This is a genomic window from Vibrio sp. H11 (assembly GCF_004804295.1).
Classification (GTDB): Bacteria; Pseudomonadota; Gammaproteobacteria; order Enterobacterales; family Vibrionaceae; genus Vibrio; species Vibrio ostreae.
Map to the genome: position 1 here is coordinate 115,343 of NZ_SSHN01000009.1, position 57,671 is coordinate 173,013.

Below are 57,671 nucleotides of genomic sequence, written 5' to 3' on the forward strand. Positions count from 1 at the left end.
GGCGCGTTATTCGTAAAGGGAAACCGAAATGGCGCCGTCGCTATTTCGATCCGACCACAGGTAAAGAAGTGGGCCAGAAAGACGAATGGCTCGACTACAAAAGCTTGGCACAACTGCCGGACAGCATACAAAACATTCGCAAGAAACGTGTCGTGCAACGTGAAGAGCAGATCCTCCACTACCGCTCGCAGACCGAGATGTCGACCTCCCATTTTATGAGCGGTTATGAAGCGACACGAGAGAGCATACTCATTGATTTGCGTACCTTGACCCGCTTGATGGATAAAGGCTCCAACCGTATCTATCAGCTAAACAACGGTCAGGTAAGCCGTGAGTCGGTTGAGAAACGTCATCTCATCAATCTGATCGTCAAAGAGCGTAACTATAAAGACAAGCCGCGCTATTATCGCTGGAAAATCGTGTTAAACCGAAGCAAAATCGTCGATATTGAAACCATCGAGCTCAGTTAGCATCACAGCATACCTGCTCAGCGAACACGGTTTAGCGGGCAAGAGAGGCAATCATAGTGACTCGCCTGTGATCAACAGAGTTATCCGCTCTTCACGGCTTTAAGGGATAACGTCAGCCAGAACTCCGCCATCGCTTCATCACCATGCAGCGATGGACAAGTGGCGGTAATTTTTACCGCCTGATTCACTCGCTGACCCGTGGCCAGCGTTTCGTCCAGCATGGCGTCAATCAAAGGACCATCGTCGCAGCGAAAGCAGACATCGGCTTCAGGCCTTTTAAGAAATTTCGCCTCGACTTCTTTAAACGCAAGTGACACCGTCACTTTTCGTTGCTGCGCTTTATACATAGCAAGAAAGCCCCCCGCCACATCTGCGCCAACGGCCAACACGCCAAAATACATGCTGTTGAGATGATTGCGATTGCGCCGTTTAAGCGGGATACGGACTATGACTGAGTTATCGTCAAGCGTGAGCAGTTTCGGCCGGCAATACCAGATGAGCGGCACTTTCATAAAGCCGAAATAGTTAAGGTAAAGATTCGCTTTGGTGAGAGCAGAGAACATAGGACTGACCTTACTAGTTGTGGTTATAATTATCGTGACAACTTCAGTTGTCAGACCAGTTCACTTTAGCGCTGCATTATTGTCAATCTGTATGGTTAAAAAACAAGAAGCCAGCCGTATTTGGCTGGCCTCGTTGCGCATCCTTATCAGATCTCAGGTCGCGTTTCAGAAGTTAAAAATCGCTTCGGCCTGGGTATTTTCAACCAGGTAATTTTGTAGCTTGAGGTGGGTTTCCAGTGCTGTCGTGACAATCAGTACCGGTTTTTTAGCCTGCAGGGCCGCTTTAAACACAATGTCAGCCAGCAGGGTTACAGATTCGCTGTCCGGATTGTACAGGTACGACAGTGCCGCATTGTCCTTATCAAGCCCCAAAGTAAACTGAGTCAAGGATTCCCAGTCAATCACTACGCCATCGAAATATTGCAGCAAACGCTCAGCGACCATAACACTGGATGGCACACTGCAGCTGTAAAGCACTTTAAGGCCGTTCAGGCCGCGCGGCAGCCCCTGCTCAGCCAGACGGTCAATGATAGTCGCTGCATCACTTAAAGTACGAACAAAAGGCACGACAATTTCAATATCCAGCCCCTGGTTGCGCAGCTGCTTGATCACCTGACATTCCAGTGCAAACGCCGGTGCATACGCTTGAGATGCGTAGCGGGAAACACCGCGCACACCCATTGCCGGATTCACTTCATCGGTTTCCAGGCTTCCGCCAAGCAGCGCCTGATAGCCGTGGCTATCTGCCGAACTCAGACACACGTGCAGCGACTGATGATGAGGCTGAACCGCCGCGCCGATTTTTTCCACCAGAGTGTCGACAAAATGTTCGGCAATACTTTTACCGCCCAGCATGGCTTCCAGTGAACTTTTTTCCAGTTCAGACAAACTATCAGTGCCCGTGACCAGAGCCGGATGATAAAAGACGCTCTCGGCAATGAGCTCAGATAAAGAGACAAACAGATAAGAGCTTGGTGCCTGTTCGGTTGCTTTTGGCAAGGTATTTCCCAGAGCCAACTGCTCATGGATGGTTACGTTGTGTTCTAAACTCATTACTGCTCCGTTTATCATTATGTTGTACATGTCGAAAATACCTAGAGAGCCGCAGAAAAACAAGCCCACAACTCAATATTTATTGATTATTTTTGCATAAATTTTCACTTTACAGGAAATAGAACACCTCTTATCGCTTAACAGTTTATTATGCCCCCTAAATTCGTTATCTTTACTACCTCGCAATAAGAGGACAGGCTATCCTATGCCATTACAAACTGATGAATTAAGAACCCAAGCGCTGGGTCCGATGCCTACTCCGGCAGAACTTAGCCAAGCCCACCCGATTACGGATGAGGTTGCAGAGCGAATTGCCAACTCCCGTGGCCAAATTGAACGCATTCTTTCCGGAGAAGATGATCGCCTGCTGGTGATTGTCGGACCTTGCTCTGTACACGACACTGAAGCGGCGCTGGACTATGCACAACGCCTGAGTGCCATTCAGGGTCAGTACGCGAACGAACTGTTTATCGTGATGCGTACCTATTTCGAGAAACCACGTACGGTTGTCGGCTGGAAAGGCCTGATTACCGATCCAAACCTGGACGGCTCTTACGCACTGGAAACCGGTCTGAATAAAGCACGCCAACTGCTGCTGAATATCAATAAACTGGGCCTGGCCACAGCCACTGAGTTTCTGGATATGATCACCGGCCAGTACATTGCTGATCTGATTAGCTGGGGCGCGATCGGTGCCCGTACCACTGAATCCCAGATCCACCGTGAGATGGCTTCTGCATTATCGTGCCCGGTCGGTTTTAAAAATGGTACCAATGGTAATGTGAAAATCGCCATTGATGCGATCCGTGCCTCTCAGGCCTCACATTACTTCTACTCGCCGGATAAAAACGGCCGTATGACCGTATATCGCACCAGCGGTAACCCATATGGGCACGTGATTCTGCGCGGTGGCGACAATGGTACCAACTATGATGCGGCCTCTGTAAATGAAGCATGTGCAGCTCTGGCTCAATTTGATCTGCCACAACGTCTGGTGGTTGATTTCAGCCACGCTAACTGTGAAAAGCAGCACCGCAAGCAGCTTGATGTCGCCAAAGACATCTGTCAGCAGATTGAATCCGGCAGCCACAAAGTGGCCGGCGTCATGGCAGAAAGCTTCATTGTGGAAGGCAACCAGCCAATGGACGATCTGGACAACCTGACCTATGGTCAATCTATCACCGACCCATGCTTAAGCTGGCAAGACACCACCAGCATGCTTGATATGCTGGCTCAATCTATTAAAGTGCGCCGTGCTGGCTGATCAGCCGCATCGGTTAATTTATTAAGGAAAAACTAACATGCCTTCTTTCGATATTGTTTCAGAAATCGATACTGTTGAACTGCGTAACGCGGTCGATAACTCAAACCGAGAGCTTGCGACCCGCTTTGACTTTCGTAACGTTGACGCCAGTTTTGAACTGAAGGATGAAACAGTAAAACTGGGCGCTGAAGGTGATTTCCAGCTGCAACAGCTGATGGATATTCTGCGTAGCAACTTGGCTAAACGCGGCGTAGACCCACGTTCAATGGAAGTGAAAGAGTCTGTTCATTCTGGTAAGAACTGGTACAAAGATGTCCTGTTCAAACAAGGGATCGAGACTGACCTGGCGAAAAAAGTGGTGAAACTGATCAAAGACGCCAAACTGAAAGTTCAAGCGTCGATTCAAGGTGATAAAGTTCGTGTCACCGGTAAAAAGCGTGATGATTTGCAAGCGGTTATGGCGCTGCTGCGAGGGAGTGATCTGGACCACCCGTTCCAGTTTAATAACTTCCGTGACTAACTCACTGACCAATAAAAATCCAGCCTCAACGCTGGATTTTTTATTACAGATAACTCGTAATCACCCAACTCATCCGGTTACCCAAACTGCTTCTCTATCGCCACCGCATTAACGCAATAGCGCAATCCGCTTGGTGGCGGACCATCCGGAAAAACATGCCCCAGATGCGCATCACAACTGTTGCAACGCACTTCTACCCTTGGCGTCGCTAGTTGAGTGTCGATATGATACGAAATCGCATTCTTGGTCGCCGGTTGTGAAAACGATGGCCATCCGCTGTGAGAATCAAACTTTGTTGCTGAATCGAACAGTAAAGTCTGACAACACACGCAATGGTAGATCCCGGGCTCAAACTGCACACACATGTCTGAAGAAAACGGACGCTCCGTGCCATGATCTCTGGTCACGTAGTACTGCTCTTCCGTCAACTCAGCCTGCCACTGCTGCGGAGTTTTCTCAACCCGGTGTGAAGGCGCCAGATTCCCCTGCTGCGCTAATTCCACCACATCCTTCCAATTCAGCATATTTCCCCCTCGGTTAGCCTTTTGCACCAACCGTGTGAACAGTGAATTTGTCAGACTGCCTAAAAATCTCATCAGTCCGTCTTAAAAAAATAGCCCATCATCGATGAGCTATCACACATTGTTGCGCTACGCACACGTAAAAAATAAACAGTACCTAGCGAAACAGCATCTAGCGCTTCAAAGCCCGATCTCTTCCGATAAGGCTTTAATCTGCTCCAGATCCATGCGACGCACGCGGATCATCTGATCAATCTCACTGACGCGCGAATTGGCCTCATCCTGCTTATCACATGAGTCAGACTTAGCATCCCAGGAAGCCCCTTCAAGATACGCATCGCAATCATTTTTAAGCGTTTTAATTTTCGGCACTAAATCATCACGCTCTTTTTGCAGCGATTCCAGTTCCTGTTTGATTTTTAACTCTTTTTGGAACAACTCACGCGAACGTTCAAACATCGTTGCCTGCATATCTGCCTGACGATTTAACTTGTCGTTCTTCTCATCCGCTTTAGCCAGATCTTGCTTGCGGTTAGACAATTCAGCTTCCAGCGAAGCATTGACTTTTTCCAGCTCGGTCACTTCTCTCTGTAATTTGGTGAGCTCTGCTTTGTTCTGTTCACGCTGATCGTCCAGCGCAGCCTGTAACTTCTCCTGCCACTCTTGGTTGAGTTTTTCAGTACTGTCCTCTACCTGAACTTTCTGATCTGCACCGTCTTGCTGCGCCTGTTTATACTGAGTTTCCAGCGCCTGATAGGTGGTTTCCCATTTGGAAGCGGTCACCGAAGAGCCGACCAAACCGCCTAAAGCCAGACCCAGTGCCGCGGCAATACCGATATAGAGATAACTGCGTTTATCGCGCTCTTCAATCACGACCACATCGTCGTTGTCGTCTGAATGTTTTTGGTTCAAGTTTTACTCCTAAATCCCATCAGCGAATGAGTTCAGTCACCACGACCGAGATCGTATAAATTACCAAAGCGGCGACCAGTGTCACGACGATGCCTTTTTGCGCTTTTTCGCTGGTACCATAGCGAATCAGAAAAAAAGCTAAGGCAATCAATACTCCGATTGTGATCAGTCTGATCATAACTCACCCCTTTATCTATATCTCTTTATACCACTTATAGCGTATCAAAGGTCAGAGAAAAGTTTAATCCGGCACATCTTGACCAAGAATGACGCATTCCATTGAATTTGTAGATGACATCACACTTTGTTTTGGCTAATATTCTCGGGCAAATTATCTAACCATATAGATAATTGTTCCAATGAAGACTGCAGGAGAGAGGTTGTTAACCTATTTTTAACAAATAGGCCAGACATACCCGCCGAAGAAGTAAATCTTTCAGGTGCTTTATTCTTCCCCAAGAAGAATAGCGAGGACTGTAGTTGGAGGAACCTCTGGAGAGAACCGTTCAATCGGTCGCCGAAGGAGCAAGTTCTGCTTATCCACTAAGCAGAGTGAAACTCTCAGGCAAAAGGACAGAGGAGTGAAAGGTTATCCGGGACAGCCTGTCTGTTACTGGCTATTCGCATTTTGATCAATGAGATCCGCCCTTTCTCTCTTCTCCTTAGATTTTGTTTATTAAGGGGAAAATATGACCAACCTTCTTTCATTATTACAAACTATTGATAGCTTCGTATGGGGCCCACCTCTACTTATTCTGCTGGTCGGAACCGGTATTTATTTCACTTTTCGTTTGGGCCTGTTGCAATTCCGTCATCTTCCGACCGCACTGAAAATGGTATTCAGCCGTGATAAATCTGAGTCCGCGCAAGGCGATGTGTCCAGTTTCGCTGCGTTATGTACGGCTCTATCGGCCACAATCGGTACAGGTAATATTGTGGGTGTGGCAACCGCAATCAAACTCGGTGGCCCGGGCGCCCTGTTCTGGATGTGGCTCGCTGCTCTGTTCGGCATGGCGACTAAATATGCTGAATGCCTTCTGGCGGTAAAATACCGTAAAACCGATGCCAACGGTCAGATGATTGGCGGCCCGATGTATTATCTGCAATACGGTGTAGGTTCAAAAGTACTGGCGGTCCTGTTTGCGGTATTCGCACTGGGTGTGGCGTGCTTTGGTATTGGTACGTTCCCGCAAGTTAATGCAATTCTGGACGCTACTGAAATTTCATTTGGCGCATCCCGTGAAGCCTCTGCTATCGTTCTAACCCTGCTGGTGGCCTTTGTTACCATTGGTGGTATTCAGTCGATTTCCCGCGTTGCCGGCAAAGTCGTACCAGCTATGGCAGTATTTTATGTCATCGCCTGTCTGAGTGTGATTGTCACCAACGCCGATCAGCTGTTAAGCGCTCTGCAACTGGTACTGACTTCCGCATTCAGCTCATCAGCAGCGACCGGCGGTTTCCTGGGCGCAAGCATCATGCTGGCCATTCAGTCCGGTATTGCGCGTGGCGTCTTCTCCAACGAATCTGGCCTTGGCAGCGCACCGATGGCAGCGGCGGCAGCCAAAACCAACTCTTGTGTAAAACAGGGCCTGATCTCGATGACCGGTACTTTCTTCGATACCATCATCATCTGTACCATGACCGGCCTGGCTCTGATCCTGACAGGTGCGTGGCAAAGTGATTTCTCTGGTGCCGCCATGACCACACACGCCTTTGCCGTGGGCCTGAACTCAGAAACCATCGGCCCGATGCTGGTGTCGATTGGTCTGATGTTCTTTGCGTTCACGACGATTCTGGGCTGGAACTACTACGGTGAGCGCTGTGTCGTCTTCCTGTTTGGCACCAAGGCAGTACTGCCATACAAGGTGGTGTTTATCGCTCTGGTCGCATCAGGCGCATTCCTGAAACTGGATATGATCTGGGTGATTGCCGATATCGTAAACGGACTGATGGCGATTCCAAACCTGATCGGTCTGATTGCACTGCGCCACGTCGTGGTTGAAGAAACCAAAGTATTCTTTGCCCGACATACCCGCTCTGAACAAACATCACTCGCCTCACAGCAATCATAATCGGGCTGCGGCATCGTAGAGATGCGATTGCAGCGATCAAAAAAGCGCTCGTTTGAGCGCTTTTTTGTATCTGACTCAGACCTAAATTATGCTGCATCTTTTTCCAGCAATAACTTTACGCCAAGTGCCACCAACACCAAACCGGTCGTGCCTTCCATCCAGCGCATAAAAGAGGCATTTTTAAGTAAGTTCTTGGCTGAACTTAACGCGCCCGCCAAACCGCATTGCCACACCATCGCAATCACAAAGTGAATGGCTGCCATCAACAGAGATTGCAGTAACGGCGAGTATTCCGGATTGATAAACTGAGGCAAAAACGCAAGATAGAACACCGCGGTTTTCGGATTCAGTACATTGGACAGAAAGCCCTCACGCAGCGAGCGTTTCACACTCAGTTCGGTGTGTGACAGCGTCGCCACATTCATGCCCTGCCCGGTTTTCAGCAAGGTACGCAAGCTAGAGATACCGAGCCAAATCAGGTACGCCGCACCAATCATTTTCATAATGTGAAACAGTTCAGCCGACTGAGTCAGGATCGCAGAGATGCCAATCGCGGAAAACGTCGCGTGCACAAACAAGCCGGCACAAATCCCCAAACTGGTGACACAACCATCAACCATACCGGCGCGGGAGGTATTACGAATCACCAATGCCGTATCCAGGCCCGGAGTTAAAGTAAGAATAGTTATTGCGATAAGAAACGCTTCAATGTTCTGGATGTACATATCAATCCCTGAAAATTCACAAGAAAGAACCTTATACCGTAAAGCGCTTGAACTGTCTTTAACAGATTACCATCAACTAAGAAAAGCCCTGCGATCATTGCAGGGCTTCAGCAATTAAAGCTCGACAGTCAGATTAATATCGCCAATAGCAAAGCGTTCAGTTAAAACGATCGATTCCGCTATCCTTTAAGAATAGCCATCGTTTAAGAATAAATGACCTGAGGCAAAACCGGGGACTGCGCTGCCTCGCCGCTAAATCCGCTGCCGCTGCCGGCGCCACCGCCTGAGTTGAGGTTAACGCCGGCGCCGGAGAGATGAACACCTGCCGGATCAACTTTGACAAAACTGCCGCCCGCTTTAACCGTGATTTCACTGCCCGCTTCAATCACCACTTTTTGGCCCGCTTTAATGTGTACTTCACTGCCTGAGTCATTCACCCAGACACTGCCAGCTTTAATATGCAAAGAACCATCGATGATCAGAGTTCGGTTGCCGGTTACTGCTTCGCGCTGTTCATTGCCGACGGTCTGGTGCTGATTGTTTTTGATCTGGCTAAAGCTATCGTTTTCCACCGTCAAATGCTGATCGTGCTTCACCACAGTGGTGCTGTCATTTTCCACCACCGCATCGAAATCTTTCTGGGCATGCAGATAAATCTGTTCACTGCCCGCCTGATCTTCAAAACTGAGTTCGTTATAACCTTCACCCTGATGCGTTTCACTACGCAAAATGGTTTTCGTTTTATGGTCCGGTAACAGGTAAGGTGCCGTGTTAGTCGCATGATAGGTACGTCCGGTTACAATCGGCTGATCCGGGTCGCCATTGAGAAACGAGACGATAACTTCGTGGCCGATGCGCGGTATCGCCACCATACCGTATTGACTGCCGGCCCATCCTTGAGAGACTCGAACCCAGCATGAGCTGTGTTCATCCCCATTCGAGTAACGATCCCACGGGAAATGCAGTTTTACCCGGCCGTATTCATCACAGAAGATCTCTTCGCCTTCCGGCCCCACCACCATCGCTATCATCGGGCCATCCACCTGAGGTCTTGGCTGAGGCCGGGCACGCCAGGTCACATGGCCCGGAATCAGAGTAAACTGATTCGCATAAGTCGTCGCGCCGCTTCCCGCCGCTTCTTCCAGAGCTTGTGGTTGAGCGCCCTGGTGAAAAGCACTGACCACCAGCCAATCCCGGTTCATTTCATCATCAGAATGGTCTTCGAGATCAAACCGGGTTCCGGCACGCAATAGCGGTTGATTACTGGTGCCGCTCGCTATACGCGCGTCACGACGTAAATACTCAAGGCGGATTTGGCTGAATGCTTTACCATTCACATCATCTTTGTAGCGTCCTGGCGCATCAAAATGCTGATAACCTGCCCGCTGATATTGCATTTCAGTGCCGTCAGCACTGTGGGCAAATGAGTAGGCTGGTTTTTTAAAGCTGTAGTCCTGCATACAGACCTGGCTGACTTCACTTTGTGTATGCTGGTTCAGGCCTGATATGTAAGGGCTGTCCATCACGCCACCGGCTAACGTATTGTAGGCAACCGGATCCGGTAGTTTAGGCAAGCTGTCGGTCGCATCGCTGAACACCAACGTATGCTTCCCTTCTTCATGGATGAAACGGTACACAAGGCCCTCTTCCGCGGCGAGGCGCAGTAAGAAATCGAGGTCAGATTCACGGTATTGAACGCAGAACTCGCGTTGACTGCACTCGCGGGTCAACGCAAAGGCGTAATCATTAATGCCCATTTCCTGCAGTAATACCGACAATATCTCCGGCACTGTTTGCAGTTGGAATATGCGACTGTTGTGACGCAGAGACAGACGTTCTAAGGCCGGAACCAGAGTCAATGCATAAAAGCTGTGGTGATGCCCGGTATCTGCCTGAGTAAACTCCCGCACAATGCCGTTCACTCGCTGTACCAACTCTTCGTCCCGATACATTCTGAGTTCAGCCTTTTGGTCAACGACCATATCCGCGCTTAAATTCGCTTGCCGGCTGGCCAGTTGCAGACGAAAACGAAAGCCATGACATGCGTCACCGTTGATCAGTTCACTGGATAAGGTTTCGTGTCCATCAAAGGCACGCACAACCAGTGTGTCTTCTTCCAGTCCTTCCACATGAATCTGATACTTTAACGTTGCCATTCTGCCATTCCTTGATATTTGGTGAAAATTATCGCGAGAATTCAATAAACCCTAAACGCAAAACACCCGACGACCATCTTGTATCAGGCGGTTCGGGGATGCTTTGTGCTTAGCGCTCAGAAGTTGCCCGCAGCAGCGGGCAACATTATTGACTCGTAACGTCATGCAAACGTTACTTGATTCGAGCGTAACTTACGCTTCGATTGGCTTGCGCCAGTCATCAGAACCTGAAGTCCCTGCGTTAACGTGATCCCAGGTAATCTTACGGTATGACATCGCAACCGTCAGATTCTGAGTGAAGTCCGCTTTAGCCGGATCCTGACAGTGCGGCATTTCACAATGGATATCGACAATAGAAGCGTTCTCCAGTTTCGTCGTGAAGAAGTTCTCTTGCTTACCTTCGATCGAAGTACGGTACCACTTCAGCTCAACATTCGTCATTTTTTCACCTGATGCCAGCGCGTTGTAAAGCAGAGGAACGGCTTTGTTCAGTGACACAGTGAAAGTAAATGGTTTGTGGACACGCTGGCCTGAAGGCTGACCAGATTGTGGATCAGTCGGTACAGTCACGTTATGGTCAAAGTACTGAACCAGCATCTGGTCTTCGTGGCCTTCGACGAAAGAATCGCCGATTGAATCAGCAGTACATGCGCCTGCAGTGATAAGACCCTGGGTTTGACCTTCAATTGAGATATAACATGGAGTTGGCATTGCTCATTCCTTTATGACGATGTAATAAAAGTCGTTGTTCATGAGCAAGTGGTGAATCAACAACCAAAGCTTATTCATAAACAAAGATAACTTTGCGCTCTGGCAAAAATCTGCATTCAGCGCGGATACACAGATTAAGGAGCAAAGTCGGTGCCAAAAGTGACGTCTATAAAAATCAAAGAGTTATAGTTTTACAGTTGGTAGTAGAGCAACATCCTGCCTCTGCTCAAGCAACTTCTTGCTTGGCGGGTAAGATTTCACTATGTCAAACACCGACCTGAATCACTTGTTAATCTGTTGCACGTTGATACACTTCCTGCACATTTTGTCTCACAAGGTCATTTCTATGAGCGCATTCAATAAGTTAGTTAAGCATTCCCAAAAGGTTTCTCATTTTAATCATCTGTCCGCGATTTGCGGCTGGGATCAGGCTGCGGTTATGCCGGTCGGGGGTGCAAAAGCCCGCTCTGAAGCGATGGCTGAACTGTCTGTACATATTCACGGCCTGATGACTCAACCTCAACTGGAAGACTGGTTTGCTGAAGCTGAAACCGAGTCGCTTAATCAGGAACAACATGCCACGCTGCGTGAGATGAAACGCCAGTGGCAACAAGCCAATGTCCTGCCAGAAGCATTAGTCGAAGCTAAATCGCTAGCCGGTTCTAAATGTGAGCACGCCTGGCGCACACAACGTAAAGAAAATGACTGGCAAGGTTTCGAGAAAAACTGGGCTGAAGTGGTCAGACTGTCACAGGAAGAAGCGCAGATCCGTGCCGAATCCACCGGTACAACGCCTTATGATGCCATGTTGGATATTTATGAGCCGGGAACCACCAGTGAAGCGCTGGATCGCGTATTTGCGGACGTAAAAACCTGGTTACCGGGCATGATCGATGATGCCATTGAAAAGCAGCGCGGCGACCTGGTTCTGGAACCAAACGGGTTCTACCCGACTGAGCGTCAGAAAGCGCTGGGGCTGGATGTGATGAAACTGCTTCAGTTTGATTTTAACCACGGCCGCCTCGATGAAAGTGTCCATCCGTTTTGTGGCGGTGTCCCTTCGGATGTTCGTATTACTACCCGTTACAATCAGGATGAATTCATTCAATCACTGATGGGAATCGTCCATGAAACCGGCCACGCACGTTATGAACAAGGGTTACCGCGTCACTTAGCGGGAACGCCGGCCGGAGAAGCGCGTTCTATGGGAATTCATGAATCCCAGTCTCTGTTTTTTGAAATGCAGCTAGGCCGCACTCCAGCCTTTATTGATCATCTGGCTCACTTGTCTGCCGAGCATTTTTCTGCTCACAATGACCGCGTATTCCAGGTTGCGAATATTCAAAAACTGTATACCCGGGTGAAAAAAGACTTTATCCGCGTTGACGCCGATGAACTCACCTATCCGGCCCACGTCATTTTACGCTACGAAATAGAGCGCGATCTGATGAATGGTAATATCAAACACACCGATGTGCCCGAGCTGTGGGACGAGAAGATGCGCGCCTCGCTTGGCCTGAGTACCAAGGGCAATTACAAAAACGGCTGCATGCAGGACATCCACTGGACTGACGGCGCATTCGGTTACTTCCCGAGTTATACCCTGGGCGCGATGTACGCGGCGCAGTTTATGGCAGCAATGAAACAAACCGTAGACGTTGATGCCGCGATTCGGAGTGGCGATCTGACTCCGGTTTTCACCTGGCTGTCAGACAACATCTGGAGTAAAGGCAGTACACTCACCACCGATGAACTGGTGAAGCAAGCAACCGGTGAGACTCTGAATGCCAAGCATTTCCGCACTCACCTGACCCAGCGTTATCTGGGCTAAAGCAAACGACTCGGGTAACACGATACCGGTTACCCGAGTCCGGTATTGTTCGTCAGAGTATACGTCGGCTAAATCACCCGAGCCGCTTGTTCCACTTGCCGCCGTGTTGAAGGCGGCAATTCTCTTCGCTGTCGAACCGTACCTGTTTCGCAATATCTTTGACTTGAACCTTGATGGCGGCTAACTCGCTTTTCAGCACCTTCAACAGACTGGCTTTATCAGCGTCATTTAAGTGCTGATTGGTGTCGAATACGCAGACAATGGTCAGTGAACGCGGAAAATCAGCGTAGTTGACTAAGTGAGTCAGCCACTCAAAGCCTTGATGGCTTTGTTTCAGGCTTTCACACACATCCGTCAAGGCAATACGCAGTGCGTTGTCTAGCTTCTTATCGTTTTTTTTCATAAAGATTTGGCTTGTCCTTCTCGCTTCATAACGCCGCGTGACAAATAGCAGCGCAGACTTAAAACGAGCCTTTTATACAAAGGCCGCATTTTAAGCGATTCAGAACTCAGGGTAAAATTACCAAGCATACCCAATATAGTGGAATATCGTTTCACAGCAGATAGCCCAATATTCAGATATAAAAAAACCAGCCATCACAGGCTGGTTTTTCAACGCACTACTTCTTACAGGAAGTGGAACGTCGCATTCAGGCTGAACGTGTCGATGCTGCCGTTATCCACTTCATATTTGTGGTAGCTGGCACCAACGGAAACTGGACCCATAAGGAAGTATTCAGCGCCAACACCGTACATGATATCGATATCGTCATCTTTGTTACCGTTCACTTCTGTTTCCCAACGATGCACACCACCACGCGCATAAACGTGCAGAGGACCGAAATCGATACTTGGTTTCAGAGCAACATACACCGTTGAGGCATCAAAGCTGTTGCCATCAACATCAAAGTCGCCAAAATCTGTGTAACCCGCTTCCAGACCAACGATTGGCAGAATGCCGGTACCCACGTGGATGTTGTAAGACGTACTTTCATCGCCTTTGTAATCGGCCTGACCCACAGAAGCACCGCCGTAGATCCAAGAGTCAGCCAGCGCTGTTGAAGATGCACTCAGTAAAGCAAGTGCCAGTAAAGTCTTTTTCATGATTAACCTTCTCATTGTTATTAGGCAATGCTCCCTGCGGTGATTCATTGCCACGTTGCGCCAAATTATAGTGATACTGATAATCTATGCAAATAATATGCCCGGCTTTCAACCACTTTTAGCACGCATCAATGGCATTTTTAACCCGTTTATCCGAAACCGGATACGGTGTGCCTAATTGTTGAGCAAAGAAACTGACCCGTAACTCTTCCAGCATCCAGCGAATTTCTTTCACGTTATCCGGAATCGCCACACCTTTCGGAATCTTATTGAGCAGCTCTTTGTAATCCTGAGTCACCGACTCAATCTTCAGCATATGCAGGCGATCTTTATTCGGGTCAATCGGCAGTTTTTCCATCCGGCGCTCAATCGCTTTCATGTAACGCAGAATATCCGGCAAGCGTTTCCAGCCACATTCTGTGGCGAACCCTTTAAAGATAAGCCCTTCAATTTGCGCTTTGATGTCAGACAGCGCAAATGCCATGGTAAAGTCAATTTTGCCTTTGAGACGCTTATTGATGTTATACGCCGTAGTGAGGATCGTCTCGACCTGCTGAGCAATATCGACCACAGTGTCACCCAGCTCCGCACGGACGAACTCTTTCAGCGCCTCAAACTCTTCAGGCTGCCACGCCATACCACCACGCTGCTCAATCAGCTTATCAATACCACAGGCAATACAGTCATCGATCAGATCCATCACCTTGCCGTACGGGTTAAAGTACAAGCCAAGCTTGGACTTGTTCGGCAAGTTCGCATGCAGATACTTAATCGGTGACGGCACGTTGAGAAGGATCAGGCGGCGCTGACCTTCACGCATCGCATTGTGCTGCTCCTGCTCCGTTTCAAACAGCTTGATCTCCACACTGTCTTTGTTGTCGACCAGCGCCGGGTAGGCTTTGACTTCAAAGCCGCCACGTTTTTGCTGATAAACGCGTGGTAATTCACCAAACGACCAGGTGTGCAGATCTTTCTGCTCAATATCGTCGTCGGCCACTTGCGACAGCGTTTCCTGCACCTTCTCTTTCAGGCTTTCTTTCAGCTCATGCAGATCCTGGTGCTCTTTCAGCTTACGGTTGCGATGGTCAACGGCACGGAACGTCATGCGCAAGTGTTGCGGCACTTGTTCCCAGTTCCAGTCTTCACGCAGCACTTCCACACCGGTCATACGGCGCAGTTCGCGCTCCAGAGCGCCCAATAACGGCCCCTCCATCGCTTTAGCTCGCGCCAAAAAGGCGTCGGCATAGTTAGGTGCCGGCACAAAGTTTTTGCGCAGTGACTTCGGCAATGACTTGATAAGGCTCATGACCAGTTCATGACGCAGCCCCGGGATCTGCCAGTCAAACCCTTCCGGTTCAATCTGGTTCAGGATCGGCAACGGAATATGCACCGTGACACCGTCACTATTTTCGCCCGGCTCAAACTGATAGCTCAGCTTGAGCTTGATGCCGTTCTGATGCCAGAAATTAGGGTAATCCAGCTCAGTAATATGGCTGGCATCGCCTTTGAACAGCATCTCTTTTTCAAAATTGAGCAGATCAGGCGTCGCTTTACCGGCCTGTTTCCACCAAGTGTCAAAATGTCGTCCCGAGACAACCTCGGTATCAACACGCTGATCATAAAACTGGAACAGCTCTTCATCATCAACCAGAATATCGCGGCGACGTGATTTATGCTCCAGCTCTTCCACTTCCTGTAGCAGGGCGCGGTTTTGTTTAAAGAAAGCGTGTTTGGTTTCCCACTCGCCTTCTACCAACGCACTGCGAATAAAGATTTCACGGCTCAGCGGCGCATCAATGTTACCGTAATTCACCAGACGCTTAGGCACGATCGGAATTCCGTACAGCATCACTTTTTCGTACGCCATCACTGCAGCGCGTTTTTTCGACCAGTGCGGCTCGCTGTAGCTGCGCTTAATCAGGTGTTTCGCCAGTGGCTCAATCCATTCCGGTTGGATCTTGGCCACCATACGCGCCCAGAGCTTAGAGGTTTCCACCAGCTCGGCCGACATGACCCACTTAGGCTGTTTTTTGAACAAGCCAGAAGCCGGAAAAATGTTGAAACGGGCATTGCGCGCGCCTTGATACTCGTTTTTCTCCGGATCTTTTGTACCGATGTGCGACAGTAACCCGACCAGAATCGCACTGTGTACGCTCTGATAACTGGCCGGCTCATCATTCAGTTTGAAATCCATCTCACGCATTGACTGATGCAACTGGAAATAGACATCCTGCCATTCGCGAATACGCAGATAGTTGAGGTAATCCTGCTTACACTGACGACGGAACTGATTGCTGCTGTGTGCTTTCTGCTCTTTTTTGATGTGTTCCCACAGATTCACCAAGGTCAGAAAATCCGACTCTTCGTGGAAGAAGCGGCGGTGCTTGTCATCGGCCGACTGCTGTTTATCACTCGGACGCTCACGCGGATCCTGAATCGACAGACCGGATGCAATCACCATCACTTCTTTCAGGCAGCCAAAACGCGGCGCTTCAATCACCATACGTGCCAGGCGCGGGTCAATAGGCAGACGGGCCAGCTTACGGCCAATCTCAGTCAGGCGCTTTTTCGGATCTTTGGCTTTATCGTTAATCGCGCCCAGTTCTTCGAGCAGACGCACACCATCCTGGATGTTACGTTTATCCGGCGCTTCAACAAACGGAAACGCTTCAATGTCACCCAGCCCTAATGCGGTCATCTGCAGAATTACGGACGCCAGATTGGTACGCAAAATCTCCGGGTCGGTAAATTCCGGACGTGACAGGAAGTCCTCTTCTGAATAGAGGCGGATACAGATCCCCTCTTCGACACGGCCACAACGGCCTTTACGCTGGTTAGCACTGGCCTGCGAAACCGGCTCAATCGGCAAGCGCTGTACCTTAGTGCGGTAACTGTAGCGGCTGATCCTTGCCGTACCCGGGTCAATCACGTATTTGATGCCCGGCACCGTCAGTGACGTTTCCGCCACGTTGGTCGCCAGAACGATACGGCGTCCGGCGTGCGGCTGGAAAATCTTGTTCTGCTCACCGGCCGATAAACGGGCATACAGCGGCACAATTTCGGTGTCGCGCAGCTTACGTTTGCTCAGTGCGTCCGCGGTATCACGAATTTCACGTTCACCGTTCATGAAGATCAGAATATCGCCCAGGCCTTCATCGCACAGTTCATCCACCGCCTCGAAAATGCCTTGCAGCTGGTCACGATCGCTTTCATCTTCACCGGCCAGCGGGCGGTAACGGGTTTCCACCGGATAGGTCCGACCGGAGACTTCGATGATCGGCGCGCCACTAAAGTGGTTAGAAAAACGCTCCGGATCGATGGTTGCCGACGTGATAATAACTTTCAGATCGGGGCGACGCGGCAGCAGCTCTTTGAGATAACCCAAAATAAAATCGATATTGAGGCTGCGTTCGTGCGCTTCATCGATGATGATGGTGTCATACTGATTGAGAAAACGGTCGTGCTGGATTTCTGCCAGCAGAATACCGTCCGTCATCAGTTTGATTTGCGTCTCGTCAGAAATCTGATCGTTAAATCGCACCTTATAGCCGACGAAGCCACCCAGTTCGGTTTCCATCTCTTCTGCGATACGGTTCGCTACCGAGCGCGCCGCCAAGCGGCGTGGCTGGGTGTGGCCGATCAGGCCAAACTTACCGCGTCCCAGCTCAGCACAAATTTTCGGCAGCTGAGTGGTTTTACCTGAACCGGTTTCACCTGCGACGATCACCACCTGGTGCTGTTCAATCGCTGTGGCGATATCTTCACGTTTCTGGCTGACTGGCAGAATTTCGGGATACTCGATTTTTACTTTATGTGCGCTGCGTTGCTGCACCACCATCATCGACTGAGCGATATCGAGGGCAATTTCGTCCAATGCCGCATCACGTGCCTGCTCGTTTTTAATTTTACTGGCACCGGAAATACGTTTGTTGAAGCGAAAACGGTCTTTGATAAGGCACTGATTCAGTGCCTTTTTCAGCGACTGCACATTGTTGGATTTGGCAACCGCGTTCTTTTCTGTGTTGGGCTGTGACTGAGTCAAAGCAGGTCCTATTCATTTTTCACTTAAAACTGCGCGGATTGTATCACAGAGTTATGCCGACGCAGGTATTTGCAGTCGTTCAAATTTTTTGAATGAGTTCAGCAAATCCACCTACTTAAGATGTCGCGAGTATCTCATTATTATCACTTCCCTAACGTGTTACCTCCAATTAAGGAACTTCTTATGTCTCGTGTACTTGCACTTAAATCCAGCATCCTTGGCGAATATTCTCAATCAAGCAAACTGCTCGATGCTTACCTGACCAAATTTGACCAAAACGAACTGACCGTGCGTGACCTGGCGGCCGAACCTCTGCCAGTACTGGACTTCGCAGTCGCAACTGCGCTGCGCTCAAGTGAAGATCTTTCTGAAGAGCAACAAGCTGTTGTCGCGCTGTCTGACACTCTGATCGCAGAAGTCAATGCAGCGGACACTCTGGTAATTGCTGCACCAATGTACAACTTTACCATCCCAACGCAGCTGAAAAACTGGATTGATCTGATTGCGCGTGCTGGCGTTACTTTCAAATACACGGAATCAGGTGTCGTGGGTCTGTTCGAAAACAAAAAAGCAGTCGTGATCACCACTCGTGGCGGTATCCATAAAGATTCAGCGACTGACGTGGTAACGCCTTACCTGAAAACAGTTCTGGGTTTTGTCGGTATCAGCGAAGTTGAATTCGTGTACGCAGAAGCGCTGAACATGGGTGAAGAGCCGGCAGCAAAAGGCATTGAATCAGCGAAATCTCAGCTGGACGCCATTACTCTGTAATTTCTGCCCTGTAATTTGTACTCGGCCATATTGCCGAGCACCAGCGCCTGAATACCCAGTATGCAGGCGCACAAGGAAAAGTGAAGCCCAAGCATCTATTCACTTTGCTGACTAAAAGGCAACGTAGTCATACGCTGCCTTTTTATTTATCTGTTTCCAGCTATCGGATTCCGACTCTTTGCCAACCGGGGAAATGTTGCCCATTCACTCTGCTTTTTCTCACCATTTACGCTCGATCACTCACTTATTGTACAACTGATGAAAATAACTCTTAGTTTTCAAGCAAATTGGCCGCTAAAATAGTAGCTAACCCCATTTTTTAACTGACAACACTGTGAAAGTATCTGAATTCAAAGCCCTGCTAGACGCCTTACCCGCAGACTGCGACCCCGATATAGTGATGGGAGAAGTTTGGCTGCCTGAACAATTAGTGGCGGCGCAGCTGGATCAAAAACTGCTATTTCTGGAATTTGATAACGCGCCGGAAGAAGGTCAGGGTGACGAGGAAGGACGCGGATTTGTCGAGCATGAAATCGAACTGATCCGAGAACAAATTACACAGCTTTTACAGGAAGATAGTTCACAGCACGATAGAATAGAGGCAATGTTAGGTATGCTTCTGGTCGCGCATGAACGTACCAGCTCGGAATTCATCGAGATGCTGGGTACATTGCAAGAGGAACAGTTGCAAAAAGAGCTTTAGGAGCCGGAATTGACCCGATACCATCATCGCCGCTTACCCTTTGTCCTGGCTGGTCCGATCGTCAGAAAAGCGACTGCAAAGGAGCTGGTTATCTGGCTTGCCACCAGTCAGGCGCCCGAGGGCGAGCTGCAACTGTACGACGATAACCAGAACTCTGTGCTCTCCCAGCCGCTGACTTCCAGCGATAGTTATCAAATCGGCGCTCATGCCTGGGTCACCCTTCTCCACATCAGACACGATTTTAACGTACCGGCCAAATACCAGTACGACATCACCACGCCGGACGGTCAGCTTAGCGAACTGTGTGCCGAGCTACTCTATGACGATGAAACCCGCTTTACTTTGTGGCTGAGTGGCCAGGCTGATTACGTACTGCATGGCTCATGCCGTAACCCGCATCACTTCGCCAAAGACGCCTTGGTTGTTGCCGATGAAAAAGTCGCTGCGCAGCTCCCTGAGGAGCGTCCGCATCTGTTGATGATGAGCGGAGATCAAATCTACGCCGATCACGTCGCCGGACCGACTCTTTTCGCGGTACACAGCGTCATTGAGCGGCTGGGTCTTTATCAGGAACGCTTTGAACAATCACAGGTTGAAGCCTGTCATGCACCGGTCAAAGACAGTCATGAGCTTTATCAGCATCCACACTGTTTTTACCAGCGCAATAAGTTGCTGCCTCATTCCATCGGCGAACAGCGCTTTTTTGATCGGGTGCTGCCACGTAAGCCCACCCCGATCTTCAGCTCTACCGATAACGATAACCACCTGATTAGTTTGGCCGAGTTTTTTGCTATGTATCTGCTGACCTGGTCACCGGTGTTATGGCAGGACATCGATTTTGATGATAGCCCGCAGCTACAACTGGCCAAGACAGAGCATCAGATTCCGGCCAACAAACAACAAGAATGGCAAAGCGAGCTGAAACACATCCGGACTTTCTATGCCGGCCTGACACATACCCGGCGACTGCTGGCTCATATTCCGACCTACATGATCTTCGATGATCATGATGTCACTGATGACTGGAATCTGACCGTAGGTTGGGAGCAAGCGGCCTACAGCAATGCCTTTTCCAAACGCATTATCGGTAATGCACTGATCAGTTACTGGCTGTTTCAGGGCTGGGGCAACGAACCGGATAATTTTAACGACGAATTTCACCAACTGGCCCAGAAGTATTGTGCCCAGCCGGACAGCCAGCACCAGGATGACTGGATTGATGCTCTCTATCCATTCGAGAAATGGCACTACACCACCGACACCAGCCCCAAAATGGTGGTGTTGGATACACGCACCCGGCGCTGGCGCTCTGAGTCACGCATGAATAAGCCCTCCGGCCTGATGGACTGGGAAGCGATGATGGAATTTCAGCAGGCGCTGCTTGATGAAGAGAAAGTGATAATTGTCTCTGCCGCCCCCATGTTCGGGGTCAAGTTCATCGAAGCCCTGCAAAGGCTGATGACCTGGCTGGGTAAACCACTGGTGATTGACGCAGAAAACTGGATGGCCCACCCGGGCAGTGCCAATACGCTGGTGAGTATTTTTACCCACACCAAAACACCATCCAATTACGTCATTTTGTCCGGTGATGTGCACTATTCGTTTGCTTATGACATCCAACTGCGCTCACGTAAATCGAGCCCGAATATTTTCCAGATCACCTGCAGCGGTATCAAAAATCAATTCCCGGAACCCTTGCTGTCATTTTGTGACACGATGGACCGCGTACTGTACAGTCCGCGCTCACCGCTGAACTGGCTCACCAAACGCAAGCGTCTCAAAATCAGGAAACGAGCGCCGAGTTCAGAAAAAATCAAACGATTAGTGAACTCAGCAGCCCTCGGCGAACTCAAACTAGATAAAAGTGGTAAACCACATTTGGTCTCTATTTTGACCAGCAGCGGTGAATCGATTGATTTCCTGCCGACTAAAGATAGCCATGAATAGCTAAGCAGAGAATAGCTAAGCAGAGCCATTCATCGCGATAAAGTTGAGAAAACAAATCCCGTGTTTTATGGTTTCATCATCATCAAACACTGACTCTCAAATTCGATCAACTATCATAAAATTACAGCAAGACAAAAAGGCTTCACTATGTTTAATGCGATCACATCCATGTTCAAACAACTGCTCGAAGGGCAGGATCTCAGCCAGCAGAAAACCAGCCCGAACCTGGCTATTGCCTGCCTGCTGAGTGAAGTGGCCGGTGCCGATCATCAAATTGAAGAGCAAGAGCAGAAAGCCAAACTGACGTTGTTAAAACGTTTACTCGATTTAGATCAGGAGGAAGCACAGCAACTTTTAACCCGTGCGGACGAGCAGATTAGCCACTCGGCGTCGCTGTATGACTTCACCTCTCAATTGCGTGAGCTGACTCAAGAAACGCGTTTTGAATTGATCAAAGCGATGTGGGAAGTGGCGCATGCCGATGGAGAAATCGACCCGTTAGAAGATGCGGTCATTCGCAAAGCCGCTGAACTGCTGTACGTTGATCACAGCCAATTCATTCGCGCCAAGCTGATAGTGACCGGCAAGTAAGCGGGCGACTCCTGCCCTCATAAAAAAGCGCAGTGCCGAAGCGCTGCGCTTTTGAGCTTTCTATTTTATGTATCGGTTGATGCCCATCAAACCAAATAACGTTGTCAGTCTGAACTCACTGCAATCACCTTACCGGTCAGCTGTGACAATACAATGACAGATGAATGAACGCCTGGTTAAACGAATCATCAACAAAAAACGTGACCAAGGACAGATTACAGCATGACTAAGGCCAGTTTGGCCAGATTATAAGCATCGACGTAACCGGAGTGCTGGCGCCCTTCCCATTCAATACCTTTCGCTTCCTGTGCCGCGCGGTGACCAATGCGTTTGTCTTTAAGACGATTCTGCATCCGGTACAAGGTTGCCAGATTGACAAATTCCTTAAATGGAACTTCAATGCCTTTTGCACGGCACTCATTGATCAAAATCTGATCATCGCGGCCCCAGGAAGCATAAATTTTGTTGGTGCCGCCGAAATTCTTCACCATCGACTGGATGACAGCCGCCAGAGGGCGTCCCTGCTTTTCAATTTTACGCGGGGTAATTCCGGTCAGTTCGACACAAAATAACGACACTTCGTCGTGCTCAGGTTTGACGTAATACTGCGCGCGTTTGACAATTTCACCGGCAGTCAAATCGATTTCAGCCAAACCGACTTCAATGATCTCACCCGTTGTGCCGACTCCGTTTTCATTCCAACAGCACATTTCCAAATCGAAGCACACCACACGGTTATAGTTCATTGCCACATCTAGTCCCCAGTCGAAAATTCAAAGCGCGCTATGTTACCCAAGTCTGAGATAAAACTCGACGCTCAATCGGCAATTTAATCTGCAATTGAGAGCCTGGCCCTCGCTCATGGCGAGTTTTTATACCAACTTGGTGGCTAATAGATCATCTTTCTGGGCAATACTCTCCTGTCGAGCGACCTAAAATGGGTCATCAGAGCGCTCAGCTTAAGCTAAGGAGGAACCTCCAACTCTTAACGTGCCGCAATTAGCGTCGCTCAGAGCTTAAATTTTGGTTAAAATTTAAGCCATCAAACCGGGAGGAAACCGAGATTCCGGCTTTTGTGCAAGCCTTATCCCTTGAATATGGTAATATCCGCCCTTATTTTTTACTAAATTCTGACTATTCTGTGCAATGAATATTGCAATCGTTCATTGCCTATACACATCTACAGAGATTTCATCATGAACTTCGATTTAAATATGATTCCAACGACCTTCGATATGCTTCATGCTGGTTTAACTGCCACAAGCGTTTTGCTGTTAATCGTGGCGGTAGCACGCAAGTCTAAAGTAATTGAGAAAGTGGTTGAAAAACCGATTGAAAAGATCGTTGAAGTCGAGAAACCGGTCGAAAAGATTGTCGAAGTAGAGAAAGTGGTTGAAGTTGAAAAAGTGGTTGAAAAAGTGGTGGAGGTCGAGTCCAAACTGGCTACTGCGTCTACCGATTCGGCCATGCAACTGCTCTCTCTGTTCCAGCAGGAAGCTCGCCTGATCGATTTCCTTCAAGAAGACGTGACCAGCTTCTCTGATGAAGAAGTGGGTGCAGCAGCACGCGTGATCCACTCTGGCGGTCAAAAAGTACTGAAAGAATACGTGACCTTGTCACCTGTTCGCAGTGAAGAAGAAGAGTCGCGCATTACTATCGCTGAAGGCTTCAACCCACAAGAAGTTCGTCTGACCGGCAATGTCACCGGCAATGCACCATTTACCGGTACTCTGGTTCACAAAGGCTGGAAAGCCGATGCGATGACGCTGCCAAAACTGGCGCAAAATTACGATGCTTCAATCATTGCACCTGCGGAGGTGGAGCTGTAATGGAACATAATCAAGCATCACAAGCACCAAAATACAGCGTGGGTATTGACCTGGGGACCACACACTGCGTGTTGTCTTATGTTGATACCCAAAATGAAGACGCCCGCGTTGAAGTGATGGCGATCCCGCAAATGACCGCACCGGGCACAGTCGAAAGCCGTATGCAACTGGGCTCGTTTTTGTACCAGCCACATGAGCATGAGATGGCGCCTAATGCACGCCGTCTGCCGTGGACAGAAGAGCCAAAAGCTCTGGTCGGTGCGATCGCGCGCAACCTGGGTGCCAAAACACCGATTCGTCTGGTTTCCAGCGCAAAATCCTGGTTGTGCCATGGCGGAGTGAACCGCCGTGACGCATTCCTGCCACAAGGCAGTCCGGAAGATGTGGCTAAGGTTTCTCCGCTACGTGCAACAGAACTGTATCTTGCTCACCTTAAAGAGGCGTGGAATCACCTGCATCCGCAGCATGACCTGTCTGAACAGGACGTCACCATCACCGTACCGGCCTCTTTTGATCCGGCGGCGCGAGATTTAACCGCTGAGGCAGCACGCAATATCGGCCTCGCTCATCTGACCCTGCTGGAAGAGCCGCAAGCGGCGCTGTACAGCTGGATCGATAACAGCCAGGACAAATGGCGTGACCAAGTCAACGTCGGTGACGTCGTACTGGTAGTCGATATCGGCGGTGGTACGACTGACCTTTCGCTGGTCGAAGTCACCGCAGACGAAGGCAACCTGACCCTGAACCGTATCGCAGTCGGCGAACATATCCTGCTTGGCGGTGACAACATGGATCTGGCGCTGGCCTATCGTCTCAAGATGAAACTGGCTCAGGAAGGCAAAGAACTGCAACCGTGGCAGGTGCAGGCGATGACACACGCATGTCGTGATGCCAAAGAAGCTCTGCTCAACGATGCTGAATTGCAGGCTGTACCGATTGTGGTACCTAGCCGTGGCTCGAAACTGATGGGTTCGACCCTGAAAACTGAACTGACTAAACAAGAAGTGCAACAGACTCTGGTTGACGGCTTCTTCCCTCAGGTCAGCGTTGCCGACCAGCCGGTACAACGCTCGCGCGGCGCTCTGACTCAGATGGGTCTGCCGTACGCGCAAGATGCCGGTATTACCCGTCACATCGCCGCGTTTCTGGCTAAACAAGCCAATGCGCAAGGCCAGGCAAATTCGGAAACTGCACCGTTTAACATGGCAGGTATTCCGGGTATGCCGGCCGCCAGTATCGAGTTTATCAAACCGACCGCTATTCTGTTCAACGGCGGGGTATTGAAATCTGACCTACTGGCACAACGTCTGCTCAGCACCATCAACCAGTGGCTGACCGATGCGGGCACTGCAGCCGCTAAACGCCTGACTGGTCTGGATCTTGACTTAGCCGTTGCCAGTGGCGCGGCGTACTACGGCGCAGTTCGCCGTGGCCAGGGCGTACGTATCCGCGGCGGTATTGCCTCGGCTTACTACGTGGGTATTGAAAGCGCAATGCCGGCAATTCCGGGTATGGCGCCTCCGATGGAAGCACTGTGTGTGGCACCGTTCGGGATGGAAGAAGGTTCCGGTGTCGCTGTACCAAGTCAGGAATTTGGTCTGGTGATCGGTCAGCCGGTGCATTTCCAGTTCTTTGGCTCCACGACTCGCCGTGAAGATGTGGCCGGAACTCACCTCGATTACTGGGCACCGGAAGAACTTGAAGAGCTGCCTGAAATTCAGGTCACTCTGCCAGTTTCCGAAGGACGTCGCGAAGGCGAAGTTGTACCGGTGACTCTGGCATCACGCGTAACCGAACTGGGTACCTTGTATCTAGAGGCCATCGCCTCTGACAATGGTCAGAAATGGCACGTTGAGTTTGATGTGCGTGAAGGAAACGACGCGCAAGAGAGCAACGCGCAGAGTAGCGACGCTCAGCAGCAATAATGACCAACGGCACCTCAACGGGTGCCGTTCATCTATCTCACACCCGCCCTTGAAAGTGGTCAGCCGTTAAGCGTATTTCCGCCGGCTGCCTTGAGTGTCCGCCTTCACCGTGCCGGGTCTACACGAGGTTAATCATGACAACTCCAAGTTTTCTTGTTGGGATCGATTTAGGCACCACCAATACGGTCGTGGCCTTTTGTGAACTTAGCGACGATCTTGAAAATGCACCGGTTGAACTGTTTCCGATTGATCAGCTTATCGGCCCCGGTGAAGTGGTTCGTAAACCCCTTTTGCCCTCTTTTCGCTATCATCCGGCACCAGGCCAGGTAGCTGGCAGCGATCAAACCCTACCATGGGAGCACGAACCGGTCGCCGGTGATTTCAGCAACGTGATTGTCGGCGAATGGGCGCGCGATCTGGGTGCTAAAGTCGAAGGCCGTCAGGTCTCCAGTGCCAAAAGCTGGCTATCACATCAGGCCGTCGACCGTGAGCAGGAGATCCTGCCGTGGGCTGGAGCCAGCGATGTCGACAAGGTTTCCCCTGTCGTTGCCAGTGCTAGCTATCTGAATCATATTCGCCAAGCCTGGAATTATCGTCACCCTGGTAACCGCCTTGAGCATCAGGACGTGGTCGTGACCGTACCGGCTTCGTTTGATGAAATCGCGCGTAAACTGACTCTGCAAGCGGCAAAACTCGCTGGCCTGCATAATATCGTCCTGCTTGAGGAGCCTCAGGCAGTCTGTTACGACTGGTATGCGCGCCACAAAGCGACTGCGGCACAGCAGTTGGCAAATCTGCCGCTGATCCTGGTGTGCGATGTTGGTGGGGGTACCACCGACCTGAGTCTGATTGAAGCGAAATTTATCGAGGGTGAACTGACGCTCAATCGCATCGGTGTTGGTGAGCATTTGATGCTTGGCGGCGATAACCTTGATCTGGCTTTGGCCCATCTGGCGGAATCCCGTTTTCATGAGGGGAAAAAACTGACAGCTTCGGCACTGACTAAACTGATTCAGCAAACCCGCCAGGCGAAAGAAAACCTGCTCTCATCCCACGCACCGGAGACGGTTAAAATCACAATGCTGGGCAGTGGCTCAAAACTGCTCGGCGGCACTAAAAGCATAGCGTTAAGCAAACAAGAAGTGCATCAGATTGCTCTGGACGGATTTTTCCCGATTTCTGAATTTTCTGAGTTGCCGGATAAGCGCCGCAGCGCGGTGGTCGAGTTTGGACTGCCTTACGTTTCCGATCCGGCGGTAAGCAAGCATGTAGCGGAATTCCTGACTCAGCATCAGGCCGTCGCTCATACGGCTCTGGGTAAGACCGATAACCGTTCACCCGCCGTCCCGGTCGGCGTGTTGCTCAACGGTGGTGTGTTTAACAGCACACTGATCACCGGGCGTATGTTGCAGCTCTTGGATCACTGGCGTGGTGAACCCGTTACTCAACTGGATAACCCGCACCCCGACTGGTCTGTCGCACTGGGAGCCGTTGCGTTTGGTAAAGCGCGGCGTGGAGCCCAGCTTAAGATAGGGGGTGGCTCTGCCCGCTCCTATTTCCTGCACTTACAGGAAAAGAACAACATGGGCAAAGCCCTTTGTCTGCTTGCCAAAGGGACGGAAGAAGGTCAGGAAATCCGTCTGACCAGCCGCCGTTTTTCTCTCACCCTGGGAGAACCGGTGCGTTTTAATCTGCTGACCTCAACTCATGATGCACTGACGGATAACGTGGCGGTACAGAACGGGGTTTTAGTGGCAGTGAATCCGGATAAATTCCAGCCACTGCCTCCCTATATTACTACGTTACAGGGTGACGAAAATATTCAATTACACGCCAACCAGAAACAGCGGGTAGAGGTTCAGTTAGCCTGCCAGCTCACAGAGGTCGGAACACTGAAAATAGAATGTGTTTCGGTCGAAGACGAGCAGCAGCGCTGGCTGATGGAGTTTGAAGTTCGCCACAGTAACCAAGACGGCGACGATGATACACCGAAAACCAACCCACGCCTCGAGCAGGCACAGCAGCTGATCACAAAGACCTACAGCGGTAATAAGAGCAGTGCCGATGGCAACGCCATTAAAACCCTGAGCAAAGATCTCGATAAGTTGCTCGGCAAACGGGATGACTGGGATTTCTACACGCTGCGCAGTGTGTTTGACACTCTGGCACAAGGCCGTAAGCGTCGGCGCCGTTCAGAGCAACATGAGAAAAACTGGCTGCGCCTGGCCGGATATACGCTGCGCCCGGGATTTGGTGACGTGACCGACAGTTGGCGCGTTGATCAAATCTGGAACCTATACCAACAAGGTATTCAGTTCGCCAACCATCAAGGCTGGACCGACTGGTGGGTATTCTGGCGCCGTATCGCCGGGGGGCTCAATCAAGAGCAACAAGAAACAATATTGGCTGATATCGCCAAATACCTCCATCCTGGTGCGGCCCGCAATCCGAAATCCGCAAAAGAAGCACAAGATAAAGGGTATGAAGCCATGGTCCGGCTGGCGGCGTCATTGGAACATCTGGATGTTGAAGATAAAGTGCTGCTGTGTACCTGGTTTATCAATAAAGCACTGAACCAGCCCCAGTTTGTCTCTGCGCACTGGTGGGCCGTCGGTCGTCTTGCTGCACGTACTTTATTGTACGGCAGCGCACATAATGTTGTTTCCCGTGAGCAGACCCAACAATGGTTACCAAAACTGCTGGCTGAAAACTGGCTGAAAGAGCCGATGATCGCGTTTGCCGCAGTGATGATGTGTCGCAAGACCGGAGACCGGACACTGGATATTGCCGATGATTTACGAAATCAGGTACTGGATAAACTCAAACAAAGCAAAGTGCCAGACTCCTGGATCCACCTGGTAGAGGAAGTGTCTGAGTTGGATGAAAATGAATCCAAACGAGTATTTGGCGATGCGCTGCCAAGCGGTCTGACCCTGCTGCCACACTGATCAGCAAAAGATAGAATCTGCACCAGTGAAATGCCGAGCGAGAACCATAAAGCCGGAGCGTTATATTCCGCTCCGGCTTTATTGAATCCCCCGACATCGCCTATCTCGTCCGGGCAATGCGACTTTTAAATGCTAAACCAAAGGAACCAATCGGTTACGTCCAGTTTCTTTGGCATCATACAGCGCAATATCCGCCATCTTCAATGCACGTTGCAGCTCACTCGAATGGCTGACTTCCGCAATACCGATACTGACCGTCATCGCAATATCCAGTTCACCGGCAATCAGATGATTCCGGCTCACTTCTCGGTGAAAATGCTCGAGCCGAAGCTGATTGGTTGCCTGATGACCCGCCAGCATAATAGTGAATTCCTCACCGCCATAACGTGCGACTAAATCACCTTTAAACTCGCGAGACAGAATGTCGGCAATATGGCACAGGGCCAGATCACCGGCATCATGACCATAACGGTCATTGACCTGTTTAAAGTGGTCAACATCGAGCAAGGCAATTGTCCAGGTGTTTGAGCTGTTATCCAGCTCGCTACTCGCTTGCTCCATGAAATAACGTCGATTATACAAACCGGTCAGTTCATCATGCACTGCGCGATAATGATGCCACTCAATTTCGTCATAAAAGAAAAGAGATAAAATAGAACCCAGGCTGACGATGGTCAGTAAATTCTGGCCGACCAGGACACCACTCAGAAAATAAATTGTCGAATCAAACAATTGATACAATGTCGCCGGTAAAAAAACCAATAAACTGGAAAGCACCAGACAAAACGTCAGCAGTTTTTCACCACCGCTTTTTTTGTTCATATGGCGAAATGCAAACCAGGCACTGTAGAGGTGGACCGCTGAGAAACTAACAGCAGCCAGATTGACCCGCCACTCAAAATGTTGCGGGAAATTCTTTAGCAACCAGAACTGAAATGCGGTGTACACGAAAGTATGCAACGCGGCAAATGCAAACCATGTGCGCTTAACCGGATACTTAAACCAACTCATTACACCAAACAGCAGCATATAAGTGACGGCCTGGTACAGAAAGTTGTTGCTTAGTACAACCCATTCAATCGAGACCCAGCCACGCATCACCGTGGTACCGAAAGCAATTGAAAAACATAAAAAATAGGCGGCAAACCACCCTGCCGTCGACACTTTATGATTATTGAGCTTTCGTCTCGATAGCAAAAGAAACAGACAAGCAATAACACTGCAAATGGTATTATTCAAAATGCTCGCCAGTTTTAGCACGTCAATATCAAGCAAAGTTATTCACTTCCATTTTTTACGAGGCCAGGCTCGCAGTCATCAGTTTTAGCGTTGTTTTAATCATTGTGAACCGCACAAAAGCTAACTTTGGCAACAAAGTACCGACGTTAAGATTGCCCGCTAATATTAACCCATTTAATATATGTTGATAATAACATTTCATTCAATAAGTCTGTTTTTTGTGCAATTAAGTCTCGCAATTCAGGCACAAAGCGTAGTAGAATACGCGCCCTCGCTTCATCACGCAGAACAAAAAGTCGACAATTCACACACAGTATATGAAGCGGTATACCCAAACATCATGGAGTTGCAGGTAGGCGGTAAATGAGTAAATCCCTATGAGCATAGAGACATTATGTGATTGGGGTGAATAAAAGCAGCCAGCACTGCTGCAGCTTCAAGTAGGAAGGGTATATAATAATTATTTCGTCTTGGCAGGAAAAATAATCAAGGCTTTGTCCTGGCTCAAGATATCTGAGCTGAAAACGTTTTAATTTGAATTATGGCTTATGAGAAATTACGGTGTGATGTTATCTGACGTCAGAACCGCAGCCGATATGCCACAGTTATCTCTTCACTCGTTAGATTATTGTACAGTCAATGAATCAAGATAAATTTACTCATATCTATCGTCTGCCCGGGTCGCTGCAAATCCGGATTGCCAAGTGGCAAGCGACGTTTAGAGGCACTTCAGACATCGTTCTGCATAATGCGCTGATTGAGCGTAATAAGCAGTATCAAAAACCGGGCTTTCTGCCCCGGGGGTGGTGTTTGTCTCCGTTTTCTGAAGACGATATTTCAATTACCCATCACGGTAGTTATATTCAAACCACCATATTGACCATGCTGGATCGAAAAGTGGCCTATAAGCGAGTCTATTTATCACGTATGCCACTTGAACAAGCTGAACCAGCACTGCGTGCATTTAAGCTGGAATGGATGCACAAATACAATCGTGTTTTGAAAAAATACAACCAGATCAAAAAGAAAGAGTTTCTCCAATTTGCACGTGAGGAAGTGGAAACACTCTATCCATCGCTGCCGAAAGGAGAGTTTGACCGTAACTTGTGGAATCGGTTGGTGATATCTGAGCTTGGACCGGAGAAAAAATTCTCTAATCCTTATTATGTTGTTAAAGCAGATTTTTGATCATCCGATTTGAGAACCATCAAAATTACGGTCGAATTTCATCTGCGGACAAAAAAAATGGCTCCCGCTGGTTAATTTCGCCTGATACATAGCTTCATCCGCTACACGCAACAGCTCAGCCATATCCTGACTCTGGTCAGGATAGAGGCTGACACCGATACTCACACCGACCGACAGGCTTTCTCCACCGATGTCCATAGGTGCACTCAACTGCTTAATCAGCCGTTGTGTTTTTTTCGCGACACCATGAAAGTCTTTGATTAAATTCAGACACACCACGAATTCATCACCGCCCAGCCTGCCACTAAAATCAGACTCACGAATATTCGCTTCCAACCTGGTGGCGATTCGCGTCAATACTTCATCACCGACGTCATGCCCTTTGCTGTCATTAATCTCTTTAAATTTATCCAGATCGATAAACAGCACGGCAAGTTTGACTTGTGTACGTTGGGCATGCACGATGGCCTCGTGCAGATGTTCCTTGAACGCTCTGCGGTTCAACATACCGGTTAGCGGGTCTTTTTCTGAAAGGAATCGCAGTTGCTCTTTTTGTTGTTCAAGCTTGGCGGTCTGCCTGGCGACCTCTTGCTGCAACTCCTCACGCGTGATAATCGAGTTGCGTAAAGACTCTTTCATTTTGTTAAAGAAATGAGCCAGTGCCACAAACTCAGAATCTTGCTGTTTTAGCTCCAGTCGGCTGGCCAAATCACCTTGCGCCAGTTCAGTAATGCCCTCTTTAAACGCCGCGAAACCCGCTTTGACTCGTTTAAGAATTAAAAATGCAACGACACAGACCACGATGCCAAACACTAATAAATGAATCGCGCTGAGCATTAATGATGAATGTTGGTTATCGGCACTTTGAGTAAGCACGACCTTTTGCAGGTAAAGCAGCTCTTCGGTCATATCCTGCACCAACATGTTATATCTAGAATGAAGAAGCTCACTGGAAGCAATAAAAGATGTATTACTACTATGCTGCTTACCAAGGCTCAGGCCTAATGCGCGTTCTTTCTCCAGCAACGCCGCCAGACTGTCATTCATGCGCGTCAGATTATTGATATTAATGGTGAGGTCGGACTGACTCGCTAGCTTACGAGCCAGATTTTGCTGGGCAATGTAAACTTGCTCCAGGCTATTTACGTCATCGTACTGCAGAAATATCCATAACTGGCTGCGAAGCATATCGACACTGCGTTGGATTCGCATTATCTGTTTCAACTCTTCATGGGTGTTATCTTGCTCCTGATGCAGATTGTCGAGTGAAACCGCAATTAACACCACCAGCATGGCTGTGGCACAAAATAGTAAGGTCAGTTTACGCGAGACAGAATTTATCATTTAAAAGACACCTCTGTCTGCAACACCCGCTCAAGAGGTTCGGATGAAAAATATCCCCGGTAATCTGGGAGTTTCCCTTTAACCAGTTTATTTTCAATCGCCCATCGTGCCTGAAGCTGAATATTAGATAATAGTGCATTACCTAAAGAAAGACGGAACGCATAATCCTGCCATGACCATTCAAGTTGATGAATGGGCACATTCAAATCTTTAGCAATCCACTGCCTTGATTCATCCGGATTGTCATGTATCCAGGCTATCGCTTGCTTGAGCGCTTGCAGCAAAGCAACTGAATGAGCCTCTGACTGTTGGGCGTACTCCTTCATCGCCATCAGGTTGAAGGAAAGGTTATAAATCCCTACGATCCCCAAATTTATTAATTCAGAAGCAGAGGTCATTTCTGTGCGATAACCCCACGGCTCCCAAACCGAGATGGCATCGACATTAAAACCAAACAGAGCCTGATTCAGTTGATCGGGGCTCAAATATACTTTTTCCAGCGGCATTTCTTTCAGATTATTAGCAATCAGGATGGAGTCAAAATAAAACTCGCTGGCGCTGGCTTTTACTACACCCACCCTCTTACCGGCTAAATCACTGAGCTTGGACACACCACGGTTGGGAACCGTCAGCAACTTTAAATCGTTGTCGGAGCTGACAAAGCTGGCCAGTAAAACAAAGTCACTACGTTCAAAGCTTTTGAACATAGCAACCGATTCTGACGCTGTCGCATAGTCGACTTCTCCGGAAAACAGTGCCTCAGCACATTGCACACCGCCACTACAAGGGTTCAGCACAACATTAAGCCCCTGTTGCTCAAATAAGTTAAGCTGGTCGGCGATAAAAAATGGTGCAGACAGAGGCGTTTGAGAAACAGCTATGGTTATAGTCGGGAGCTGAACAGAAGAGGGCCCTTTGGCAGCACGCCAGAAAAAATAGACGAGTACAACAATGATAAACGTCGCACATGTGCAGACTAAAATAAGCGACTTTAAGCGTGAATATCGGCTACTCATCCAACCCTGCCTCTGACAAATTTTGTTTTTAGTTATGTTGGCCTTAAATAGCAGTGTAGCTGGTTATTTGTGAACTGTGAGCAACAATCTTCACAAACATTTGAAGTTTTTGGCCGCATTAATAGCACGTTAATCATGTTTGTTCATGTTATTGAAAAATAGATAAAAAAAAGCGCCACTTATCGCATGGCGCTCTATATATCTTTAATTTTTATCATTTTAAATAGATGATGTGTTTGTTAGGTTGACAGAATACTTCATCAGACAGACCTGAATCATTAATGCTCTACGTTATTTGAGTGGTTACCAAATTCAACCTGCTGATAAATATCTGCGAGTGTTTTAGGCCTCGCTAAGACATTTTTACGACGTCGTTGCGGCTCAAATTCCTGTTCAACCTGTTTGAGCGTTTGTTCATGCTCTTTTGCTGACTCAATAAATTCAGGATCGGACATCGCCTTCTGGCGCAGGCGGTTGACGCGTTCGAGTGTATCCCAAAACATAAACACCTCCTTTACCACTGTGTATACATACAGATTAGTAAAGCAGTATGGAAAGTCAAGAACCACTGTTTATTTACACAGTCTAAAAGGTGTAAGGTTTTCAATACAAAAGAAAAAACTGTAAATTTTCGCAAAAAATTCAAGACAGCGCTGAAGCGCTTAACTGCCTATTCAACACCATTACCTAATGGACGCAATTGCCTAATGGACGCAATTACCTAATGGACACGATTGCCTATTGAACACAATTGCGACCGCTGGCTTTACCGCGATACAACGCACGATCCGCCCCTTTCAACAACCCAAACGAGTCCTGCACACCGCTGCTACTGGTCGCGACACCCAGTGTGATGGTAATTTTAATTTCTTGCCCGTGATAACGAACCGTAAAGCCTTCTACCAGCTTCCTTAACTTGTTGGCTATCGATAGCGCAGATGTGTAGTCGGTATTGGGTAACATGATATTGAACTCTTCCCCACCCATTCTGGCCAGAGTGTCATAAGGTCGAATGTGCTGTCTCAGGTGCCCGGTGACCTGTTGCAACACCGCATCCCCGGCATCATGGCCATATTTATCATTAACCTGTTTAAAGAAGTCAAAGTCGACAGCCAGAACAGAAACAGGTTGCTTCTCGCGTACACTACGTTGCAGTTCATCATGTAATTCAGTCATGAAATAACGCCGATTGTACGTCCCCGTCAGAGCATCGGTCGTCGATTCTTTTTTAAGCTGTAACTCGAGCTCTTTTTTTTCAGAAATATCGATAATCTGGCCAGACCAAATGACTTTACCTTCACTGGAGGAAGTCGGAATAGAATGGCCATACAACCAATGCAATTTACCATCAATCTCTACCCTGAATTCGCATTTCCAAGCTTCCAGGGTCTCTTTAGATTGCAAAGCACTGGCGCGCACCCTATCTACATCCTCCGGGTAAATAGCATCAAATACAGCGGTAGAATCAACTGCCGCTTCCTCCGGGGTAACGCCAAACATATCCTTCAACTTCTGGCTGGCGTAAGGAAAACGACTCGTTCCATCCGGCAAGTATTCAAATTGGTACAAGACCGCAGGTGATACTTTCGCTAACGACTGAAGGTGGTTGTTTAATGACACAAAGTCCGTGATATCAATGATTGAACCCAATACTGACGCACCGCGCTCATAATGAGAATTCATCATTCGCGCGCGATCAGCAAGCCAGATGTAGCGACCATCAGCACAACGGAAACGATATTCACATTCCAGAATCGAATCATCACGCCGGGAACGCCACTCTGCAACCCTTTGATTATATTCAGCAATGTCTTCCGGATGAATATGATTACGCCACCAATTCACCCGATTTATAATCTGTTCATGGCGGTAGTTAAGTAACTCTTCTACACCCTGTGTGATGAACTGAACCTGTTCATCATCGTCTGCGGACAGCTTATAAATAACTGCCGGACACAAGTCCATGATCATGTTGAGATCATGACTCAGCAGTTCATTCTGAGTCTGAATCAATTTATAACCGGTGATATCTATGTGTGCGCCAAGTATCCACTCTGGTTCACCCTGTTCCGTGAACGAAACGATTCGCCCGTAATCGCGTACCCAGACCCAGTGACCAGCCTTGTGACGCATGCGGACTTCGCATTCGTAAAAAGGAATCTCGCCGTGAAAGTGAGCCTCAAGTGCATCCTGGGACAATTTCAGGTCATCCGGATGAGCCAGTTTGGTCCAGGTATTAATATCTGTCGGTTCTAGCTCAGAAAGATGGTAACCAACAATTTCCGCCCAGCGATCGTTAAACCGGGTCTCACCGGTCTGTACATTCCACTCCCAACTGGCTATCTGGGCACAATCCAACACATGTTTCATGCGCTGGATACGTAAAGCGGAGGGGTCCGCCGCATCTTCAAACTGGAGGAGAAATTGAGGATCACCTTGAGACGCTGTGCTTTTGAGGGTTGAAAGGGTCCCGGTATAGAGGATGCCATCAATCACTGATGTCACTTGCAGAGGTTCAACAGAAGGGAAAAAAGCCTGTATATCTTTTATAGCCAACGGTTCTTCACTACCAGTGGCAGTGAGATAGAGTTGGGATAAAGGCCCGCATGAGCCAAATTCGTTGGGAGAAAAACTCATCAACTCTCCCGTCCAAGTGAACAGCAGCGTTATTGTTCCTTTCACAGCAAGGTTCCTACTCAGTCACTTATTGTTACTTTTATCTATAGTAGTGTAGAAACCTATAAAACTCATACGAATGCCGTTCTGAATGATGCTAATTTTGCCAGCGCTTTCACATTCTCATATTGGAAACAACATCACATTGCGATCGATACATAACGCAAACCAAAAACAACGGGCCGATACCTTGTCTACAAAGATATCAGCCCGTTACTGTGTTTAATTTGTCTTGTTAATTGCCGACGCAGTTTACCTACTGGTTCTGCTTACTGATCCTGTTTACTGACCAGTGCCGCCATGACCGCCTCACGATTTTCTAGGTAATCATTCAGCCCCGCTTTACGCAGGTGACAAGATGGGCAATCACCGCAGCCGTCACCGATGATGCCGTTGTAGCACGTCAGTGTTTCATTGCGTACCAATTCCAGCGCGTCATTTTGGTCAGCCATCGCCCAGGTTTCCGCCTTATTTAGCCACATCAGTGGCGTGCGGATCTCGAGCTCACGATCCATTCCCTGCACTAATGCGTTATTCATCGCTTTGACGAAATCGTTACGACAATCAGGGTAACCAGAAAAATCGGTCTCACACACGCCGGTGATAACGGATTGTGCGCCGATTTGATAAGCGTAGATGCCCGCTAAAGTGAGAAACAGAATATTGCGACCTGGCACAAACGAATTTGGCAGACCATTTTCCTGCAATTCATGGGATACCGCAATATCATCGCGGGTCAGTGAGCTGATCGCCAGTTCATTAAGCAACCCCACATCCATGACTTTATGTGCGGCGACACCCAGTTTCTTTGTCAGCGCCTGAGCCACTTCAATCTCAAGCTTATGGCGCTGGCCATAGTCGAAGGTAATCGCATGGACTTCGTCGAACTCCTTGAGGGCCTGGACCAGACAAGTCGTTGAATCCTGACCACCACTAAAGACGACCACTGCTTTTTTCATGAAATTCACCTTATGCAATGCTGAGATATTTGTGAGTCTGAATAGATAAACGCCAGTTCCGCGCAATACAAGCGTCGATACACAGTTGTGTTGCTCGTGGTTTCTGGCTGATCGGCTGCAGCGCAACCACGGTTGATGATGGAACGTTAGCTCGTGCAAGCAGCTCTTCGAGATTGGTGATGTCTTTTTCAGTCGCCACCGGATGCTTAATTTCATTAGCACGCAACAGCGCCGAATCCACGACAGGCAGTTTACCTTTCATCGCTACTTTAGGTGACACTGTCACCCAGGTATTAGCACTGGCTTTGACTTCAAACGTACCGCTGGTTTCAATCTGGCAACGACAACCGATCTGCTCAAACGCCTGTGTTAAAGGCACCAGATCGTAAATGCAAGGCTCGCCGCCGGTGATAACGATATGTTTAGCCGAATACCCCTGTGAACGATAACGCTCGATGATCTGCTGAGCTGATGCGCTGCACCAGGTTGGATTGTCTTCGGTTTTTACCAAAATTTCATCAAAGGAACGCTCTTCGGCAGGCGTTGCATCCCAAGTCTGTTTGGTATCACACCAAGCACAACCCACAGGACATTCTTGCAGACGAACAAATACTGCAGGAACGCCGGTGAATACACCTTCGCCCTGGATCGTCTCAAACATTTCATTCACTTTATACAAGGTAACTTTGCCTAAACTTGCTAACTAAAAATTACAGGTCGCTGACCTTAAAGTATGCGTCGATGAAGGTCAATTCAAAACACTGCTGCGATCACAAAAATCATGGGATTAACTGGAGCGTTTTATGCTCAGCAATCCATATGGACAGTTCAAAAAACAGACTGAGTTTCGAGGTTCATTTTCACTCAAAACGCGCATTATGTCATATTTTAGGTATAATCTGGCGTTTGGACAGGTAAAGAATTTAGGTAAGACATGTATAAACTGATTGCGCTCGATATGGATGGCACCCTTCTAAACAGCCAGAAGCAAATTTCCCCACGAACCAAACAGGTAATTACTCGGGCTCGTGAGCAAGGCATTCGTGTTGTGCTGGCGTCAGGTCGTCCAATTGATGGTATCCGCAGCAAACTGGAAGAGCTGGACATCCGTTCCGAGGACGACTTTGTCCTGCATTATAACGGCTCGATTGTTGAAAACGTGGCAACTGGTGAGGTTATTTATCAGCAAATTCTGACCGGTAAAGACGCTAAAACGGTTGCTCGCCTGGCTAAAAAAATGGGCGTAAACACGCATGCATTCAGTCAGGTACATGGCCTTATCACGCCGAAGAACAGCAAATTCACCGAAGTGGAAGCTGAAATTAATGGTGTCACTATCACTGAGATGGATTTCGAACTGCTGGAAGATGATCACCCGATCATCAAAACCATGATCGTCGCTGAGCCTGAGCTGCTCGACAAAACCATTGCTAATCTGCCGCCGCAAATGCGCGAACAGTATACTGTCGTGCAGAGCGCAGCCTACTTTCTGGAGTTTTTGAATACGGCCAGCAACAAAGGCGTGGGCGTGAAAGCCATTGCCGACCATATAGGCATCCCTGCAGAACAGGTAATTTGTATGGGTGATGCAGAGAATGATCACCATATGCTTAAATATGCCGGCCTGGGTATCGCGATGGCTAACGCCATGGAAGAAACCAAAAAAATCGCCGACTATATTACTCTGAGCAACGATGAAGATGGTGTTGCAGCAGCGATTGAGAAGTTTGCGCTTAACAAAGAAACCTGCGAAGCATAAGCCTATCTCCAAACCAAAAAAGTTAAGGCGGGATTGTTTCCCGCCTTTTTATTCGGCCTGCAGCCTGTGCTGTTAACTCTTCTCGCTGCCTTCACCAAGGACACGCTGCTGCCCTTGCAGTAAGGTGTATTGCTGCGTTCCCTTAGGAATCAGTACACAGACCCGTAACTGTTCCTGATGCGCTTGTTGCAGACGTTCTCCCAGTTGCGCCGCACTGGCAAATGCTTCCCTTTCAGCATCACGACGACACAAATCGATGAACTCAAAACCGCAGCTTGACGTATGCAGCACCAATTCAGCCTGTTGCATATAACGTAACGCTTTCAGCGGCAATAGTTCTACATCAGACCCGCATTCAATCCAGGTCACTTCGCCTTGCTGAGGCATTGGCTGTCTAATCAGCTGGGTATAGGCACTTTCCAGAGCTTCACGATTCTTGGCATTTTTTACCTCTGGCAACGCAAAAAATTGCTCCCAGAATTTGCGCCGTTCATCAACCGTCGGTAACGCACTTTTGATCGAGTTGCGTTTAGAGGCACCGAAATCTGCCAGCAGGCTCAGATTTTGCGGCAGTACAGCTTCCAATGTCTCACGCACGTTGCGAATCAGCACTGGCGAGGCACCGCCACTGGAGATGGCCAGTTGAATCCGTCCTCTCTCAATCATCGATGGCGTGATGAAATCGCAATATGGCTGATCGTCGACAACGTTGACTAAAACACCGATCGATTTGGCATCTTTATGCACTTGATGGTTAAGGTCGGGATTATCAGTCGTTGCCCATACCTGAATGTACTCTTGAGTAAGTATTGTCGAGGTATAGAAGTTTTGAATCCATTGGCATTTGCCCTCAACGACTAAGGACTGCAGAGTCGGGGCAATTTGCGGGGATACAATGGTCACTTTGGCTCCGGCACGTACCAGGGCATCAATCTTGCGGCACGCAACTTCCCCTCCGCCCACCACAAGTACCGGTTTATTTGCTAAGTCCAGAAAAAGAGGAAAATATCGCATTTTATTTTGACCACAATCTAAATAACTATTCGTTTTATGCTACCAAAAACGGTGCAAAAAAATCACTACCATCGGGAGATGAAAAAATTTATCACCAAATTTTCTCACAAAACCAGAGATTAACTCCAAATTAACCCACTAAGAATGCGTGTTAATATTAAGTTAACAGTCAATAACGTATAACCATCCTGATGCACTATCGGTGTGCTCAGTTGCACTATTTACAACCGTGCAACATTTAGCCATTCTAACTACAGCTCAGGTAAACACTCTCAAACCAAATTCTTTTCTAAATTATACATTTGAGAAAATTCAATTCCTTACCTACGCTTATAAACGGTTGATTTTTAAACAGGCGTTCACCGCCAGAATACAACCGAAATCTAATAAAAAACACTACATTTTGTGACCCCTACTTGCGGGCTCACTTGGTCAAATATGGATCATACAGGAAGGATACAAATGGCAAATAAACTAACACTTCTCGCTTCCGTCGTAGCGGCATCTACTGCCATGATGGCGAACACCGCATCAGCTGCTGAAAGCACCCTGGATAAGGTCTTAGAGCAAGGCGTCCTGACTTGTGGTGTAAGTACTGGTCTACCGGGCTTCTCAAACCCTAATTCCAAAGGTGAATGGGAAGGGATCGATGTTGAATATTGTCAGGCTTTGGCCGCTGCTGTGCTAGGTGACAAAACTAAAGTTAAATACGTACCTCTGACCGCAAAAGAACGCTTCACTGCTCTGCAGTCAGGCGAAATCGACGTGCTGTCCCGCAATACGACCTGGACTCTGCATCGCGACAGCGCCCTGGGCCTGAACTTCGTTGGCGTTAACTACTACGATGGTCAGGGCTTCATGGTCAAAAAAGACCTCGGTATCAGCAGCGCCAAGGAACTCGACGGTGCATCTGTCTGTGTTCAATCAGGTACAACAACTGAACTCAACCTTGCTGACTACTTCCGTAACCAAGGTATGAGCTATAAGCCAGTAGTATTTGATACTGCAGCGCAAACTTCGAAAGGTTTCGATGCTGGTCGCTGTGACGTGCTGACTACCGACCAATCTGGTCTGTACGCACTGCGTCTGAACCTGCAATCTCCAGATTCAGCCATGGTACTGCCAGAAATCATTTCTAAAGAACCTCTGGGGCCAGTCGTGCGTCAGGATGATGACAAATGGTTCAACGTAGCCAAGTGGACACTGTTTGCTATGGTTAACGCAGAAGAATACGGCATCACTTCGCAAAACGCTGATGCAATGCTGAAATCAGATAACCCTGAGGTCAAACGTATTCTGGGTGTAGATGGTCCGAAAGGTTCAGGCCTGGGTATTCGTGACGACTGGGGCTACCAAATCGTGAAACAAGTCGGTAACTACGGTGAAAGCTTTGAGCGCACGGTAGGTAAAGGTTCGCCTCTGCAGATCTCCCGTGGTGTCAACGCACTGTGGAATGCTGGCGGCTTTATGTACGCGCCACCTATCCGTTAATGCAGAGTGTCCGTAAATAGACATTGACAACCTTTGGGCGGCTTAACACGCCGCCCTCAGTCAAAAATGGATATGAGGTTATCGCTGTATGAAACCTACCAATACTTCTGTGCCAAAGTCAGCGGCCCCTGCTGCGGCTAAGAGCACAAGCTTACTCTACAATCCCACTTTCCGCTCGGTCGTTTTTCAGATTATTGCTGTGTCCGTGCTGGTTCTTTTTTTCTACACCATTGTCAGTAATACGCTGAATAACTTGGAATCACGCGGTATCGCGACCGGTTTTGGTTTCCTTGACCAACCGGCAGGGTTCGGGATCGGCCTTAGTCTGATCGACTATGACGAAACCTACTCCTACGGACGTACATTTGTTGTAGGCCTGCTCAACACGGCGCTGGTGTCGATTCTAGGTATTATTTTCGCTACCGTCATCGGATTCATTCTGGGTATCGCCCGTTTGTCATCCAACTGGCTGGTCAGCCGGCTGGCAGCGGTATACATTGAAACGTTTCGTAATATCCCCCTTCTGCTTCAGATCTTCTTCTGGTATTTCGCTGTGTTACAGGCTCTGCCGTCACCGCGTCAGAGTATGAGCCTGGGCGAAGCGATCTTTCTGAACGTTCGGGGGCTGTACTTCCCGGCACCGGTTTTTGAATCCGGGTCCAATGTGGTGGTGATTGCGTTTGTTTTGGGCATTATTGCCACATTCGCTATCGGGGTTTGGGCTAAAAACAAACAAAAGCTCACCGGTCAGCAAACGCCGATGGGGCGCATCGCACTGCTGCTGTGTATCGGTCTGCCAGTGATTGTCTACTTTATTATGGGTATGCCAATTTCTGCGCAATATCCAGAGTTAAAGGGTTTTAACTTCCGTGGTGGTATCAGCATCATTCCTGAACTGGCTGCTTTATTGGTTGCATTAAGCGTTTATACCGCTGCCTTTATCGCAGAAATTGTCCGTTCCGGTATCAATGCGGTTAGCCATGGTCAGACCGAAGCGGCCATGTCGCTGGGCTTACCACGCGCTAAAACCTTGAAACTGGTTGTCATTCCACAGGCACTGCGCATCATCATACCGCCACTAACCAGCCAATATCTGAACCTGACCAAAAACTCATCACTGGCGATGGCGATTGGTTATCCGGATTTGGTGTCTGTGTTCGCCGGCACCACGCTAAACCAGACGGGTCAGGCCATTGAGATCATCGCCATGACCATGGGTGTGTATCTGGCACTTAGCCTTATCACATCAGCACTGATGAACCTGTATAACCGTAAAGTTGCTTTGGTGGAGAGATAAGATGACAACACATCAGTTTCAACCTAGCTTGCCGCCACCAGCCAACACCACAGGTCTGGTCGGCTGGCTGAAGAAAAATCTGTTCAATGGTCCGGTTAATTCGGTGGTTACTCTGATTCTGGCTTACTTTGCCATCTCAGGAATCTGGTCCGTACTGGATTGGGCAATCATCAAGGCTGACTGGATCGGTACGACACGTGATGCTTGTAGCCGGGATGGCGCGTGCTGGGTTTTCATCAGCGTGCGCTGGGATCAGTTTATGTACGGCTTCTACCCGACGGAAGAATTATGGCGCCCTCGCCTGTTCTTCGCCACGCTAGCTATCTTCGTCGCATTACTTGCGTATGAAAAAACGCCAAAACGTGGCTGGTTATGGCTGTTCTTTATCTTCGTCTATCCGTTCATCATGGCCACATTATTGTACGGTGGAGTCATGGGACTAGAGGTGGTAGATACCCACAACTGGGGTGGTCTGCTGGTCACGCTCATCATCGCTCTGGTCGGTATTATTGCCTCTCTACCCATTGGTATCGTGCTGGCACTCGGCCGTCGTTCAGACATGCCGGTTATTCGCAGCCTGAGCACGGTTTACATCGAAGCCTGGCGTGGTGTGCCGCTTATCACCGTACTGTTCATGGCTTCGGTCATGTTGCCGCTGTTCCTGTCTGAAGGCTCAGAAACAGATAAATTGCTGCGTGCCCTGATTGGTGTGGTGATGTTCAGCTCCGCCTACATGGCCGAGGTTATCCGCGGTGGTTTGCAGGCGATACCAAAAGGTCAGTACGAAGCTGCTGATGCTCTGGGTCTGAGCTACTGGAAGAAAATCGGCCTGATTATTATGCCGCAGGCATTAAAAATCACCATTCCGTCGATTGTGAATACTTTCATTGGTCTGTTCAAAGACACCAGTCTGGTGCTGATCATCGGTATGTTCGATGTGTTGGGCATCGGCCAGGCCGCCAATACCGATCCGGACTGGTTAGGTTTTGCCACAGAAAGTTATGTATTTGTCGCGTTAGTGTTCTGGGTGTTCTGTTTCGGCATGTCGAGATACTCAATTTGGCTCGAAGGCAAACTCCACACCGGCCACAAACGATAAGAAATGATTCAAGGAACGTATTATGACGCCACAAAACTCAAATGAAACCATGATCTCTATTAAAGACATGAACAAGTGGTACGGCGAATTTCACGTACTGAAAAACATCAACCTGGAAGTAAAGAAAGGCGAACGCATCGTTATTTGTGGTCCATCCGGGTCAGGGAAATCGACCATGATTCGCTGTATCAACCGCCTCGAAGAACACCAGAAAGGACAGATCGTTGTCTCCGGTAACGAGCTGACTGAAGATTTGAAAAACATCGAAGCAGTGCGCCGTGAAGTCGGTATGTGCTTCCAGCACTTCAACCTCTTCCCGCATCTGACGGTACTGGAAAACTGTACCCTGGCACCTATCTGGGTGAAAAAGATGCCAAAAGATGAGGCCGAAGCGATTGCGATGAAATTCCTGAAACGGGTAAAAATCCCTGATCAGGCGGATAAATATCCGGGCCAGCTTTCCGGTGGTCAACAGCAACGCGTCGCCATTGCACGCTCTTTGTGCATGAACCCGCAAGTGATGCTGTTCGATGAGCCAACATCAGCACTCGACCCAGAAATGGTGCGCGAAGTACTCGATGTTATGGTGGAACTGGCTGAAGAAGGCATGACCATGTTGTGTGTGACCCACGAAATGGGTTTTGCCAAAGAAGTGGCTGATCGGGTGATATTCATGGATGCCGGCGAAATTATCGAAGAGAACAATCCAAAAGATTTCTTCGAAAATCCGCAATCTGACCGGACACAGGCATTCCTTGCGCAGATTCTGCATCACTAAGTTGCAGACATGACTGGCTTGTAATCAAGCACGTATGCAAGTCGCAGACTGATGCAAATACCCCTTAAAGAGGCGAACAATCGCCTCTTTATTTTTTTGCGGCTATATCAATTTTAGCTCCACATTCACTTGGCATATCGTGCTATCAGACCCCTCATTTCATTACAGCTGAGAATACAAAGCGACATTAGCGTGATGACTAACAATCATTTTTAAAAATAATATTATCAATCATACAATTAGTGATACGAAGCCAACCAAGGTGGTAATAGTGTGTTACAATTTGAACCCACAACAATTCGCCGTTTTTGGTTAAAATTTACGGTACGTGGATGCGGCAGAGACTTGAAAAATGGAACTTTTGCCCGCATAAATGGCCATATAAACATCACAACCTTTCTATGAGGAAGATTATGAACAGTCCTATGTATTCACGCACCTCGTCTTATGACAGTGCATTACAAACTAACAAGGTGCTGAGAAACACTTACGCACTGCTTTCAATGACACTGCTATGGTCTGCGGTTGTGGCTGGTATCTCAATGACGATGAACCTTCCTCGCCCAGGAATCATCATCATGCTGGTCGGTTTCTATGGCCTGCTTTATCTAACTGAGAAAAACCGTAACAACGGCATGGGTCTCGTTTTCACATTCCTGTTCACCGGTTTCCTTGGTTACACCATAGGTCCAATCCTGAACATGTACATCGGTGCAGGTATGGGCGATGTGGTTCTAACCGCTCTGGGTGGTACAGCACTGGCCTTCATGGGTGCGTCTGCTTATGCACTGACCACGAAGCGTGACCTGTCATTCCTGGGTGGCGTACTGATGGCTGGTTTTGTTGTTCTGCTGATCGGTATGGTTGCAAACATCTTCCTGCAAATGCCGATGCTTCATCTGGCAATGAGCGGCATGTTCGTGCTGTTCTCAACCGGCGTAATCCTGCTGACTACTCAGCAAATCGTACGTGGTGGTGAGACAAACTACATCTCAGCGACGGTGTCACTGTACGTGTCGATCTACAACCTGTTCATCAGCCTGCTAAGTATTCTTGGCATCATGAACGACGACTAAGCCTTTGCTGGCTAAGTGAGTTGCCGTATTGGAATTCGACGCAGGCCCAAGTTGCGGAAGATAAATATCGGTAACTAAAAAGTCTATCAAGCCCGGGAGCTCTGCTTTCGGGCTTTTTGTTTTACTTATGGCTGAACCACCGAAAAAATTGAACCGCTGATGAGCGTTTGGCAAGGCTCATGATACTGCATGATAACAAGCCGATATTAGAGCTTGAGCAAAGTCATTCCCTTCGCTACCCTTAGCGCAAATCGTTCACTGGATAATAATATGTTTGAATACAACGGCAAAACTATCGACACCGATGCTCAGGGCTACCTGCTTGATTACACGGTGTGGGAAGAAGGGATGATTGACATTCTGGCCAAGGAAGAAGGCATTACGCTGACCGATGCTCATCTTGAGGTCGTGCATTTCGTGCGTCGCTTCTACGAAGAATTTAACACTTCGCCAGCGATTCGTATGCTGGTGAAAGCGATGGAAAAAGAGCACGGCCCGGAAAAAGGTAACAGCAAATATCTGTTTAAGCTGTTCCCTAAAGGCCCGGCCAAGCAAGCAACCAAACTCGCCGGCTTGCCAAAGCCTGCCAAATGCTTATAAGCGCCATTTGCCAAATCGTGAAATCCTGTAAGCCAATTTACAGGATTTCAAACCCCCGATAGTTTTTATCGGTGACACATTCGGTACGCTCTACCCGCTCGACACTGGCGGTTCTTGGCCCTTCCTGCAGCCATTGATATAACTCTTCAACCTTATCGTGGTCACCACATGCAATCACTTCCACGTCACCACTAAACAGATTTTTCGCATAACCGGTTAAACCCAATACCAATCCCTGGTGCGCGGTGTGGTAGCGAAACCCCACTCCTTGGACGACGCCCGACACAATAAACTTATCGCATTTGATCGACATGTTGCTCTCATCCCGTTCTGATTCAAAATCCGGCTGCTTGCCACCATCCCTGGTAAAGAGCCGTTTTAATATCTTCATTATCATACTGCTACGCCATGCACACAGAAGTTAATCTGCGAGCCAATTATTCAACCTATTCAAGGATAGACAATTTTATCCTGCTCCACCGTGCTTAATCTCAAAGACTATTTTTCATCTGTGTTTGCTTTTCTGCAGCAGTTCCATGAAAATACCCGCCCTTTTCTAATAATCATTTGAGTAACGCAATGACTCCTGCAATCTATCTGGTCAAAGGTCGAGAGAAATCTTTACGCCGCAAACACCCTTGGGTGTTTTCTCGTGGTATCAGCAAAATCGAAGGCGAACCTGGCCTGGGTGAAACCGTTGATGTCTATACCCACGAAGGCCAATGGCTTGCCAAAGCTGCATACTCTCCGCATTCTCAAATCCGTGCCCGTGTCTGGAGTTTTGAAAAAGAAGCCATCGATCGTGCATTTTTCGTCAAACGTATTCAGCAGGCACAACTGCTGCGTGAAGACATCATTGAGCGCGACGGTCTGACCGGTTACCGCCTGATTGCCGCTGAATCGGATGGTCTGCCAGGCATCACCATCGATAAATACCAGGATTACCTGGTATGCCAACTGTTGAGTGCGGGCGCTGAACATCAGAAAGAAGCCTTGGTTGCAGCACTGGTTGAGTGCTTCCCGCAATGTAATATCTATGAGCGCTCAGACGTAGCAGTGCGTAAAAAAGAAGGGTTGCAGGAGCGCGTCGGCGTGCTGCATGGCGAAGAACCGCCTAAATCTGTGGTGATTGAAGAGAACGGGGTTAAGATCAGTGTCGACATCGTTGGTGGTCATAAAACCGGTTTCTACCTGGACCAGCGTGACAGCCGTCAGCAGTCAATCAAATACGTGAAGAATAAAGAAGTGTTGAACTGCTTCTCATACACTGGCGGTTTTGGCTTGTATGCCCTCAAAGGCGGAGCGAAGCGCGTTATCAACGCCGATGTATCTCAGCCTGCGCTGGATACCGCTAAATTCAATGCCGAGCTGAATGAGTTCGATATCAGTAAAAAACGCGCCGTGTTCCTCAACGCCGATGTATTTAAACTACTGCGTGAATACCGTGATCAGGGTACCCAGTTTGACGTCGTGATCATGGACCCACCGAAATTTGCTGAATCAAAAGCTCAGCTTAATGGTGCGTGCCGCGGCTACAAAGACATCAACATGCTGGCGATGCAAATCCTCAAACCAGGCGGCACGCTGCTGACCTACTCTTGCTCAGGCTTAATGGATCAAGTGCTGTTCCAAAAAATCATCGCCGATGCGGCGCTGGATGCCGGTCGTGACGTAAAGTTTGTTGAACGCTTCGAGCAAGCGGCTGATCACCCGACCGATACCGCTTATCCGGAAGGTTTTTATCTAAAAGGTTTTGCTTGTAAGGTGCTGTAATTTATTTGAGTTAATAGCAATATCCGAAAAAAGAAAGGCTTCCGCGCATGGAAGCCTTTCTTTTTGATGACAGCCAGAGTTTCTGTACCGTCTTTACTGTTGACACCGTAAGTATGACTGACATACTCGTTTTCTATTCTTGCTTAAATACGAGAGTCATATGCGGGGTCAAATGGCCTGTCCCTGGGTTCACTGGATTGTGTTATCAAACACAGACAAATCAGACCTATACCAACCCAGCCAGGCAGAGGAATCACTTCACCCACCACCAGCACGGCAAGCACTGCGGCGACCACAGGCTCAAACAAAGTCAGCAACGTCGCGCTACTGGCCGATACAGAACGTAAACCGTAACCAAAGGCCAGATAACCAACAAACATCGGAATAAAAGCCATATAGCTGATAACCAGAATATGAGTGGTACGGGTAAATAGCTGCTCACCGGTAAACCATAATGACGGTAATAGAATCAACGCCGCCACACAGAACAGACTACCCATCGCGGCATCGGAGCGAATCCCTTTATCAATCATGTTCTTGGCGACCCAGGAATAATACGCATAAGATGCGCCAGCGATAATACCCAGCCCAATCCCGATGTATTTATCCATGTCAGAAGCAACGCTGCTGTCAGTGGCGGGTTTTGACAGACACAGCAAAACCATCCCAAGTACGCCCAAAAACAGGCTGAACAACCAGCGACGATTGAGGGTCTGCGCTTGGCTAAGGAAACGTTCAAACAGAGCGGAAATGAACGGAGCAGAAGCAATAGTAATAACCGTTCCGATGGCGACACCCGCCATTCGCATCGAGGAATAAAACGCCAGTGGGTAAATTGCCACGGCAATGCCACCGGACAGCAGCCGCTTTTTATCCTCCAGCAATTGATGCCAGCAACGACACAACTGTCTGCGTGCCAGCAGAGCTTGCAACAAGCCGCCAACTCCCATGGCAAACGCACCAATTGCTAACGCACTGACCTGCGGTGCAAAACTGGCTACCGTCCCTGTCGTTCCCCATAACAATGCTGCCAGCAGCACTGCCCAATGTCCGCTTTGCTTCACTTACCCGCCTTTTCTGTTCTATTCGTCTGTTTTAATTGATAAAGCCAGCCGTTTGTACGTCCGAATAGACATTACCATTCTAATCGCATGATAACGATTAACAATTAATACAAAGATTGTCCTTTCTATCACAATAATTCTAACAATACAGCCTGAAATACGATTGGTGCCTTTAACCCGTTGACACACTGTCGGTGTTAGCCAACGGATTTAAAATCTCTGACATCCGAGATAGATTGCCCCTTGACTAAACAGAACCAGATTCGTCACTTGAGTTTACATATAAGAAGACTCCCCTTGGGGAGTCTTCGCGGTTGTCTGGCCAAATTCAAATTAGATTTGGCCCTCTGTCATGCTAAAGCTAATCACACCAGATCAAAGCGGTCTGCGTCCATCACTTTAGTCCAAGCCGCGACAAAGTCATTGATGAATTTCGCCTGGTTATCATCCTGAGCATACACCTCGGCATAAGCACGCAAGATAGAGTTGGAACCAAACACCAGATCGACGCGGGTTGCGGTCCATTTCGTCGCACCACTCTTGCGCTCGACAATATCGTACGAGTTACGACCAGTCGGTTTCCAACGGTATGACATATCCGTCAGATTAACGAAGAAATCATTGGTCAGTGTACCAACCCGGTCAGTAAACACGCCGTGTTCACTACCAGAATGGTTGGTACCCAGCACGCGCATACCACCAATCAGTACTGTCATCTCCGGTGCAGTCAGTCCCATTAGTTGCGCACGATCCAGTAGCAGCTCTTCCGGCTTCACCACGTAGTGCTGTTTCTGCCAGTTACGGAACCCATCCGCCAACGGTTCCAGTACGTCAAAAGACTCGACATCGGTCATGTCTGCACTTGCATCACCACGGCCAGGACTAAACGGGACTTTAACATCAAAGCCAGCCGCTTTTATGGCCTGCTCGATGCCGACGTTACCCGCCAGAACAATCGTATCAGCCACACTGATGCCTGCGTCAGCTGCAATACCTTCCAGCACCGAGAGCACTTTTGCCAGACGCTCAGGCTCATTACCTGCCCAATCTTTCTGCGGTGCGAGGCGAATACGTGCACCATTCGCGCCACCGCGGTTATCGGAGCCACGGAAAGTACGGGCACTGTCCCAGGCTGTTGCCACCATGTCACTCACATCCAAACCGCTTGCTGCGATTTTGGCTTTAACAGCATCCACATCGTAATCACTGCGCCCAGCAGGAATCGGGTCCTGCCAAATTAGATCTTCCGCCGGTACATCCGGACCAACATAACGAGATTTAGGTCCCAGGTCACGGTGAGTCAGTTTGAACCAGGCACGAGCAAATACTTCATTGAAGTAATCCTGATCTTTGTAGAAACGCTCGGAGATCTTGCGGTATTCCGGATCTTCTTTCAGCGCCATGTCAGCATCCGTCATCATCGGATTGCAGCGCACCGATGCATCTTCCACATCGACCGGTTTATCCTGGTCAGCAATATCAACTGGCTCCCATTGCCAGGCGCCTGCCGGACTCTTCGTTAACTGCCACTCATGTTCAAGCAGCATTTTGAAGTAACCGTTGTCCCATTGCGTAGGATGTGTAGTCCATGCCCCTTCCAGGCCGCTGGTCACCGCGTTGCGGCCAATACCGCGTGATTTATGGTTAATCCAGCCAAGGCCCTGTTCTTCGACATCTGCACCTTCCGGATCCGGGCCCAGTTCAGCAGGATTACCATTACCATGCGTTTTACCCACGGTATGTCCACCAGCGGTCAGTGCAACCGTCTCTTCATCATTCATCGCCATGCGGGCAAACGTGACGCGCATATCTTGGGCCGTTTTGAGCGGATCCGGGTTACCGTCCACCCCTTCCGGATTGACATAAATCAGCCCCATCATTACTGCTGCCAGCGGGTTTTCCAGATCACGTTCACCTGAGTATCGCGAACCTTCGCTACCACTCGGTGCCAGCCACTCTTTCTCCGATCCCCAGTAAGTATCTTTTTCCGGGTGCCAGATATCTTCGCGGCCAAAGCCAAAACCAAAGGTTTTAAAGCCCATTGACTCATAAGCCATGTTACCGGCCAGCAGAATCAAGTCGGCCCAGCTGATTTTGTTACCGTATTTTTTCTTCAGTGGCCACAGCAGGCGACGAGCTTTATCAAGGTTACCATTATCCGGCCATGAGTTAAGCGGAGCAAAACGCTGGTTACCAGTCGCGCCGCCGCCGCGGCCATCAGCAGTACGATAGCTGCCCGCTGCGTGCCAGGCCATCCGAATCATCAAACCGCCATAGTGTCCCCAGTCGGCCGGCCACCATTCCTGACTGTCGGTCATTAATGCTTTTAGGTCTTTCTTCAGCCCTTCAACGTCGAGTTTTTTTAGCTCATCACGGTAGTTGAAGTCGGCTCCAAGCGGATTGGTTTTGGTATCGTGCTGATGCAGAATATCCAGGTTGAGTGCGTTCGGCCACCAATCCATATTGGATTTCCCCGCAGAAGTCATCGCACCGTGCATTACCGGGCATTGACCTGCGGAGTGACTGTCATGATTTGCCATACATTGTCCCTTTGTCGTTCTAGTGATTTAACTTACTTCCGTCAGTTCTACGCGATGGTGCTTTGTAAGGTAACTGCCAGAAATATCGAAATATTTAAAGACTACGACAATCAGTCTAGACGCTAACCAGCCAATATTCATATTATTTCTGGCAATCAATTTGATAGATGAAAACTATTGATATTAATGAAACTATCCGGAAATTGCGTGGCGAACAAAAGGAACAGCAGCACTGATGCTGGCAACTTCGGCCTATGCTGGACTACCGGAAACCGCAATCACGCGTCACGTCGCCAGCATGTATGCCCGTCTATACAATGAGATCGTCAAGGGTAGCCAAACCGGCCATGTTACCTAGCACACGCGTGCTTTGCATTTATGACTGGTTAAGTTTGCAGCCCTGACAGGTTAATGTTTGCAGCCTAGTTAAACCACTGCCTCTTCCTCTACATACTCGTCTTCAACCTGGGCTCCGATTTTCGGGATCCGAATACTGACCGTGAATTTAAGTGATTCCGGCAAAGAAAAGTCCAGCCCATACCCGTGCTGCTGACAAATATTATTAATGATGGAGAGCCCTAAGCCAAAACGTTCGTTATTAGTGCGCGAGTCGTCAATCTGAAACAGTGGTTGCACCATTTTATCCAACTGCTCCTGAGAAATCGTATGATTGAGATGATTGGAGATACTGAGCTCGTAGTCACCATCCTGTTCATGCCAACATGCTTCTACTTTGGTTTGCGCGGGGCTGTAATAAAGGGCGTTATCAAGCAGATTGATTAAGATGGTTTCCAGGCTGAAACGATCCGTCAAAAACCATTCATCGGTCTCGCACTTCTGCTCCAACCGCTGCGCCACATCCGGGTACTTAAATTCAATATCCTGCTTTACCTGAGCCAACACTGAGCGAATCGACAGTGCCTCTTTACGCAGATTCAGCGACGGTGACGCGGTGCGTTGCAGTAACAACAGTTTCTCGACAATCGATTTCATCCGCTTGGCGATGGCCAGAATATCATCCGGATAGGTTTTGCTGATCCGCTCATCATCCGGATAGCGAAGATACACTTCACTCAGTGTAATCATCTCTGCCAGCGGGGTTTTCAGTTCGTGGGCAATATCGCCGGTGATACGCTGCTCATTTTTAATCAGCTGCTGGTTACTGCGGATAAATCGGTTCAGCTCTTTACGAATCGGCTCAATTTCTTCCACTCGCTTGTCGGGCAGATCAAGTTCAGACACGGAATGCTGGTCAGTCAGACTGAGCGCTTTTAAGTCCTCATTGAGTTTATCCAGCGGCGCCAGGCCACGGCGGATAATGGTTTGGGTGACAAACCTCATCACCACAATCGCTATCAGGAAACTGCTGATTAGTAGTCCGTCCACCAGCCACAGCAGACTATCCAGGCCGCCGGCTGACTCATAAATCGTCATTGATACCGGCTCAATACTGCCGTCATCACTTTGCGGAACAAAATTCGACAACGTCGCTTTACCCAGTTCTCCGTTTGGCATCACCACATCAATAATGCGCTGTTCACCAATGGCAATATCCGGCGCAATCAGATCCACATTCGGATACGATGACAAGTTCGGCGAGCGGCCAATCGTTTTTCCGTCATGCCAGATTTGGAAATAATGCGGATCTTGTTCGGAACTGTATTCAGGTAAAAAACGCAGGTCAGCGGTAAACTCCACTTTATCGTGATTAAAGCTGATTTCCGATTTAAGGTAATTGGCCTTATTCAACATCGCCTGGTTAAACTGATCTTCGACCCAGTCATCAAGACCGATATCAACCGACAAAAATACGGCGAACAGAAAGAAACCAAACACCAGAGAGACAGAATTGATCAGTTTACGTTCTATCGAGGTCAAACGCGCACTCTGACCCGAGGCTAACTGCTGATACACTGATTTTACTGACATCTTCAACCTCAGCTAACTTTTTCCATCACATAGCCAAAGCCGCGTTTGTTTTTAAGCGGCAGTGAACCCTGTGCATCACGTACTTTTTTACGAATCGATGAAATGTGCGCTTCAATGGTGTTCTTCGATAAATAATCGAAATTACCCACCACCGCTTCACTGATCTGCTCAACGCTGACGACCCGGTTGGGCGCACTGAACAGGCAATGCAGAATTTTGTACTCGTTCGGAGTCAGTTCAATACACTGCTCCGCGTAATAGAAAGTTTTATCTTGCTGGTTGAGACGAAAATCATCCACCACCAAATTATGATCGACTTGATCCAACGAACCACGCCGCATCAGAGTCAGGATACGGGCATGTAACTCTTCAAACGAGAACGGTTTGGTCAGGTAATCATCCGCACCGAGCATCAGGCCCTCAACCCGCTCTTCTGTTTTGGTCTTAGCCGACAGAATCAGTACCCGGGTTTGCTTTTTTTGTTTCCGCAGGGCGCGCAAAATATCCAGGCCACTAACGTTTGGCAACATCAGGTCAAGAATTATCAGGTCATAATCGTGATGAGTCGCCAGGCTAAGTGCTTCCTGACCGTCTCCGGTTTCATCAATGGTAAAGCCAAGATGATTGAGACCCACGACCAGACTGCGGCGCAGCGTTTCTGAATCTTCGATGATAAGTAATTTCACGCAAGTATCCGTGGTTGTTGTTTATTTGGTTAACTTAAGACGTGTTCGGTTAACTGATGACGTATTAGCTTACTCGAAATCCGTCCCAATGTGGATCGCCTTGCCAGGCAAGAACGCCAGGGATATGTGAATCGGCCCAAAACAAAAAGCTCCCACCGGAGTGAGAGCTTAACCTATCGTTCAGATTAACGGCTGATTAGCCGATCATGCGTTCGCAGTTGGCCACTTGCTCGTTAAACACCACGGTTTGCGCGCGTTTAAAAAAGTTAAAGTCGGTTGCGGTTGCACTGGTGTAGGCACCCATCATACGACCGATGATCAAATCACCGTTGTCCAGTTTAGGCAGCATGATGTTTTCTGCAATCACATCAATACTGTCGCAAGTCGGGCCGGCGAGCACGCTTGGTGCACACTCGTCACCTTGTTTCAGAGTCACCAGCGGGTACTGGGCATCATCAAAGATCAGGCCGCTGAACGAACCATAAACACCGTCATCCAGGTAGTACCAGGTCTGACCATCGCGCTCTGCCTGACCCATCACTGAAGCCACGCTCATCATCGACTGCGCGACAATAAAACGACCCGGTTCTGCGATCACTTGTACGGTTTCTGGCAGCAGGCTCAGCGCTTCGTTGATCGGCACACAGAACTGATCAATCGGCATGACTTGTTTGGTGTAGTTCACCGGAAAACCACCGCCGATATCCAGCGTACTCAGTGCTGGCAGGCCACGTTCAACTGCCTGTTCCATCACCACTCGGCAAGTATTGATCGCTTCCACATATTTTTGCGGGTTCATGGTTTGAGAACCTACATGGAATGACAAACCTTTAATGTGGATATTCCACTCTTTCGCCGTTTCGATGATGGTCAGCGCCTGCTCAGGAGTACAACCGAATTTCTTCGACAGGTCAGCAAAGGCTTCAGAGTTACGGAAACTCAGACGCACCAGCAGTTCAACCTGATCATTGTAAGCTTTGAATTTTGCCAGCTCATTGAGGTTATCCACCACGAACACGTGACAACCGTACGCCAGTGCGTCACGGATGTCGGCATCGCGTTTGATCGGGTGCGTGTGAATCGTGCGTTCTGCCGGTACTCCTTCCTGCGCCACCAACTCAACTTCGCCACTGGTTGCCAGGTCAAAGCTCGCACCTTCTTGCAGCAGTGTTCTGACCACCGCTGGGTGCGGCAGTGGTTTCAGTGCAAAGTGCAGAGTCACGTTTGGCAGCGCATTACTCAGGGCACGGTATTGCTGACGGATAATATCGCAATCCAGCATCAGTAATGGTGCACCAAACTGCTCAACAGACGTTTCGATCAGTTGAACGTCATCAGCAGACAGAGCCTGAGAAGTGAAAGATTGAAAATTAAGAACAGAACGAGAACTAGCCATGGCAAACCTCCAATGTGGTTATGACACTTTTCACCTGGTGTTAGCGTGATGATGAAAAGTGGAGCGTCAATAAAAGCGCGTAAATGCGCTGTCAAAGTCACTCTTGGATAGTTGCTCTATCGCCTTGCCACAAAACAGACTGTGATGTACTCGGATTGGCTATCATCAAGAAGCGAGGCGATAATAGGGTCATAAGAAACTCAGCGCAATAAAAAATGCGTCTTTGAAAGCAAAAGGTTTTTGTGGTTAAGATTCGATTTATTAATCGTTATTTGCCGCCTCAATTTCAGGGTTTTATGCACAAGAATTGAGGTTAAATTCGCGCCGCTGAGAACTCATCATATACATCGCACCGATAACCTGTTAAAACGCTGTTAGAGCTATCAATGAGTTAACGTTTAACCGCCACAGCAGGAAGGCCGGTGTGGTGAGTAAGATAAAAATTCAGCGCCTTTTTAACCAGCAGTGAACTTAAATCCTCATGTCCGAGATCGTAACTACTTCGAATCCATCCCAGTCCGTTCCGGTAAATATCGGCTTTATTCTGCAGCCCCACTTTTCTCTGATGGCGTTTACCGCTGCGATGGATGCCTTGATTACGGCGAACCTGGTGCACGAACGTCCGCTGTACCAGATTCATACCTTTGGTATAGATTCGCGCAAGGTGCTGAGTGACATCGGCATCGACATCGCAACCGATGCAACGGTGGAATCACTGAACCTGCACAATCGCGGATCGATGGACTGGCTGTTCGTTTGCGGCGGCTATCGCTGTGATACGGCCTCAGCCGATGAACTGACTTACTGCCTCAAAGCGGCGTACAACCAGCAGATCAATCTCGGCAGTATCTGGAACGGCACCATTGCCCTCGCCCATGCGCAGGCCATCGATGAAGATGTGGTTTCAGCGGTGCATCCCAACAGTCACCACTACATTCGTACCACCTTCCCGAACCTGAAACTGGCCACTCACACCTACGAGGTAAGCGAGCACAGCGCGAGCTGCTCCGGTCCTAACAGCGCGATGGAAATGATGCTGAATATGATTGAAGGTCAATTTGACCGTCAGTTAGTGCGGGCAATTCGCGAAATCCTCAGCTGCGATCAGGCTTCGGAAGGTCGTCAGGCGATCCTGCATGGCTCCGCACCTGAGCCGGCCGCACCAGTACAATCTCGTCCAGCGGCTTTACAGGAAGCCATCTCACTGATGGAATCAAATATTGAAGAGCCGCTGACCCCGGAAGAACTGGCACGCTGTCTGGCGATGTCGCGCCGTCAGCTGGAACGTTTGTTCCAGACCCACCTCGATACTTCGCCATCGCGTTACTACCTCAAATTGCGCCTTGCGTTTGCCCATAAGCAGCTGGAAGAGAGCCGCGAATCGATTATTCAGGTGGGCCTCGGCTGCGGTTTCGTCAGCAGCAGCCACTTCAGTAACTGCTTTAAAGATCACTTTGGTTATTCACCCACTCAGCTCAGACAAGGCCTCAGCCGCAAGCACTAATACTTAGGTTACACTGCCACCAATACAAAAGCCCCCGCATCACTGCGGGGGCTTGCGTTAGCCGCTCCGGTCACATCAACTCTAGCCACATCAACTCTAGCCAAATCAACACTGGTCATTCACGCTAAGCGAATCGCGGCGGATTACTCCGTAGTCGCACTCTGATCCCGGCTGCTGGAGTAAATAAAATAGAGCGCGATGCCAAGGCACACCACCGCCGCCAGGCGATAAGGTGAAAACGCCATTTCACTATTGTTCATCCAGCCAAAATTATCAATCAGCAGGCTCATCAGCAGCTGACCAAAAATCACCGCAACCGTGGCAACCGCCACGCCGATGCGCTGCACCGCCAGCACCATAATCACAATATACGGCACGCCGCACATTGCTCCGAGCAGTTGCCATTTCGGTACATCCAGCAAGGTCACACTGTGTTTCGGCTCAAAGTAGAAGATCAGCAGCGCTGTGACTAAAGCACCGATAGAAAAAGTGAGAAACGCGCAGCGAAACACACCGACTTTGTTACCAAGCTGGCCGTTAATCGCAGCCTGAATACTCAGTAACGCGCCGCCCAGCACCGCCATC

General features: G+C 48.9%; 48 protein-coding genes, 1 pseudogene and 1 riboswitch (2 of these 50 running past the window's edge). Of the genes and pseudogenes, 22 read left to right on the forward strand and 27 right to left on the reverse strand.

The window, feature by feature from the left end; translation table 11 throughout:
- Window positions 1–470: the final stretch of a hypothetical protein gene (locus E6C74_RS14690; protein WP_136486526.1), read on the forward strand. 880 nt of this gene lie to the left of the window's left edge; the window shows 470 of its 1,350 coding nt (coding positions 881–1,350); the start codon falls outside the window, past its left edge; its stop codon occupies window positions 468–470.
- Window positions 471–550: 80 nt separating this feature from the next.
- Here E6C74_RS14690 and E6C74_RS14695 read toward each other — a convergent pair whose 3' ends face one another.
- Entirely contained in the window at window positions 551–1,033 is a 483-nt protein-coding gene (locus tag E6C74_RS14695; RefSeq protein WP_136486528.1) for a DUF4442 domain-containing protein, read from the reverse strand.
- Window positions 1,034–1,198: 165 nt separating this feature from the next.
- Entirely contained in the window at window positions 1,199–2,086 is an 888-nt protein-coding gene (locus E6C74_RS14700) for a putative PEP-binding protein (protein ID WP_136486530.1), read from the reverse strand.
- A gap of 205 nt (window positions 2,087–2,291) precedes the next feature.
- Here E6C74_RS14700 and E6C74_RS14705 point away from each other — a divergent pair, with 205 nt between their 5' ends.
- Both E6C74_RS14705 and E6C74_RS14710 read left to right on the forward strand, forming a co-directional pair.
- Complete coding sequence (locus tag E6C74_RS14705; protein WP_136486532.1) at window positions 2,292–3,350, forward strand: 3-deoxy-7-phosphoheptulonate synthase; 1,059 nt, start codon at window positions 2,292–2,294, stop codon at window positions 3,348–3,350.
- Window positions 3,351–3,387: 37 nt separating this feature from the next.
- Window positions 3,388–3,870, forward strand: coding sequence for a YajQ family cyclic di-GMP-binding protein (locus tag E6C74_RS14710; protein WP_136486535.1), 483 nt, complete (start codon window positions 3,388–3,390; stop codon window positions 3,868–3,870).
- A 77-nt stretch (window positions 3,871–3,947) separates the two neighbouring features.
- Here E6C74_RS14710 and msrB read toward each other — a convergent pair whose 3' ends face one another.
- The 3 genes from msrB to E6C74_RS21005 all read right to left on the reverse strand — a co-directional run bounded on the left by msrB (window position 3,948) and on the right by E6C74_RS21005 (window position 5,481).
- On the reverse strand, window positions 3,948–4,394 hold the full coding sequence (msrB, locus tag E6C74_RS14715) for a peptide-methionine (R)-S-oxide reductase MsrB (protein WP_136486538.1): 447 nt from the start codon (window positions 4,392–4,394) through the stop codon (window positions 3,948–3,950).
- Between the two features lie 177 nt (window positions 4,395–4,571).
- Window positions 4,572–5,303: a chromosome partitioning protein ParA gene (locus E6C74_RS14720; RefSeq protein WP_136486540.1), complete on the reverse strand. Its 732-nt coding sequence runs from the start codon at window positions 5,301–5,303 to the stop codon at window positions 4,572–4,574.
- A gap of 19 nt (window positions 5,304–5,322) precedes the next feature.
- A complete protein-coding gene (locus E6C74_RS21005; protein ID WP_168797035.1) occupies window positions 5,323–5,481 on the reverse strand; it encodes a hypothetical protein in 159 nt (52 codons plus the stop codon).
- 304 nt (window positions 5,482–5,785) lie between these two features.
- Window positions 5,786–5,890: riboswitch (glycine riboswitch) on the forward strand.
- A gap of 102 nt (window positions 5,891–5,992) precedes the next feature.
- Between E6C74_RS21005 and E6C74_RS14725 the strand changes: the two genes are divergently transcribed.
- A complete protein-coding gene (locus tag E6C74_RS14725; protein ID WP_136486542.1) occupies window positions 5,993–7,375 on the forward strand; it encodes a sodium:alanine symporter family protein in 1,383 nt (460 codons plus the stop codon).
- A gap of 86 nt (window positions 7,376–7,461) precedes the next feature.
- Here E6C74_RS14725 and E6C74_RS14730 read toward each other — a convergent pair whose 3' ends face one another.
- The 3 genes and pseudogenes from E6C74_RS14730 to E6C74_RS14740 all read right to left on the reverse strand — a co-directional run bounded on the left by E6C74_RS14730 (window position 7,462) and on the right by E6C74_RS14740 (window position 10,967).
- Window positions 7,462–8,100, reverse strand: a complete 639-nt coding sequence (locus E6C74_RS14730; protein ID WP_136486544.1) for a LysE family translocator — start codon at window positions 8,098–8,100, stop codon at window positions 7,462–7,464.
- Window positions 8,101–8,354: 254 nt separating this feature from the next.
- Window positions 8,355–10,256, reverse strand: a pseudogene (locus E6C74_RS14735) (type VI secretion system tip protein VgrG); the annotation flags it as partial.
- A gap of 192 nt (window positions 10,257–10,448) precedes the next feature.
- Entirely contained in the window at window positions 10,449–10,967 is a 519-nt protein-coding gene (locus E6C74_RS14740; protein ID WP_136486549.1) for an Hcp family type VI secretion system effector, read from the reverse strand.
- 346 nt (window positions 10,968–11,313) lie between these two features.
- On the opposite strand from E6C74_RS14740, the gene E6C74_RS14745 reads away from it, so the two are divergent.
- Entirely contained in the window at window positions 11,314–12,798 is a 1,485-nt protein-coding gene (locus E6C74_RS14745; protein WP_168797036.1) for a carboxypeptidase M32, read from the forward strand.
- Window positions 12,799–12,871: 73 nt separating this feature from the next.
- On the opposite strand, the gene E6C74_RS14750 is transcribed toward E6C74_RS14745, so the two are convergent.
- The 3 genes from E6C74_RS14750 to hrpA all read right to left on the reverse strand — a co-directional run bounded on the left by E6C74_RS14750 (window position 12,872) and on the right by hrpA (window position 17,944).
- Window positions 12,872–13,201 (reverse strand): hypothetical protein, encoded by a 330-nt coding sequence (locus tag E6C74_RS14750; protein ID WP_136486554.1) that lies wholly within the window; start codon window positions 13,199–13,201, stop codon window positions 12,872–12,874.
- 224 nt (window positions 13,202–13,425) lie between these two features.
- Window positions 13,426–13,902, reverse strand: a complete 477-nt coding sequence (locus tag E6C74_RS14755; RefSeq protein ID WP_136486556.1) for a porin — start codon at window positions 13,900–13,902, stop codon at window positions 13,426–13,428.
- A 118-nt stretch (window positions 13,903–14,020) separates the two neighbouring features.
- Window positions 14,021–17,944: an ATP-dependent RNA helicase HrpA gene (gene hrpA, locus E6C74_RS14760; protein ID WP_136486558.1), complete on the reverse strand. Its 3,924-nt coding sequence runs from the start codon at window positions 17,942–17,944 to the stop codon at window positions 14,021–14,023.
- Window positions 17,945–18,127: 183 nt separating this feature from the next.
- On the opposite strand from hrpA, the gene E6C74_RS14765 reads away from it, so the two are divergent.
- The 4 genes from E6C74_RS14765 (at window position 18,128) to E6C74_RS14780 (ending at window position 21,956) form a co-directional block, all read left to right on the forward strand.
- Window positions 18,128–18,715: an FMN-dependent NADH-azoreductase gene (locus tag E6C74_RS14765; RefSeq protein ID WP_136486560.1), complete on the forward strand. Its 588-nt coding sequence runs from the start codon at window positions 18,128–18,130 to the stop codon at window positions 18,713–18,715.
- Between the two features lie 334 nt (window positions 18,716–19,049).
- On the forward strand, window positions 19,050–19,418 hold the full coding sequence (locus E6C74_RS14770; RefSeq protein WP_136486562.1) for a hypothetical protein: 369 nt from the start codon (window positions 19,050–19,052) through the stop codon (window positions 19,416–19,418).
- Window positions 19,419–19,427: 9 nt separating this feature from the next.
- Window positions 19,428–21,365, forward strand: coding sequence for an alkaline phosphatase D family protein (locus tag E6C74_RS14775; protein ID WP_136486564.1), 1,938 nt, complete (start codon window positions 19,428–19,430; stop codon window positions 21,363–21,365).
- A gap of 147 nt (window positions 21,366–21,512) precedes the next feature.
- Entirely contained in the window at window positions 21,513–21,956 is a 444-nt protein-coding gene (locus E6C74_RS14780; protein ID WP_136486566.1) for a TerB family tellurite resistance protein, read from the forward strand.
- Window positions 21,957–22,171: 215 nt separating this feature from the next.
- Here E6C74_RS14780 and E6C74_RS14785 read toward each other — a convergent pair whose 3' ends face one another.
- A complete protein-coding gene (locus E6C74_RS14785) occupies window positions 22,172–22,702 on the reverse strand; it encodes a 3'-5' exonuclease (protein WP_136486569.1) in 531 nt (176 codons plus the stop codon).
- 450 nt (window positions 22,703–23,152) lie between these two features.
- Here E6C74_RS14785 and E6C74_RS14790 point away from each other — a divergent pair, with 450 nt between their 5' ends.
- From E6C74_RS14790 to E6C74_RS14800, 3 genes are all read left to right on the forward strand, one after another.
- Window positions 23,153–23,785: a DUF2760 domain-containing protein gene (locus E6C74_RS14790; protein WP_136486571.1), complete on the forward strand. Its 633-nt coding sequence runs from the start codon at window positions 23,153–23,155 to the stop codon at window positions 23,783–23,785.
- Entirely contained in the window at window positions 23,785–25,710 is a 1,926-nt protein-coding gene (locus tag E6C74_RS14795) for an Hsp70 family protein (RefSeq protein WP_136486573.1), read from the forward strand. The genes E6C74_RS14790 and E6C74_RS14795 overlap by 1 nt, the downstream gene beginning before the upstream one ends.
- A gap of 134 nt (window positions 25,711–25,844) precedes the next feature.
- Window positions 25,845–28,658 (forward strand): Hsp70 family protein, encoded by a 2,814-nt coding sequence (locus tag E6C74_RS14800; protein WP_136486576.1) that lies wholly within the window; start codon window positions 25,845–25,847, stop codon window positions 28,656–28,658.
- A 132-nt stretch (window positions 28,659–28,790) separates the two neighbouring features.
- Here the strand turns inward: E6C74_RS14800 and E6C74_RS14805 are convergent, their stop codons facing one another.
- Window positions 28,791–29,756 carry a GGDEF domain-containing protein gene (locus E6C74_RS14805; protein ID WP_240798194.1) on the reverse strand — a complete coding sequence of 322 codons (966 nt, stop codon included), beginning with the start codon at window positions 29,754–29,756 and terminating at the stop codon, window positions 28,791–28,793.
- Between the two features lie 780 nt (window positions 29,757–30,536).
- On the opposite strand from E6C74_RS14805, the gene E6C74_RS14810 reads away from it, so the two are divergent.
- Complete coding sequence (locus tag E6C74_RS14810) at window positions 30,537–31,085, forward strand: hypothetical protein (RefSeq protein WP_136486580.1); 549 nt, start codon at window positions 30,537–30,539, stop codon at window positions 31,083–31,085.
- Here the strand turns inward: E6C74_RS14810 and E6C74_RS14815 are convergent, their stop codons facing one another.
- The 6 genes from E6C74_RS14815 to queE all read right to left on the reverse strand — a co-directional run bounded on the left by E6C74_RS14815 (window position 31,086) and on the right by queE (window position 37,759).
- Entirely contained in the window at window positions 31,086–32,429 is a 1,344-nt protein-coding gene (locus E6C74_RS14815) for a diguanylate cyclase (RefSeq protein WP_136486582.1), read from the reverse strand.
- Window positions 32,426–33,445 (reverse strand): ABC transporter substrate-binding protein, encoded by a 1,020-nt coding sequence (locus E6C74_RS14820; protein WP_136486584.1) that lies wholly within the window; start codon window positions 33,443–33,445, stop codon window positions 32,426–32,428. The genes E6C74_RS14815 and E6C74_RS14820 overlap by 4 nt, the downstream gene beginning before the upstream one ends.
- 278 nt (window positions 33,446–33,723) lie before the next feature.
- Window positions 33,724–33,948, reverse strand: coding sequence for a hypothetical protein (locus E6C74_RS14825; protein ID WP_136486586.1), 225 nt, complete (start codon window positions 33,946–33,948; stop codon window positions 33,724–33,726).
- A 235-nt stretch (window positions 33,949–34,183) separates the two neighbouring features.
- Window positions 34,184–36,127 carry a sensor domain-containing diguanylate cyclase gene (locus E6C74_RS14830; RefSeq protein ID WP_136486588.1) on the reverse strand — a complete coding sequence of 648 codons (1,944 nt, stop codon included), beginning with the start codon at window positions 36,125–36,127 and terminating at the stop codon, window positions 34,184–34,186.
- Between the two features lie 263 nt (window positions 36,128–36,390).
- Window positions 36,391–37,080 carry a 7-cyano-7-deazaguanine synthase QueC gene (gene queC / locus E6C74_RS14835; protein WP_136486590.1) on the reverse strand — a complete coding sequence of 230 codons (690 nt, stop codon included), beginning with the start codon at window positions 37,078–37,080 and terminating at the stop codon, window positions 36,391–36,393.
- A 10-nt stretch (window positions 37,081–37,090) separates the two neighbouring features.
- Window positions 37,091–37,759: a 7-carboxy-7-deazaguanine synthase QueE gene (gene queE / locus E6C74_RS14840; protein WP_206208415.1), complete on the reverse strand. Its 669-nt coding sequence runs from the start codon at window positions 37,757–37,759 to the stop codon at window positions 37,091–37,093.
- A gap of 255 nt (window positions 37,760–38,014) precedes the next feature.
- Here queE and yidA point away from each other — a divergent pair, with 255 nt between their 5' ends.
- Entirely contained in the window at window positions 38,015–38,839 is an 825-nt protein-coding gene (gene yidA, locus E6C74_RS14845; RefSeq protein WP_136486594.1) for a sugar-phosphatase, read from the forward strand.
- A 72-nt stretch (window positions 38,840–38,911) separates the two neighbouring features.
- Here the strand turns inward: yidA and E6C74_RS14850 are convergent, their stop codons facing one another.
- A complete protein-coding gene (locus E6C74_RS14850) occupies window positions 38,912–39,853 on the reverse strand; it encodes a bifunctional precorrin-2 dehydrogenase/sirohydrochlorin ferrochelatase (RefSeq protein ID WP_136486596.1) in 942 nt (313 codons plus the stop codon).
- Between the two features lie 462 nt (window positions 39,854–40,315).
- Here E6C74_RS14850 and E6C74_RS14855 point away from each other — a divergent pair, with 462 nt between their 5' ends.
- The 6 genes from E6C74_RS14855 to E6C74_RS14880 all read left to right on the forward strand — a co-directional run bounded on the left by E6C74_RS14855 (window position 40,316) and on the right by E6C74_RS14880 (window position 46,194).
- Window positions 40,316–41,344, forward strand: a complete 1,029-nt coding sequence (locus E6C74_RS14855; RefSeq protein WP_136486598.1) for an amino acid ABC transporter substrate-binding protein — start codon at window positions 40,316–40,318, stop codon at window positions 41,342–41,344.
- A gap of 88 nt (window positions 41,345–41,432) precedes the next feature.
- Window positions 41,433–42,641: an amino acid ABC transporter permease gene (locus E6C74_RS14860; protein ID WP_136486601.1), complete on the forward strand. Its 1,209-nt coding sequence runs from the start codon at window positions 41,433–41,435 to the stop codon at window positions 42,639–42,641.
- A 1-nt stretch (window position 42,642) separates the two neighbouring features.
- Window positions 42,643–43,740 (forward strand): amino acid ABC transporter permease, encoded by a 1,098-nt coding sequence (locus E6C74_RS14865; protein ID WP_136486603.1) that lies wholly within the window; start codon window positions 42,643–42,645, stop codon window positions 43,738–43,740.
- Between the two features lie 22 nt (window positions 43,741–43,762).
- On the forward strand, window positions 43,763–44,518 hold the full coding sequence (locus E6C74_RS14870; protein ID WP_136486605.1) for an amino acid ABC transporter ATP-binding protein: 756 nt from the start codon (window positions 43,763–43,765) through the stop codon (window positions 44,516–44,518).
- Between the two features lie 413 nt (window positions 44,519–44,931).
- Window positions 44,932–45,594 (forward strand): Bax inhibitor-1/YccA family protein, encoded by a 663-nt coding sequence (locus E6C74_RS14875; protein ID WP_136486607.1) that lies wholly within the window; start codon window positions 44,932–44,934, stop codon window positions 45,592–45,594.
- Between the two features lie 270 nt (window positions 45,595–45,864).
- Window positions 45,865–46,194, forward strand: coding sequence for a TusE/DsrC/DsvC family sulfur relay protein (locus E6C74_RS14880; protein ID WP_136486609.1), 330 nt, complete (start codon window positions 45,865–45,867; stop codon window positions 46,192–46,194).
- Between the two features lie 37 nt (window positions 46,195–46,231).
- On the opposite strand, the gene yccX is transcribed toward E6C74_RS14880, so the two are convergent.
- Window positions 46,232–46,507, reverse strand: coding sequence for an acylphosphatase (yccX, locus tag E6C74_RS14885; RefSeq protein WP_136486669.1), 276 nt, complete (start codon window positions 46,505–46,507; stop codon window positions 46,232–46,234).
- Window positions 46,508–46,773: 266 nt separating this feature from the next.
- On the opposite strand from yccX, the gene E6C74_RS14890 reads away from it, so the two are divergent.
- Window positions 46,774–47,967: a class I SAM-dependent methyltransferase gene (locus E6C74_RS14890; RefSeq protein ID WP_136486611.1), complete on the forward strand. Its 1,194-nt coding sequence runs from the start codon at window positions 46,774–46,776 to the stop codon at window positions 47,965–47,967.
- Window positions 47,968–48,110: 143 nt separating this feature from the next.
- Here the strand turns inward: E6C74_RS14890 and E6C74_RS14895 are convergent, their stop codons facing one another.
- The 5 genes from E6C74_RS14895 to E6C74_RS14915 all read right to left on the reverse strand — a co-directional run bounded on the left by E6C74_RS14895 (window position 48,111) and on the right by E6C74_RS14915 (window position 55,582).
- Complete coding sequence (locus E6C74_RS14895) at window positions 48,111–49,031, reverse strand: EamA family transporter (protein WP_136486613.1); 921 nt, start codon at window positions 49,029–49,031, stop codon at window positions 48,111–48,113.
- Between the two features lie 365 nt (window positions 49,032–49,396).
- Window positions 49,397–51,571, reverse strand: a complete 2,175-nt coding sequence (gene katG, locus E6C74_RS14900; protein ID WP_136486615.1) for a catalase/peroxidase HPI — start codon at window positions 51,569–51,571, stop codon at window positions 49,397–49,399.
- A gap of 426 nt (window positions 51,572–51,997) precedes the next feature.
- On the reverse strand, window positions 51,998–53,500 hold the full coding sequence (locus tag E6C74_RS14905) for a HAMP domain-containing sensor histidine kinase (RefSeq protein WP_136486617.1): 1,503 nt from the start codon (window positions 53,498–53,500) through the stop codon (window positions 51,998–52,000).
- Window positions 53,501–53,508: 8 nt separating this feature from the next.
- The gene (locus E6C74_RS14910; protein WP_136486619.1) at window positions 53,509–54,186 is read right to left on the reverse strand and encodes a response regulator transcription factor; all 678 of its coding nucleotides are present in this window, start codon (window positions 54,184–54,186) and stop codon (window positions 53,509–53,511) included.
- 196 nt (window positions 54,187–54,382) lie between these two features.
- Window positions 54,383–55,582, reverse strand: a complete 1,200-nt coding sequence (locus E6C74_RS14915) for a type III PLP-dependent enzyme (protein WP_136486621.1) — start codon at window positions 55,580–55,582, stop codon at window positions 54,383–54,385.
- A gap of 481 nt (window positions 55,583–56,063) precedes the next feature.
- Here E6C74_RS14915 and E6C74_RS14920 point away from each other — a divergent pair, with 481 nt between their 5' ends.
- Entirely contained in the window at window positions 56,064–57,086 is a 1,023-nt protein-coding gene (locus tag E6C74_RS14920; RefSeq protein WP_136486623.1) for a helix-turn-helix domain-containing protein, read from the forward strand.
- A 143-nt stretch (window positions 57,087–57,229) separates the two neighbouring features.
- Here E6C74_RS14920 and E6C74_RS14925 read toward each other — a convergent pair whose 3' ends face one another.
- On the reverse strand, window positions 57,230–57,671 hold the 3' portion of the coding sequence (locus tag E6C74_RS14925; RefSeq protein WP_136486625.1) for a DMT family transporter. It continues 20 nt past the right edge of the window; the window shows 442 of its 462 coding nt (coding positions 21–462); its start codon lies beyond the right edge, outside the window; the stop codon is at window positions 57,230–57,232.

Coding starts and splice junctions, on each gene's coding strand:
- E6C74_RS14695 (WP_136486528.1), bottom strand. CDS start 1,033: ATGTTCTCTGCTCTCACCAAAGCGAATCTTTACCTTAACTATTTCGGC.
- E6C74_RS14700 (WP_136486530.1), bottom strand. CDS start 2,086: ATGAGTTTAGAACACAACGTAACCATCCATGAGCAGTTGGCTCTGGGA.
- E6C74_RS14705 (WP_136486532.1), top strand. CDS start 2,292: ATGCCATTACAAACTGATGAATTAAGAACCCAAGCGCTGGGTCCGATG.
- E6C74_RS14710 (WP_136486535.1), top strand. CDS start 3,388: ATGCCTTCTTTCGATATTGTTTCAGAAATCGATACTGTTGAACTGCGT.
- msrB (WP_136486538.1), bottom strand. CDS start 4,394: ATGCTGAATTGGAAGGATGTGGTGGAATTAGCGCAGCAGGGGAATCTG.
- E6C74_RS21005 (WP_168797035.1), bottom strand. CDS start 5,481: ATGATCAGACTGATCACAATCGGAGTATTGATTGCCTTAGCTTTTTTT.
- E6C74_RS14725 (WP_136486542.1), top strand. CDS start 5,993: ATGACCAACCTTCTTTCATTATTACAAACTATTGATAGCTTCGTATGG.
- E6C74_RS14730 (WP_136486544.1), bottom strand. CDS start 8,100: ATGTACATCCAGAACATTGAAGCGTTTCTTATCGCAATAACTATTCTT.
- E6C74_RS14740 (WP_136486549.1), bottom strand. CDS start 10,967: ATGCCAACTCCATGTTATATCTCAATTGAAGGTCAAACCCAGGGTCTT.
- E6C74_RS14745 (WP_168797036.1), top strand. CDS start 11,314: ATGAGCGCATTCAATAAGTTAGTTAAGCATTCCCAAAAGGTTTCTCAT.
- E6C74_RS14750 (WP_136486554.1), bottom strand. CDS start 13,201: ATGAAAAAAAACGATAAGAAGCTAGACAACGCACTGCGTATTGCCTTG.
- E6C74_RS14755 (WP_136486556.1), bottom strand. CDS start 13,902: ATGAAAAAGACTTTACTGGCACTTGCTTTACTGAGTGCATCTTCAACA.
- E6C74_RS14765 (WP_136486560.1), top strand. CDS start 18,128: ATGTCTCGTGTACTTGCACTTAAATCCAGCATCCTTGGCGAATATTCT.
- E6C74_RS14780 (WP_136486566.1), top strand. CDS start 21,513: ATGTTTAATGCGATCACATCCATGTTCAAACAACTGCTCGAAGGGCAG.
- E6C74_RS14785 (WP_136486569.1), bottom strand. CDS start 22,702: ATGAACTATAACCGTGTGGTGTGCTTCGATTTGGAAATGTGCTGTTGG.
- E6C74_RS14790 (WP_136486571.1), top strand. CDS start 23,153: ATGAACTTCGATTTAAATATGATTCCAACGACCTTCGATATGCTTCAT.
- E6C74_RS14795 (WP_136486573.1), top strand. CDS start 23,785: ATGGAACATAATCAAGCATCACAAGCACCAAAATACAGCGTGGGTATT.
- E6C74_RS14800 (WP_136486576.1), top strand. CDS start 25,845: ATGACAACTCCAAGTTTTCTTGTTGGGATCGATTTAGGCACCACCAAT.
- E6C74_RS14805 (WP_240798194.1), bottom strand. CDS start 29,756: ATGCGTGGCTGGGTCTCGATTGAATGGGTTGTACTAAGCAACAACTTT.
- E6C74_RS14810 (WP_136486580.1), top strand. CDS start 30,537: ATGAATCAAGATAAATTTACTCATATCTATCGTCTGCCCGGGTCGCTG.
- E6C74_RS14815 (WP_136486582.1), bottom strand. CDS start 32,429: ATGATAAATTCTGTCTCGCGTAAACTGACCTTACTATTTTGTGCCACA.
- E6C74_RS14820 (WP_136486584.1), bottom strand. CDS start 33,445: ATGAGTAGCCGATATTCACGCTTAAAGTCGCTTATTTTAGTCTGCACA.
- E6C74_RS14825 (WP_136486586.1), bottom strand. CDS start 33,948: ATGTTTTGGGATACACTCGAACGCGTCAACCGCCTGCGCCAGAAGGCG.
- queC (WP_136486590.1), bottom strand. CDS start 37,080: ATGAAAAAAGCAGTGGTCGTCTTTAGTGGTGGTCAGGATTCAACGACT.
- yidA (WP_136486594.1), top strand. CDS start 38,015: ATGTATAAACTGATTGCGCTCGATATGGATGGCACCCTTCTAAACAGC.
- E6C74_RS14850 (WP_136486596.1), bottom strand. CDS start 39,853: ATGCGATATTTTCCTCTTTTTCTGGACTTAGCAAATAAACCGGTACTT.
- E6C74_RS14855 (WP_136486598.1), top strand. CDS start 40,316: ATGGCAAATAAACTAACACTTCTCGCTTCCGTCGTAGCGGCATCTACT.
- E6C74_RS14860 (WP_136486601.1), top strand. CDS start 41,433: ATGAAACCTACCAATACTTCTGTGCCAAAGTCAGCGGCCCCTGCTGCG.
- E6C74_RS14865 (WP_136486603.1), top strand. CDS start 42,643: ATGACAACACATCAGTTTCAACCTAGCTTGCCGCCACCAGCCAACACC.
- E6C74_RS14870 (WP_136486605.1), top strand. CDS start 43,763: ATGACGCCACAAAACTCAAATGAAACCATGATCTCTATTAAAGACATG.
- E6C74_RS14875 (WP_136486607.1), top strand. CDS start 44,932: ATGAACAGTCCTATGTATTCACGCACCTCGTCTTATGACAGTGCATTA.
- E6C74_RS14880 (WP_136486609.1), top strand. CDS start 45,865: ATGTTTGAATACAACGGCAAAACTATCGACACCGATGCTCAGGGCTAC.
- yccX (WP_136486669.1), bottom strand. CDS start 46,507: ATGTCGATCAAATGCGATAAGTTTATTGTGTCGGGCGTCGTCCAAGGA.
- E6C74_RS14890 (WP_136486611.1), top strand. CDS start 46,774: ATGACTCCTGCAATCTATCTGGTCAAAGGTCGAGAGAAATCTTTACGC.
- katG (WP_136486615.1), bottom strand. CDS start 51,571: ATGGCAAATCATGACAGTCACTCCGCAGGTCAATGCCCGGTAATGCAC.
- E6C74_RS14905 (WP_136486617.1), bottom strand. CDS start 53,500: ATGTCAGTAAAATCAGTGTATCAGCAGTTAGCCTCGGGTCAGAGTGCG.
- E6C74_RS14915 (WP_136486621.1), bottom strand. CDS start 55,582: ATGGCTAGTTCTCGTTCTGTTCTTAATTTTCAATCTTTCACTTCTCAG.
- E6C74_RS14920 (WP_136486623.1), top strand. CDS start 56,064: ATGTCCGAGATCGTAACTACTTCGAATCCATCCCAGTCCGTTCCGGTA.